Raw genomic sequence first — 54,276 nt, forward strand, 5'->3', positions numbered from 1 at the left:
GCTGGTCCTTCGGCTCCATCCAGATATCGGGATTGAAAGTGTCGTTGGTGCCGTCGCCGCGCACGACCGTGCAGCCGATCTTGGTCTGAAGATCGGAGACATCGAAGCTCTCGATTTTGCGTGCGCCGCTTTGGCCGTCGAGGATGCGTTTCCAGGTCGGCTCGACACCGCAGCCGAGTGGCGAAACCATGCCAAGACCCGTGACGACAACCCGCCTCATATTCGAAAACTCCGCATCGAAAGATTCACGGCCAATAACAAGAAACCGGCTGACCGCTGTTGGGCGGTCCGTCCGGTTTCAATGTTGTCCCCGCGAAAATGAAGAGCCTTAGCTCTTCGCGTTCTTCTCGAGAAACTTGGTGGCGTCGCCGACGGTGAGAATCGTCTCCGCGGCGTCGTCCGGAATCTCGCAACCGAATTCCTCTTCGAACGCCATCACCAGCTCGACGGTGTCCAGACTGTCGGCGCCGAGGTCGTCGATGAAGCTCGCAGCGTCGACAACCTTCTCGGGTTCAACACCAAGGTGTTCGACCACGATCTTCTTAACCCGCTCGCCAATCTCACTCATTGCATAACCTCGTGTTGTTCCCTGTAGACCCGACCCCCCGGGACGATACGAGCCGTCGTGGTCGTTGACTGCCTTCGCCTACGAACTTTGATCTGGCCCCATCCTAACCGATGCAGGCCCGGCGAATGACGGCCAAGGCTCCGCATCGCCAATATACAGGGTTTCAAAAACCTGCAATGGCGTTCTTTGCCCATCCGTTGAAGGTCCGGTTATCATACTTCAATTGCGTTGACTACAAGCCTCATTTCGCTCCGGAAACGGCCGTTTGCCGCATTCCGCACCGCCAGGGGGCGGTGCGGCATGAAGCGTCAGATCATGGCCATGCCGCCGTTGACGTGGATGGTTTGGCCGGTGACATAGGCCGCTTCGTTCGAACTCAGGTAGACGGCGGCCGCCGCGATGTCCTCTGGCGTGCCCAGGCGATTGGCCGGAACCTTGGTCAGAATCGTTTCGCGCTGCTTGTCGTTGAGCGCATCGGTCATCGGCGTCTTGATGAAGCCGGGCGCGATGCAGTTCGCGGTGACGCCACGCTTGGCGTATTCGGCACCTAACGTCTTGATCATCCCGATCAGGCCCGCCTTCGACGCGGTATAATTGCCCTGCCCCGGGTTGCCGGTGACGCCGACAACCGAGGTGATGGCGATGATACGGCCGAAGCGCTTGCGCATCATCAATTTGGTGGCGGCGCGGGCAAGCCGGAAGGTCGAGGTCAAATTGATGTTGATGACCTCCTCCCAGTCCTCGTCACGGAGCTGCACGAAGAGATTGTCGCGGGTGATGCCGGCATTGGCGACGAGGATGTCGACCTGTCCCATCGCCGCTTCGGCGGCGGGCACCAGCGCCTCGACCTCGTCGGCCTTGGAGAGATTGCAGGGCAGCACATGGGTGCGCTCGCCGAGCTTGCCGGCAAGCTCATCCAGCACTTCCTTGCGCGTGCCTGATATCGCAACGGTGGCGCCCTGCGCGTGCAGCGCCTGCGCGATCGCGCCGCCGATGCCGCCGGTTGCGCCGGTGACGAGCGCCTTTTTGCCAGTCAAATCGAACATCGATAACTCCTCCAAGGCACGATCCGGAAAAGTGCGCAGCGGTTTTCCGAAAGGATCGTGCGTCAACTAAAGAACTCGCGCGCGACGACGAATTATCGCGCCTCAGGCCTGCTTGGCAGCGGCCAATGCATCCTTGGCGGCAGCAATGTCGTTGGGACCACCGACCGCAACGCCGACGGCACCGTCCGCAATACGCTTGACGAGGCCGGTCAGCACCTTGCCGGCACCGATCTCGAAGAAACGCGTGACGCCCTGCCCCGCCATATAGGCGACCGACTCGCGCCAGCGCACGGTACCGGTGACCTGCTCGACCAGGCGGCGGCGGATCTCGTCGGGATCGGTGATCGCGCTCGCCAGCACGTTCGACACCAACGGGGCCGCCGGCGCCTTGATCGTGACCTCGGCCAGCGCCTCCGCCATCGCGTCGGCAGCCGGCTGCATCAGCTTGCAATGGAACGGCGCGGACACCGGCAGCAACATCGCGCGCTTGGCGCCCCTGGTTTTGGCGATCTCGACGGCGCGATCGACCGCGGCCTTGTCGCCGGAAACGACCACTTGTCCGCCGCCATTGTCGTTGGCGGCCTGGCAGACCTGCCCCTGAGCGGCCTCGTCCGCCACCGCCACGGCGGCCTCGTAGTCGAGGCCGAGCAGAGCGGCCATCGCACCGACGCCGACCGGCACGGCTTTTTGCATTGCGAGACCGCGGATGCGAAGCAGCCGCGCGGTGTCGGAAATGGTCAGGCTGCCGGCCGCGGCCAGCGCCGAATATTCACCGAGCGAGTGGCCGGCGACGAAGGCCGCATCCCGCCCCACGGAAAACCCGGCTTCGGCCTCCAGCACCCGCAGGGTGGCGACGGACACGGCCATCAGGGCCGGCTGGGCGTTTTGGGTGAGCTGGAGGGTTTCAGCCGGACCATCCCAGATGGTCGCAGTCAGCTTCTCCCCTAGCGCGGCGTCGACCTCGTCGAACACGGCGCGCGCCACCGGAAAGGCATCGGCCATGGCCTTGCCCATGCCGACCGCCTGGGAACCCTGCCCCGGAAATGTGAATGCTGCCGTCATCGGCGCTCCCTGCTTGTCGGGCGTGATCCCTGCGAGAACCGGCAGCCGATGACACACGGCCTTAGGCCATGGTTCCGGATCATGCTCCAAAGGGGGCCGTAGACACTGTCCGGGGCCGGAATGTCAAGCCAAGATAGGAACTTCGACCAGCCTTCAACCGGCAGCCTTCAACTGGAGAGACGGGTCCCTAAAATCCGCCGGCCGTCTGGTTGGCGTCGACCTCGGACCCCGCCTGCGCGCGGCGCGCGCTGTTGACCAATTGCCCCGGCCGGTCATCGCGGTTCGGCTTCGCGGTCGCAAGCCGCAGCACGGCCACGTAACTCGGCTGCACCTCCATGCGATCCGCGTACCGGCTCTGGCTCAGCAGGCGGTGCACCTTCGGCAGATTGTAGCAGGGCACGTAGAACAGGAGATGATGTTCGAGGTGGTAGTTCACGTAATACGGCGCGATGAACAGACGCTCGAGGAAGTTGGCGTAGGTGGTGCGGGTGTTCCGCAAGGGATCGCTGCTGTCGGGCACGACCGCGTGCTCGGCGATGTTGCGGATGCGGGTGATGACCATCATCCAGGTCAGGAGCGGCACCAGCCATAGCAGCGGATAGGCCCACCATACGCCGGCCGCCGTGAGCGCTGCGAACATCGCGCCATTGACCAGAGATTGGGGCCCAAGCTTCTCCCAAAAATGCGCCGCGCGCTGTCGCAACGGCCAGTCCTTCGGACCGAGCGCATTGAGCAACTGCGCCTTGCGCTGCTGGTAGCCGGTCTGCCCGGTGAGGTCGCGAATGAACTTGCGGCGATAGCTCAGCTTCGTGATGGGAAATGGCGCCGAAAGCACGAGGTCGGGATCACCCTCCTGCTGCGTGCGCGCATGATGCTGAAGATGATAGCGCCGGTAGCTGCGCGTCTCCGCAAACAGAGGATAGGCGCAGAACCACTGGCTCAAGGTCAGATTGGTTTTCTCGTCGGCGGACAGGCAGCCATGCGCGCCGTCATGCATGAGGATCGCGAGCCCGAGCTGGCGCGAGCCGATGATAGCGACGGCGACAATATAGGTGATCGGATTGGGCCACCACGCGACCAAGGCGATTGCGGCGATGATGAGCGCCCAGGCGTGCGCGATCAGCGCGACGCCTTTCCAGGTCACGCGCCGGCGCACGTCGGCAAGCTGGTCGTCGGTCAGGAAATCGCGGGCACGCATGCGAAGCGCAGTCATGGCCTAACTCTCCTCATTCGAATGGCTTGAGGCGTCGCGCGCGTCGACGAGGCGCAGGCGCGCAGCGTCATGCTCGGATTTCGCCTGTTCGCCCAGCACGCGCAGCATCTCGGCGCATAGCGCCTCTGGCGACCGGCCCATGGCGTAACCCTCGAGGATGATTCCGATGGCGACGGCCCAGAACCGCCGCGAACTCTCATCGGGTGCGCGCAGGGAGCGCCAGCCGTGCCGCGCGACCTGGCTCGCATAGGCCCGCGCACCTTCACTGTGCAGGCGCTCGATGGTGCGCTCGACCAGCGGCGCGAGATCCTGGCGCCGCCGCGTCAGCGTCAGCGCCTCGGCGAAGAAGGCTACCGAATCGCTCGCCGTGACGGTCTCGGCCAGCGCGCGGGTATAATCCTGCGGCGTGCGCGCTTTCAGCGCCGCCTGCTCGGTCGCTCGCGCCAGATACAGCAGCTCGCGGCAGGCGCATTCGACGAACAGCGCCTCCTTGGTGCGGAAGTAATAGGTGATCTGGCTCGGGAACGCGTTCGCAGCGGCTGCGATGTCGGCGATCGCTGTACCCGACAGCCCCCGCTCCCGAAACAGCGGGCTCGCGGCATCCAGCAGCAGCGAGCGCATTTTGCGACCGGCCGACCGCGTGGCGCGGGCGGCGTGCTTGGGGTCGCCTGCCGCCTCGATCGGCTCGTGGGCCGGCTTTTCTGCCATTGGGTTTCGCTCCCGTTGACTTATTTGTATGATATACAAACAAACAAATCAAGCCGGTATGGTAGCCGGCGGGGGATCCACTCCGCATCGGGACCCCGCGCCGAAAACGGCGCCTGCAACCTTGCCAAGTCGGCCGAAATCCGTATAACGCGCCCATCCGCAGACCCCGGCCGGGAGCTGAACGGACGGTCTCAGCAAATCATTCGTGATTTTGGTGTGGCAGGGCCAGTCGGCCCGTCGTCCCGTGTTTCCGCCTTCTGAGCTTAATCCCAGAGTCCTTTCCGAAGGCCTCTTAAGGGCTTGACGCCGGGCGATGCGCCAACATGAGGAAAGGACTTCCATGGCTCTCTATGAGCATGTTTTTCTCGCGCGCCAAGACGCGAGCACCCAGCAGGTCGAAGAGCTGACTGCGCAGATGACCGGCATCGTCGAGGGTCTCGGCGGCAAGGTCACCAAGACCGAGAATTGGGGCGTACGCTCCCTCACCTACCGCATGAACAAGAACCGCAAGGCGCATTTCGTGCTGCTCAACATCGACGCGCCGTCCTCGGCGATCGCCGAGATCGAGCGCCAGGAGCGCATCAGCGAAGACGTGATCCGCTATCTCAGCGTCCGCGTCGAGGAGCTCGAGGAAGGTCCGTCCGCGATGATGCGCAAGGCCGACCGTGACCGCGAGCGTGACGACCGTGGCGGCGGCTTCCGCGGCGATCGCGAAGGCGGTGGCTTCCGTGGCGACCGCGAGGGTGGTTTCCGTGGTGGCGATCGTGAAGGCGGCGGCTTCCGCGGTGACCGCGGTCCGCGCCGTCCGCGCGAAGACGTTGAAACCACCACCACCACGACGGATGGGGAGTAAGAACAATGGCTGAAGCTGGTGCACGCCGCCCGTTTTTCCGTCGCCGCAAGAGCTGCCCGTTCACGGGCGCGAATGCTCCGAAGATCGACTACAAGGACTCCAAGCTGCTGATGCGTTACGTCTCCGAGCGCGGCAAGATCGTGCCGAGCCGCATCACCGCGGTGTCCGCGAAGAAGCAGCGTGAGCTTGCCCGCGCCATCAAGCGCGCGCGGTTCCTGGGCCTGCTGCCCTACGTCATTCGCTAAGACGAATTCGGCCGGCGGCGACATAGCCGCCGGCCGAACGACCTAGTTTTTCATAAGGCTTCCGGGTCGTCCGGTCGCCGATGGTTGGGGCGAGATGCCTCTAACCGCTCGAAGGGAGCGGGACAGCTGATGATGGCCTTTGGACTGATAGCCCTGATCGCCGGCGCTGCGTCGGCCTTGATGTTCGCCTCGATCATTTCGGGCGCGCTGATCTCGCTCGTCCTGTTCTATCTCGCACCGCTGCCGCTGATGGTCGCTTCGATCGGCTGGGGACCGCTTTGCGCGAGCCTCGGCGGCATCGCCGCCGCCCTTGGCCTTGGCGCCCTGTTCGGCCTGCCCTACTGCATCGCCTTCGCCGTCACCGTCGCATTGCCGGCCTGGTGGCTCGGCCATCTCGTCCTGCTCAGCCGGCCGGTGGGACCCGCCGCGCCGGAGCCCGCCGCCGAGCTGCCCACCGGGCCTGCGCTCGAGTGGTATCCGGTCGGCCGCATCCTGCTGTGGATCGCGGGCTTCGCCACACTGACCACGATCGCCGCGCTGCTCACGATCGGCACCGACGCCGAGACCATCACCGGCACGCTGCGCCGTGGCTTGATGCGCCTCCTCCGCGCCGCCGACCCGCAGAGCTCCGGCGAGACCGACCAATTCGTCGGCGCACTGGTGCGTATCTTGCCGGCCGGTGCCACCATCGTTGCGATGATGACGCTGACCCTCAACCTCTGGCTCAGCACCAAGGTGACGGCGACGTCGGGCCGGCTGCGGCGCCCCTGGCCGGACCTGATGACGGCGGAGCTGCCGCCGATGACGCTCGTGGCGCTCTGCATCGCGCTCGCCTTCTGCTTCACCGGCGGACTGCTTGCGATCGTGGCGCAAATCGCGACGGCTGCGCTGATGATGGGATATGCGCTGACCGGCTTTGCCGTGCTGCATACGCTGACGCTGGCGCTGAAGAGCCGCACCTTCTGGCTCGGCTCGACCTACGCCGTCGTGGTCGTGTTCGGATGGCCCGTCATCGCGATGGTGATCCTCGGCCTCGCGGATGCCGTGTTCGGCCTCCGCGAACGCTTTCTTCGTACGCGCCAGCCACCGCCGCTGCCGACCTCTTGAGTTCAAGTCCGAAAGTTCAAGTTCGAAATTCCACCTCACTCAGCACATCAAAGGAGAACGAATATGGAAGTCATTTTGCTGGAACGCGTCAACAAGCTCGGTCACATGGGCGAAGTCGTGAAGGTTCGCGACGGCTATGCCCGCAATTTCCTGCTCAAGCGCGGCAAGGCGCTGCGCGCCACCGCCGACAATCGTGCCAAGTACGACGGCATGAAGGCCGAGCTCGAGGCTCGCAACCTTGAGTCCAAGGGCGAGGCGTCCAAGGTCGCCGAGAAGATCCAGGGCAAGAACATCATCGTGATCCGTCAGGCTTCGGAAGCCGGCCAACTGTTCGGCTCGGTCAACGTGCGCGACATCGTCGTGGCGTTCGAAGCCGACGGCGTTTCACTGTCCCGCCCGCAGGTTCAGCTCGACGCGCCGATCAAGACCATCGGCAAGCACACCATCACGGTCGCCATCCATCCCGAGGTCGAGATCGAGATCAGCGTCACCGTGGCGCGCAGCCAGGACGAGGCCGAGCGCATCAACCGCGGCGAGGACATCTCGAGCCGGAACGAAGACCGGGATGCTGCGGCCGAAGCGATCGCAGCCGCCGGCGAGTTCTTCGACCCCGAAGCCCAGCAGGACGACGCCGAGCCGGCGCCGGCTGCGGAAGAGACCGAGAAGTAAGCCTCGCGCTCGTTTGCGCAGGCTGCGAAGCCCGGTCGCCTCAGGCGGCCGGGCTTTTCGTTGTGGCGGCAACGTCCTCGCCCAGCATCGCGGTCGACGCGAGCGCCGTTGCCGTATGCTTCTCGACGCCGTCGGTGACGCAGAAAACGTCGGCTGCGACCACGGAGACCTGACGCCCCGGCTTGATCACCCTCGCCCGGCAGATCAGCTTCTCGCCGGCCGCGGGCGACAACAGATTGAGCTTGTACCCAAGACGACGAAGGCCGCGCCAGAGCGCGGCCTTCGCATGTCTATAAAATATGGTCGCTTATCGCGAAATCGGCGGCGCCGGCGGACCGGACGATTCGGCCGGCGCTGGCGGGGCCGCGGCAGTCGCGGGCGGCGCCGGCTCCTGCGACTTGGCTGGCGGTTCGGACCTCGCGGCGGGCTTGGGAGCAGCTTCTTCCGCGGCTTTGGGCGCAGTTGGCTCGGCGGGCTTCGCGGCGGATGGTGCCGCCGGCGTCACCTGCGGCACCGGATCGGGCCGCACCGCCGGAGCTTCGCTGCTGCCGCGCGGCTCCACCTTGGCGCTTTCCGGCTTGGCCTCGGCGGGCTTCTCGGACGGCTTGCTGCCTTCGGATTTGCTGCCTTCGGATTTGGCCTCGCCGGAATCCACCTTCGCAGTCTCGGGCTTTGTGTCGGGCTTGGACTCGACCTTCGGCTCGCTCTTCTTGTCGTCTGCTGTCGGCGCCGCGGCATCAACCTTCGGCGCCTCATCACTTCCCGGCTGGCCGCGCTTGCCGAGACGCTTGGCCTTGCGCCCTTCGGGTGCAGCCTGGCCCTCGGGCTTTACGCCTTCCTTCGTTCCTTCTTCGGCCGGCCGCGCGGCGCGCTTCTGACGCGCGCCCTCGGCCACGGGAGCGGCACCCTCGCCTTCCGGCTTGGCGGATTCCTGGGAACGCTGCCGGCGGCCCTGATGCTCAGGGGCCTGCACGGGATTGGTATTGGCTTCCTTGTCCTTGGCGCCGTCCTTCTTGTCCTTACCGTCCTTATGGCCGTCCTTGGCCTGGTAGCGGGTGTCGGTGGCTCCGTTGGAGACGAGATAGGAGGCAAGCACGCCGGCCATGTCGGGGCTGGTCGTGTAATGCTGACGCAGGAAGCCCGGAAGCGAGCCCGGCGCCACCGTCTTCAACAGGCCGCGCGGGCTCTTATGACATGCATTGCAGGTCTGCGCGAAAAGCTGGGATGGGGCCTTGCCGGCCTCGAGGTTCGTCGCCTGCGCGAGAACGGTATCGGTCGCGCCGAAGCCGATCAGAAGCAAGATCGTCGCGAGGCTGAGCGCTCGGCTCGACATTCCCATCATCTCCATTGAATTCCGAGAGGTGCAGCCGGCAGGCGGCGCCGCGGCGGGTCACCTTTTATCCGATTGAGCCGCGAATGGAAGCAGGCTCGGCGCGCAAGGATGTGATTAAGCGGTTTTGGAATATCCGCTTTGAACACAGCGCAATAGCAGGCCCGGAACACCTCCCTAGACTTGGATGCAAACGCATAGGAACCGCTGAGATGCCCGGGCGTAGGGTGTGAAGTCGCATCTCTTCGGGTTCGCTCGAGAGGATGGGTGCCGATGGATCGATTGTTGCGTCAATTCCTGTCTCAATTCATCCGCCGCGGGTCGATGACGGTGACCACGGCGAAGGGCTCGGAGTTCACCGTCGGCGACGGCTCGGGCGAACCGGTCGCAGTCCGCTTCGTCACCGCGGACGCGGAGCGGAAGATCCTCGTCAATCCCGAGCTCGGGCTTGGCGAGGCCTACATGGACGGCGAGTTCGTCGTCGAGCACGGCACCATAGCTGATGCCCTCGCGATCCTGCTCGATCAACCCGACCTATTGCCGCACTGGGCAAAACCCTGGTGGCACCTGCGCTATCTGGTGCGGCACCTGAAGCAGTTCAATCCGCGCCCGCGCTCCCGCAGCAACGTCGCACACCATTACGATCTCGACGCGAGGCTCTATTCGCTCTTCCTCGACGCCGACAAGCAATACAGCTGCGCCTATTTCGAGACGCCGGAGAGCACGCTCGACGATGCGCAGCTTGCCAAGAAACGGCACGTCGCCGCAAAGCTGCTCGTCAAGGGCGCCCAGCGCGTGCTCGACATCGGCTCCGGCTGGGGCGGACTTGGGCTCTATCTCGCCGAGATCGCAGGTGCTGACGTCACCGGCATAACGTTGTCGACCGAGCAGTTGCAGATCGCCAATGCGCGCGCAGCCGAAAAGGGCCTGACCAGATCGGCCAAATTCCTGCTTCAGGACTATCGCGACGTCGCCGGCCCGTTCGACCGCATCGTCTCGGTCGGCATGTTGGAGCATGTCGGAGCCCGCTTCTACGACATCTACTTCCAGCGTTGCGCCGAGCTGTTGGATAAGGACGGCGTCATGTTGCTGCACTCGATCGGCCGTTCGCAGGGCCCGGACTCCACCAATCCCTGGATCGCCAAATACATCTTTCCCGGCGGCTACATCCCCGCCCTCTCGGAGGTGCTGCCGGCGATCGAGCGCGCAGGCCTGCTGGTCTGCGACATCGAGATACTGCGCCTGCATTACGCCGAAACGCTGAAGGCATGGCGCGAGCGCTTCATGGCGCGACGCGAAGAAGCCGTACAGCTGTATGACGAGCGCTTCGCGCTGATGTGGGAATTTTATCTGGCAGCCAGCGAGATGACATTCCGCAAGCAAAATATGATGAACTTCCAGATCCAACTCACCCGGCGTCAGGGCGTCGTGCCGATGACGCGCAACTACATCGCCCGTGAAGAGGCCCGGCTGCGGGCTGTCGAAGCCGGCGCCACGCCGAGACTGAAGCTGGCTGGTGAATAGGTCCTAGTGGCGCAGGGTCGAAACCGGAGCGGACCGGTAAGAATCCGTTAAGGCCAATTGTATCCGCAGTGCCTTCAGGATTTCGGGGGCGACCGGTTCCCGACGCACTTCCGGCCGCGCAGCGTGCTCCATGGCCGCGATCAGCCCCGACAGCCAAAGTCGGCTGCCTGCTTCGCTTCGCCAATTCCGGGGCTGCCGTTCTGGCCGCATCGCTTGCCTCGTTCCCTGGTGGCAGATCGGGAGACAATCCCCCGCCCGCTAACCTGTTCCGGCTGTACCCCCGAAAGAATCCGGGGAGATGTGATCTGCTTCACATAAGTCTCGTCGGCCCTGGCTTAGACCGTCGCCATGAGCAACGAGACCAAAACCTCATTCGACGTGCAGGACGACCTCCGCACCGATTACGCCCTGATCGCTACCGGCGTCGGGGCGGCTCTGGTTGCGCTGGTCTACCTCCTGCTGGTCTGAACCAAGCCGAAAGCGCCCAGCGTGCGTCATTCGCGCGCGTCTCGATATGTCGGCCCGCCGACCCCTCAGGTTCACTTCATCCGGCGTTTTCCGCGGCGACGGTAGCGGCCGCTTCCAGGCGGCGACCTGGTTCCACGAAAATCCGTCAAGCGCGGCGCGTGCTGCGGCGGGCAATCATCCACCATTTTAATGATCGGTTGATAGCGGCGAGCTTTCGCTTCCGCTTTGGTCTGAGGCGGCGCTTTATCCCGGCCCCGCATCCGCCCCAGAAAATTGCTATCGCTCGACCATGGCCCTGACTGATTCGAACGTTCTCAAACTCGCGCCCGAAGCCGGAACCCCCGCCTATCGAAGCGCGCCGCATAATATTGAAGCGGAACAGAGCCTTCTGGGCGCGATCCTGGTCAACAACGACGCGTTTTACCGCGTCTCCGACTTCCTGGAGCCGAAGCATTACTTCGAGCCGCTGCACCAGACCATCTTCGAGACCGCCTCGAGCCTGATCCGGATGGGCAAGATCGCGACGCCCGTCACGCTGAAGACCTTCCTGCCCGCCGACACCGATATCGGCGGCATGACCATCGGGCAATATCTGGCGCGCCTCGCCGCCGAAGCGACCACCATCATCAATGCGCAGGATTATGGGCGCACCATCTACGATCTGGCATTGCGACGCGACCTGATCGGCATCGGCGAGGACATGGTCAATGTCGCTTATGACGCCCCGGTCGACTTCGCGCCGCGGGCGCAGATCGAGGACGCCGAGCGCCGCCTGTACGAACTCGCCGAATCCGGTCGCTATGACGGTGGCTTCCAGAAATTCTCGCAGGCGCTGACGCTTGCGGTCGATCTGGCCGCGAAAGCGTTCCAGCGCGACGGAAAGCTGTCGGGCATCTCGACCGGCCTGCGCGACCTCGACAACAAGATGGGCGGGTTGCAGCACTCCGACCTCATCATCGTCGCCGGTCGCCCCGGCATGGGCAAGACGTCGCTCGCAACCAACATCGCCTACAACGTCGCCCGGGCCTACGTTCCAGAGCTCCAGGCCGACGGCACCATGAAGGCCGCCCATGGCGGCGTCATCGGCTTCTTCTCCTGCGAAATGTCGGCCGACCAGCTCGCCACGCGTATCGTGGCCGAGCGCACCGGCATCCCCTCCTCGTCGATCCGCCGCGGCGGCATCTCGGAGGCCGATTTCGAGAAGATCCGCGAGGTCTCGATCGAGCTGCAGTCGCTGCCCTTCTATGTCGACGAGACCGGCGGTCTCTCGATTGCCCAGCTTATGGCGCGCGCCCGCCGGCTGAAGCGGCAGAAGGGCCTCGACCTCATCGTCATCGACTACATCCAGCTGTTGTCGGGTTCGGGCAAGCGCAGCGAAAACCGCGTGCAGGAAATCACCGAGATCACGACCAGTCTGAAAGCGCTCGCCAAGGAACTCAGCGTGCCCGTGATTGCGCTCTCGCAGCTCTCGCGCCAGGTCGAGTCGCGCGACGACAAGCGGCCGCAGCTCTCGGACCTGCGCGAATCCGGCTCGATCGAGCAGGACGCCGACGTCGTGCTGTTCGTCTACCGCGAGGAATACTACCTCGGAAACAAGGAGCCGCGCCCGGGCACGCCCGAGCACGAAAAATGGCGACTGGACATGGATCTCGCGCATGGCAAGGCCGAAGTCATCATCGGCAAGCAGCGCCACGGCCCGACCGGCACCGTCGATCTGGCCTTCGAAGCGTCGGTCACACGGTTCGGCGACCTTGCGCCGGACAGCCAGGTGCCGGACCGCGGCGGCGGCGACTACTGAGTTCCCTGGGTTGAACCTGACCGGCCTCTTGCGTAAAACGGCGCCATGACAATGGCGTCCGACCCGAAAATGATCCCGCAATCCGGCCTTCTCTCCGCGGAGGCCAATCAGGCTGCCGCACTCGCGACCTTCGGCGGCGTGCTCACCGTCGATCTCGACGCCATCATCGCCAATTGGCGCAAGCTCGAGAAGACGGCGGTACCGGCCGAATGCTCGGCTGTGATCAAGGCGGACGCCTATGGCTGCGGCGCCGAGCAGGTCGCGCGTGGCCTGAACAAGGCCGGCTGCAAGACCTTTTTCGTCGCCACCATCGAGGAAGCGCGCAAGGTGCGCGCGGCGGTGCCGGAGCCCTCGATCTACGTGCTCGGCGGCTACTTCCAGAACACCGGCGAGCACTACGCCCAGATCAACTGCCGCCCCGTGATCGGCGATCTCAACGAACTCGCCGAATGGGACGTGTTCTGTCGCCGCACCGGCTGGACCGGTGGCGCCGCCATCCACATCGACACCGGCATGAACCGGCTCGGCCTGACGCTCGCGGAAGCGCAAGCCATCATCCCCCGCATCAACGCCGGCGATCACGGCATCACGCTGGTGATGAGCCATCTGGTTTCGGCCGAGCAGCTCAACAGCCCGGTGAACGCCAAGCAACTCGCGGCCTTTCGCGGCATCGCCAGCGAATTCTCCGGCGTGCCGGCGGCACTCGCCAATTCGTCCGGCGTCTTCCTCGGCGCGCCCTTCCAGTTCGACATGGTGCGGCCGGGCGCCGCGCTCTACGGCGTCAACCCGACGCCGGAGGCCGACAATCCGATGCAGCCGGTGGTCGATCTCAAGGCCCGCATCGTGCAGATCCGCAGTATCGAGCGGGGCGAGAGCGTCGGCTATGGCGGCACCTGGACCGCACGGCGGCCGACGAAACTCGCGATCATCGCGGTCGGTTATGCCGACGGCTATTTCCGCGCCGCAAGTTCCAACGACGGCACCCGCGGTGCCGAGGTCATCGTCGCCGGCAAGCGCTGCCCGGTCGCCGGCCGCGTTTCGATGGACCTGATCGCGATCGACATCACCGATCTGCCGCCGAACGCGGCGCGGCGCGGCCACATGGTGACGCTGCTCGGCGAGGGCATCACCGTCGACGAGCTCGCGCATCATTTCGGAACGATCGGCTACGAGGTGCTGACCAGCCTCGGCCGCCGCTACGCCCGTATTTTCAAGGGCGGGAATGTGGTGGAGCCGCTGGCCAAGCCAGCTCTCGGGCAGGCAGCCGAGCAGCAGACGCCCGCTCCGCCACCGATCGAGCAGCCCGAAAGCCCGCCGCCTCTGCCGGGCTGAGCAGCTTGCCGCTTACTTCTTTTTCCTGCTGTCCAGCGCCGTCTTGCAGGTTGCGCTGAGCTTGTCGCGCTTGGCGTTGAGGCAGGCGACGATGCCGCCGCCCGGCGCAAGGCCGGCGCAGAATTTGTCATAGTCCGCCTTGCACGCGCCGCGCGGATCGGATGATTGTGCCGAGGCGACCCCGGAGAACGCAACGGCGGCGGCAATAACGGCAAAGCTCAACTTGGACATTGTTTCTCCGGTAAGGGAAGGCAGGAGCCGGTAGCTCTACATGAAGATCGCGACATTCAACATCAACAACATCAATCGCCGCCTGCCCAATCTGTTGGCATGGATGCGAACGGCGAAGCCCGATGTCGTCGCACTTCAGGAGTTGAAGGCAAGTGATGGCGAATTTCCGGCGGCCGCGATCGAAAAGGCCGGTTACGGCGCAGTGTGGTGTGGGCAGAAGACCTGGAACGGCGTCGCCATCCTGGCCCGCAATGCCGAGCCCGTTCTCACCCGCGATCGCTTGCCGGGAAAACCTGCCGATCACGAAGCCCGCTACATCGAGGCCGCGGTACGCGGTGTCATCGTCACCAGCATCTACCTGCCGAACGGCAATCCGCAACCGGGACCGAAATTCGACTACAAGCTCGACTGGTTCGCGCGGCTCAAGCGCCACGCCAGAACCTTGATCAAGCAGGACCTGCCCGTGGTGCTCGCCGGCGACTACAACGTTGCGCCTGATGAGATCGACATCTATGCGACGCGCTCGTGGGACAAGGATGCCTTGATCCAGCCGAAGAGCCGTGCGGCCTTTGCCTCGCTGGTGGCACAAGGCTGGTGTGACGCGATCCGCGAACTGCACCCGGAAAAGCGCATCTACACCTTCTGGGATTACAAGCGAAACCGCTGGCCGCGCGATGCGGGCCTGCGGCTCGATCATCTCCTGCTCAGCCCTGCCCTCGCCTCACGCCTGGCAAAAGCCGGTGTGGACAAGAAGGTTCGCGGCGAGGAAGGCGCGAGCGATCACGCACCGGCATGGATCGTGCTGCGCTAGGTCAACGCCCGTAATAATCCTGCACCGTGTCCCACGCTGCTTTTTGCAGCAGCTCCACCGTCGGTGCGTCCAGTCCCATCGTGTAGGAATTGCCGACCGGCGAGCGGCCGGTCAGCGCGGCGAACGTCACGCAGGTCGCCAGATACGTGCCTGCGGGGCTCGGGTGCCGCTTGTCCGGCGCATACAGATTGAGCTCGGGCTGCAGCTTGGGCACGCGCGCGAAGGCGAGACCTGCGGGGATCACCAGCGCATCATTGGCATTGCCTGCGATCGTGTAGGCCTCGGCCAGCGCTTCCGTCATCTCAGGCTTGTCGGCATAGGCCCATGACATGAACAGGACCGGGCGCATGCCGTGGGCGCGGACGATCTCGCTGTCCTTCTTCACGAAGGCCGCGAACGCGTCCTTCAATTGCGGATGGATCGGGCACTGGCTGCAATCCATCATCACGACGGCGTCGTACTGCCTGCCCGGCTTGTTGAAGACGACGTTGTTCTGCTCGTCGAACGAATAGGCGCCGAGGCCGCCCGGCCGCAGCAGATTGTCCATATCGTGCCAATCGAGGCCGGAGCCGCCGATCGTTGCCATGGTGTTGCGATAGGCCGCCTTGTTTTCGGGATCGGCAGCCCGCTCCATGAAGGAGAGATGCCCGGGCATGCCGTTGTTGTAGTAGAAGAAGCTGTTGCCGACGAACAGCGCGGCCTTGGGGAAATCCGGTCCTGATGTCGTGACCTTGGGCCTGGTCTGCGCCTGCGCATTGAAGCCGACTACAACGGCCAGACACATCGCGAGCATCACTCGCGCGAAAAGACGCATCATCGGCTTCCTCCCCTTTTTCTGTCGGGCCGGAAACAGATCAGCTTTTCAAGAGTGCCACAAGAACACGGACGAGCAGCAGACATGCGCGAGAGCGCATGCTCACCATAAATTCTTGCCATCGATCATGGTCACCGGCACGGCCTCCAGATCGAATTCGTCGAACAGGCGCGCGTTGACGGCGACTCTCGGATTGTCGAAATCGGGCTTGCCGGTCGACCAGTCCGGCGACTCCGAATAGGTACCGCAGCCGCAGCTTGCGCAGAAATGGTGCTTGACCGTGCGGCTGCCCCAGAGGTAGGTCGCGACGTTCTCGGCGGGCGACAGCAGCCGAAACTGCGCCGGCATGTAATAGGCCCACAACGCGCCGCGCTTGGCGCAGAGCGAGCAGGTGCAACGGGTCACGCTCGAGGGCACCTCCGTCACCTCGAACACCGTCTCACCGCAATGACAGCTCGCCTCGATCGGCATGACCCGCTCTCCGTTTTGTCAGGAGATGGTCGTAGCCGGACCCTGCTGCCAACATGCTGTCAGCAGCGCGCAGCCGGCCTTGGTCCACGTGCTGCGAGCACCGACTTGCCGTGCCAACTCGACAAAAAGATGAAAAACAACCCCATGCACAGTAGCCGATCGTTGGCGAATCAATGGGTTACGCATACTCCGAAACGCAGGTTTCACCGGTCGAGAGGCCTCGCCCGACACGCAATGGTGCGATGGGCCAGGAGCTGACCTCGTAGGCGACTTGCATTGCCTCCTTGTCCTCTGTGCAGGATGAGGACGCGTTACCGGGCCTCGGCGATCCTCGGTCCGGATGACGGGATCTGCGCGTGAGTTGCCGAGGACCGGTTCGACGGCGATGCCGGGTCCGGTAATCGGAAAGCGGCGTCGGCCGGCGCTCCCTGGGGTGGTCGGCGGGCAACGGTTGTCGGAAGCACAATCACTTTCGCGCCGACTTTCACGCGATCATAGAGGTCAACGACGTCCTCATTGGTCAGTCGGATACAGCCTGACGAGACCCGCTTCCCGATCGTATCGGGCTTGTTGGTGCCGTGAATTCGATATTCCGTCTCGCCCAGATACATCGCCCGGGCGCCAAGCGGATTGCCGGGACCGCCTGCCATGAACCGCGGCAGATAGGGCTGACGCGAGACCATCTCCGCGGGCGGATGCCAATCCGGCCATTCTGCCTTGCGAGCCACAGTCTGCTCACCGGACCATGTGAAACCTTCGCGGCCAACACCGATGCCGTAGCGCAGTGCCTGCGCGTCGTTCAGGACGAGATAGAGGAATGTGTTCTTGGTATCGATGATCACGGTGCCCGGGGTCTGGCGGCTGGCGTAGTCGACCACCTGCCGAACCAATGCTCCGGGAACGTCAGCCGCTTTGGGCGGTTCGACCAGAGGCGCCGGGGTCGGAAGCGGAGCCGAAGCCGGCGTCGGAGTCGGAGCTGATGCATGAACCGGCGTTGCCACGTAAACCGGAGTTGACGACGCTTGAGCTTCGTGCGCGGACGGCTTTCGTGCCGGTTGCAGGTTCGTCGGCCGGGACAGCAAACCGTACCCCAACGCACCAACGGCCACAGCGCCAATTGCAACTCTCGCGGCCATCGGGATCGCGAAGGTCTCCGCCTTTCCGCGTTTGGCCCGCTTACCCATACTCTTTCCCCCAGGTCACTATGCCCACGAGAGGTACCCAGTAAGATTTAAGAAACTTCGAAGCGATTTCGCTCAGACTGGAACCGTCGGCGATGGTTAACGCCGGGCTCTCGTTCGGCAAAATAGGTTCCCTCGCCTCGCGGATCGCCCCCGCCGCTGGCCACGTCTAAACTCTCCCGATTCGTGGAGACCGTTTTGGCTTTCCTCTTCGTCCTCATCGTCGGCCTCGTCGCAGGCACCATTTCCGGCATCGTCGGCACGGGCTCGTCGATCATGCTGATGCCGGTGCTGGTCTATGCCTACGGGCCAAAGGAGGCGGTGCCGATCATGGCGGTGGCCGCCGTCATGGCCAATCTCTCACGGATCCTGGCCTGGTGGCGCGAGGTCGATTGGCGGGCCTGCGCGGCTTATTCGGTGACAGGCATTCCGGCTGCCGTGCTCGGCGCGCGGACGCTGCTGGCGCTGCCCTCGCACGCCGTCGATCTCGCCATCGGCGTCTTCCTGATCGCGATGGTGCCGGTGCGGCACTCGCTGGCGCGGCACGATCTCAAGGCCAATCTCTGGCATCTGGCGATCGGCGGGGCCGTCATTGGTTACCTCACCGGCATCGTCGTCTCAACCGGCCCGCTCAGCGTCCCGCTGTTCCTGTTCTACGGCTTGTCCCGGGGCGCCTTCCTCGCCACCGAAGCGGCTTCTTCGCTCGGGCTCTATGCCGCGAAATCCGTGACCTTCGAACGGTTCGGCGCGCTGACTGGCGATGTGTTCGTCAAAGGCCTGATCGCTGGATCTTCGTTGATGGCGGGCGCCTTCATCGCCAAACGCTTCGTGCTGCGTCTGAAGCCGGAGATGTTCCGCGTGGTGATGGACGCGATCATGATCGCCGCCGGCCTCTCCATGCTGTGGAATGCGGCGCAGCCGTAGCGGCGCTGCGCTCAGACCGCAAACTCGGGCGCGATCGACGGGCTATCCTCGATGACGCGGCTCTGGTGAGCCCGCTGTCCCTCGAGCCATAGCAACACGGCCTCGAGTGGCTGCGGCCGATGATAGAGAAAGCCCTGCCCGAACCTCACGCCCATCTCGCGCATGGCCTGGGCCTGCTCGGCGCGCTCGATGCCTTCCGCCACCAAAGTGAGGCCCAGCGTACCGGCGAGCGATGCAATGACGCCAACAATCGCCTTGTCTTCCGCACTATCGGGGATCTCGCTGATGAACGCCTTGTCGATCTTGACCTTGTCCAGCGGAAACCGCCTGAGATGGGCGAGCGAGCTGTAGCCAGTGCCGAAATCGTCGAGCGCGATGGTGGCACCCAGGCGCCGCAGGCGGTGCAGCGTCTCGGATGCGCTGGCCATGTTGTTGATCAGCGATCCCTCGGTGATCTCGAGTTCCAGCAATGATGCCGCGACGTCGAAGCGCGCGCAGGTCGCCCGCAGCTCGGCGGCGAACGAATGGTCGGCGAGCTCGGACGGCGGCAGATTGATCGCGATCCGGATATGCGGCCTGCCGGCCGCAGCCAGATGTTGCAGCGCGCGGCAGGCGTCGGTGAGCACATAGCGCGTCAGCCGCGCATTGTTGCCGCTGCGCTCGATCAGCGGCAAGAATTCGCCCGGACCGATCACGCCATGCTCCGGATGGCGCCAGCGGATCAGCGCTTCCAGGCCGACGATGTCGTGGCTTTCGAGATCGACCTGGCTTTGATACCAGACCTCGAATTGCCTCTCGTCGAAGCCTGTGGGAATGGCAAGTTCGAGCTCCCGGCGGCGGCGATAGTCGCGTTGAAGCGCTTCGTCGAGCACCGCGACCGTGCCGGGCGCCTTGCTCTTGGCATGGTAGAGCGCGATGTCGGCGAGCGCCGGCAGGTGCGAAAGCTCGGGATCTCCGGCACGGCGCACGGCAAGGCCGATGCTGGCACGCGGCACCACCCGCTTGTCGTGAAGCCGGATCGGCTCGGAAATCGCATCCAGCAAGTGGCGCGAAAACTTCTGCGCGGTCTCCTCGTTGCTGACCTCGGGGCGAATGACGACGAATTCATCGCCTCCGAGCCGGGCCACCCAATCTTGCGGTTCGACCGCACCACGGAGGCGCTCGGAAATGTGCACCAGGAACTTGTCGCCGGAATCATGGCCAAAAGTGTCGTTGATGCCCTTGAAGTCGTCGAGATCGATGAAGCAGAGCGCGATCAGCGCGTCCGGCGAGCCGGCATCGTGACTCAGGGTCACGAGGTGCTCGGAGAGCGAGCGGCGATTGGGCAGCCCCGTGAGCGGATCGTGCGCGGCCATGTGCCCGAGTCGGTCGAGCGCACCTGACGTCGTGTGCTGCATGGCATTGAATGCATGCGCGAGCTGACCGAACTCGTTCGAGGATTTGACTTCCGCCGGATAGGCGCGGCCGTCCTGCTTGCTGCGCTGGATCGCGGACATCATCGCCGCCAGCGGCCTGCCGATGAAGAGGTTGGCGGAGATCCGCATGGCGATCAGGGTCGCAAACGTTGCCAACAGGCCGACGACCAGCAGCAGCACCAGCCGGCTGCCCGTGTCTGCGTAGAGCGCCGCTTGCGAATATACGATCGCGATGCGGCCGGCCTGGACCGCCATGTTGCCGTTGCTGTAGTTGATCGGACGCGAGATCTCCGCGACCGCCTGTCCCGCCGGGCGCGCCACCACGCGGGCAATCGCGATTCCGGTATCGTCGTAAACGGCCGCCGCGGCGATGCTCTCGTCGTGCATGATCTCGTTGAGCACGCTCGTGACCTGGTCGTAACGCATCTTCCAGAGCGGTTCGGCGATCAGTTCGGCGCGGCTCTCGGCGACGCGGGCAATGCGGGCGTCGAGCTGCCTAATCTGCGACCAGAAGCTCGAGGCCTCGACGCCGGCGGAGGCGAGCAATTGAACCAGCAACAGAACAGGTACTGTCGCCCAGATCATCGCACGGACGACCGAGCGCAAGCGCGGCGGCGCCGCCTGCTGCTTGCGATCCGGATCGGTCATGTCGTCGCCGTTTCGCATCAGTCGGCAGCGCCTTCCACAGGGGTCAGCGACGAGATCAGCGCATCGACGGAGAAGTCGTACTGGCCGCAGCGCCCTGCCTTGGCCCTGAAACGCGCGAAATCGATCCGGTCGAAGGCGCGCGTGGTGATGAGGTCGCCGACCGCAGCGAGGTTGTCGCGCGTGATCGCGGACGTCTTGACCTCGACGCGGGGTGATAGGGCCCCGAAATCGCAGCCATCAGCGTAGTCGCGCAAGAGAACGATCGACCAGCCGCCAAGCAGGAAATGCCCGCCGTCGGTCAAGAGCAGACGGCCCGCCTTGATCTCGCGCAGCGCATCCTCCGACCAGTTGAGGCCGACCAATTGGATGTTCCGCCCGGGCGTGAGGCCGGCAGCGCTCACTGCGCGAAGCGCTCCCAGCGCCATCGGATCGTTTCCGGCCCATATGCCCGCAGGTCGGATCTCCTTGCGCGTGGCCCAGCTCAGATAATTCGTGGTGACATGCTCGGCCTCCGACTGCGTCCAGTTGGCGAACAGCATCCGATCCACCACGACGTCGGGCGCGGCGTCCACCGCGAGCTTGAGACCCGCGTTGCGGGCGATCGAGGCCGGCGTGATCTCGTCGCCACCGATGCCGAGAATGTGGATCTTGCCGTCCGGGCTCCGCCATTTCTCGGCACGCGCCGCGTCGATCAGGGCATTGGCCATCCGCGCGCCCGCGGTCTGAAGATCCGTCGTGATGTCGCCGAGCCAGGTCTTGAGCTTTTGACGCGGCGGTCCAAGACGCGCCGCATCGTCACCGATCAGCGTGTTCGAGAGCAGCAGCGTCCTGATCCCGGTGGCCTCGGCTGCCTCCATGATCGGGACGGCGGCCGATTCCTCGTTCGAGAGAATGAGAAAGTCGGGCTTGTCGCTGCGTGCCACCACGCCGAACCCGAGCTCCTGCATGGTGCGGTAATTGCGCTCGCTGGTCAGCACCTCGACATGCGCGCCGAGCTTGCGGCCGGCGGCCTGCATGGTCAGCGAAACCATGTCCCAATAGACCTCACCGGTCTTGCCCGGGTTGACGAAGACGACGTTGAGACGCTTCGCATCGGCCGCAACAGCGCCGCCAGACGGCATCAGAGCGCCGCAGGTGATGCCGAAAGCCAGCAATATCCGCAAAAGTCCGGTCATTCGTTTCGCCATCCCGTATTGGTTCCGAAACTGGACCCGCGTCCGCTAACATTTGGCAAAGTCCGGCCTGTTGCGGCGGCATAGAGCTAACAAAGGGTGTATCAGGCGTGCCGAACTGCGATATGCGGTCCGCTCGGACTCACGCTCTCAACCCGTCATTCCGTGCTATCAGCAAACCTGAAACCCCCGACTCGCTATCCCCCGGACTCGCTGTCCCCATGGCCAAGAACACACTTTCCTTCGTCTGCCAGAACTGCGGCGCGGCCTATAACCGCTGGCAGGGCAAGTGCGAGTCCTGCGGCGAGTGGAATACGCTGGCCGAGGAGGACACGACCGGCAGCGTGCCGGTGTCGATCCGCTCCAAGCGCAAGGGGCGGACGTTCGCGCTCGAAAGCCTGTCCGGCAAAACCCAGGACGCCCCGCGCCTGTCCTCGGGCATGACGGAGCTCGACCGCGTGACCGGCGGCGGCTTCGTCCGCGGCTCGGTGCTTCTGGTCGGCGGCGATCCCGGTATCGGCAAGTCGACGCTGCTGACGCAGGCCACAAGCCTGCTCGCACGCGCCGGGCACCGTGTCGTCTACATCTCCGGCGAAGAGGCGGTCGCACAGGTGCGGCTCCGCGCCGAACGGCTCGGGCTGTCGGATGCGCCGGTGCAGCTCGCCGCCGAGACGTCGGTCGAAGACATCGTCTCGACGCTGTCCGAGGGCGCGGTGCCCCGGCTGATCGTGATCGATTCGATCCAGACGATGTGGACCGACACGGTGGAATCGGCACCCGGCACGGTGACGCAGGTGCGCGCCTCGGCACAGGCCCTGATTCGTTTTGCCAAAAGGACCGGCGCGGCCATCATCCTGGTTGGCCACGTCACCAAGGACGGTCAGATCGCCGGCCCTCGCGTGGTCGAGCACATGGTCGATGCGGTGCTGTCGTTCGAGGGCGAAGGCTCGCAGCAATTCCGCATCCTGCGTGCCGTGAAGAATCGTTTCGGACCGACCGACGAGATCGGCGTGTTCGAGATGACCGGGCTTGGCCTGCGCGAAGTCACCAATCCCTCCGAGCTGTTTTTGTCGGAGCGCGATCTCGGCACGCCCGGCACCGCAGTCTTCGCGGGCATCGAAGGCACAAGGCCCGTTCTGGTCGAATTGCAGGCGCTGGTGGCGCCGACCTCGCTCGGCACCCCGCGACGGGCCGTGGTCGGTTGGGATCCGAGCCGGCTTTCGATGGTGCTGGCGGTGCTGGAAGCCCATTGCGGGGTCAAGCTGTCCGGCCACGACGTCTATCTGAACGTCGCCGGCGGCCTGCGCATCCACGAGCCCGCGGCTGATCTGGCCGCCGCGGCGGCGCTGGTGTCCTCCCTGGTTAATGCGCAGTTACCCACCGATGCGGTCTATTTCGGCGAGATCTCGCTGTCCGGCGTGGTGCGCCCGGTGGCGCAGACCCCGGCCCGGCTGAAAGAAGCGGCAAAACTCGGCTTTCTGCGTGCCGTGCTGCCCGAATCGGCCCGGGGCGAAGCCGGCGGCGACGCCGGCCTGTCGCTGAACGCGATCAACAGCCTGACGACGCTGGTCGCCGAGATCGCCGCGCGCGGCTCCCGGCGGGGCGACTCGAGCGCTCCGGCAGAGAAAAATGCCACACCGGCAAGATTCCGCCGTGGAGAGGGTTAGCCGGTGGTGACGTCCCCCGCCCCCGCCGCTATACAGCCGTCACAAAAGCAGCATGGGATTGCGTGGTTGCGGCCTTGCCGGGAACGTCGTCTGGCCCTCACTTAGGGCGGGCGGCCAAACACCGATTCGCTGAGCACCTTGAAGTACGAGCGGACCAGACCAGCCGATGCCAGTAACCATCCTCGACCTGATCCTGCTCGGTGTGATGCTGATTTCGGGCCTGCTCGCCATGGTTCGCGGCTTCATGCGCGAAATCCTGTCGATCGCGGCCTGGGGCACGGCGGCGATCGTCACCCTTTATTCGTTCTCGAAGCTGCTGCCGACCGCAAAGACCTATTTCAACAACGACACCGTCGCGAGCGTGGTCGTGGTCGCCGGCGTGTTCGTGGGCACCTTGGTCGTGGTCTCCGTGATCACAGTCCGGATCTCCGACATGATCCTGGATTCGCGCATCGGCGCGCTGGACCGCACCCTCGGCTTTCTGTTCGGGTTGGCGCGCGGGCTTTTGATCGTCGTGGTCGCCTTCCTGTTCTTCACCTGGCTGGTGCCCGACAAGCAGCGCCCGGATTGGGTCACAGGGGCCAAATCCCGCGTGGTGCTGCAGGGAACCGGGGATTGGCTGATGGCCCTCTTGCCTGACGACCCCGAGAACACCATCTTGAAGAGATTCAAGAAAAACAAACCAGATGAAGAGCAAACTGATTCCGAGCAGCAGCCTTCGGGCAGTGGCGACGGATACAGCAAACCGGCTCGTGACAGCCTTAAAAAGCTGATCGAGAAACCCGCGGCGCGATGATTAAGCCCTAACGAGAGGCTCGGACGAGATGCGAAATCCTGACCAGGACGCCCTACTTGATCTCGGCCCGGCCGCGCTGGAACTTCAAGACGATCTGGAGGGGGATACGCTGCGCGAGGAATGCGGCGTCTTCGGCATCTACGGCCACCCCAATGCCGCCGCCATCACGGCGCTCGGCCTCCACGCCCTTCAGCACCGTGGTCAGGAAGCAGCCGGCATCGTCTCCTATGACGGCGGTCGCTTTCATTCCGAACGCCGCCTCGGCCTCGTCGGTGACACCTTCTCCCGCCGCGAGGTGATCGACCGCCTCCCCGGCACAATGGCAGTCGGCCATGTCCGCTATTCCACCACCGGCGCCACCATCCTGCGCAACGTGCAGCCGCTGTTCGCCGAACTGAATGCCGGCGGCCTTGCTGTCGCCCACAACGGCAATCTCACCAACGGCCTGACATTGCGCCGCGAGCTCGTGAAGAGCGGCGCGATGATGCAGTCGACCACCGACACCGAAGTGATCCTGCATTTGGTCGCGCGCTCCAGGCGCAGCCGCTTCATTGAGCGCTATGTCGACGCGCTACGCGAGATCGAGGGCGCCTATGCGCTGGTCTCGCTGACCAACAAAAAGCTGGTCGGCGCGCGCGACCCGCGCGGCATCCGTCCGCTGGTGCTTGGCGATCTCGACGGCTGTCCGATCCTGACGTCCGAGACCTGCGCCCTCGACATCATCGGCGCGCGCTTCGTGCGCGACATCGAACCCGGTGAAGTCATCGTGTTCGACGAGAGCGGCCAGGACATTCACAAGCCGTTCCCACCGATTGCGCCGCGGCCCTGCATCTTCGAATACATCTACTTCTCACGTCCAGATTCCATCGTCCACGGCCGCTCCGTCTATGAGGTGCGCAAGGCTTTCGGCGCGCAGCTCGCCAAGGAGAGCCACGTGCCGGTCGACGTCGTGGTGCCGGTGCCGGATTCCGGCGTGCCCGCCGCGGTCGGCTACAGCCAGCATTCCGGCGTGCCGTTCGAGCTCGGCATCATCCGCAACCACTATGTCGGCCGCACCTTCATCCAGCCGACGCAGGCGATCCGCGAATCCGGCGTCCGCATGAAGCATTCGGCCAACCGCGCCGCGATCGAAGGCAAGCGCATCATCCTGATCGACGATTCACTGGTGCGCGGAACCACCTCGAAGAAGATCGTGCGCATGATGCGCGATGCCGGCGCCAAGGAAGTGCACTTCCGCCTCGCCTCGCCGCCGATCCTCTATCCCGACTATTACGGCATCGACCTGCCGGACCGCGGTGGTCTTCTTGCGGCGACGCATTCGCTCGAAGAGATGCGCGAGATCATCGGCGCCGACTCGCTCGCCTTCCTGTCGATCGACGGCATGTACCGCGCCATGGGCGAGCCCGGCCGCGACCCCGCCAATCCGAAATTCTCGGACCATTGCTTCACCGGGGCCTATCCGACCCACCTCACCGACCAGACCCAGACCGAGCAGCAGCCGCGGCAATTGTCGCTGCTGGCGGAGGCGAGCTGAGGCCGTCTCCCTGGCCTAGTGCGCAATTGCGCACGGGGGCCAGGACCCATCACCACAGTCCTCTCTGGTTCGAAGAAGGTGTGACAATCATCTTCTCTAGCCATAAACGTCACGGCGTATGGATCCTGGCTTTCGCCAGGACGACGCTGGATAGAACCTTTCAATGACAAATCCCCTCGCCAACCGCATCGCTCTCGTCACCGGCGCCTCGCGTGGCATCGGCTTCGCCACGGCCAAGGCGCTGGCCAGGGCCGGCGCGCACATCGTTGCGGTCGCGCGCACACAGGGCGGGCTGGAAGAGCTCGACGACGATATCCGCAAGGACGGCGGCAGCGCCACGCTGGTGCCGCTCAACCTCACCGATTCCGACGGCATCGCGCGCCTAGGTGCCGGCCTGCACGAACGCTACGGCAAGCTCGACATCCTGGTCGGCAATGCCGGCGTGCTCGGCCCCTCCTCGCCGATCGGCCATATCGAGCTGAAGGCCTTCACCGATGTGATGGCGATCAACGTCTCCGCGAACTTCCAGCTGATCCGCTGCATGGAGCCGCTGCTGAAGCAGTCCGACGCCGGCCGTGCTGTGTTCGTCACTTCCGGCGCGGCCAACAAGGCGACCGCCTATGTCAGCCCCTACGCCGCCTCCAAGGCGGCGCTGGAGACGCTGGCGCGCGCCTGGGCGCAGGAGACCGCGAACACCAAGCTGCGCGTCAATTTGTTCAATCCCGGCCCCGTCCGCACCCGCATGCGCGCCACGCTGATGCCGGGTGAGGATCCGGCGACGCTCGATACAGCCGAGCAGGTTGCCGAATTCATCGTGCCGATGTGCGCACCCGATTGGACCGAGACCGGCAAGTTCTACGACTACAAGACCCGCAGCCTGATGAGCTTCCGCTCGCCGGCCTGATTGACTCGACGGCCTCCCCGCGATTGACTGCCCGCGCTCAAGCGGCAGCAAGCTGCAGGCCAAAAAAGGGAGGTTGCCATGGCGCCATGGCGGAATCGCGCAGGCTCTACGCATGCGCTCGCAAATGTCTCTCGCGTCCTCTCTGTCCTGATCGCGGCCGTCGCGTTTGCGCTTCCGGGCACGGCGACCGCCGGCGATGTCCCGACCTTCGCGGTCGATGCGTCCTGGCCAAAGCCGTTGCCGAACAACTGGATCCTCGGCCAGGTCGGCGGCATCACCGTCGACTGGCAGGGCCACATCTGGGTGATCCATCGGCCGCGCTCGCTCACCGACGACGAGAAAGGCGCGAGCCTCACCCCGCCGCGTTCGAAATGCTGCGTCTCGGCACCGCCCGTGCTCGAATTCGACAGCGGCGGCAATCTGCTGCGATCGTGGGGCGGCGCCGGCGAAGGCTATGAATGGGTCGGCCGCGAGCACGGCATCGAGGTCGACGAGCGCGGCTTCGTCTGGGTCGGCGGCAATGCCGACAACGACAACGCGATCCTGAAATTCACGCTCGACGGCAAGTTCGTCGCCCAGATCGGCAAGATCGCGCCGAGCCTCGGCAGCAACGACACGACGCAGCTCGGCAAGCCCGCCGAGACCGCGATCGACAAGGCCGCCAACGAAATCTACGTCGCCGACGGCTACGGCAACCGCCGCGTCATCGTGTTCGACGCAACCACGCTTGCCTACAAGCGGCACTGGGGCGCCTACGGCAACAAGCCCGACGACACCAAGCAGGCGGCGTACGATCCCAAGGCGCCGGTGTCCCAGCAGTTCGGCAATCCGGTCCACTGCGTGAAGCTCGCCAATGACGGGCTCGTCTACGTCTGCGACCGCATCAACAACCGCATCCAGGTGTTCAGGACGGACGGCACCTTCGTGAAGGAGTTCTTCTTCGAGAAGAACACGCTCGGCAACGGCGCGGTGTGGGACATCGCGATCTGGCCCGATCCGAAGCAGACCTGGCTGCTCAGCGCGGACGGCGAAAACAACGAGATCAGGGTCATCAGGCGAGACGACGGCAGCGTGGTCGGAAGCTTTGGGCACAGCGGCCGCAACGCCGGACAATTCCACTGGGTGCATGCCATGGCGATCGACGCCAAGGGTAACGTCTATACCGCCGAGGTTGATACCGGAAAGCGGATCCAGAAATTCAAGCTGACGTCGGACGCGCTGAAATAGCGTCTCGACGCATTTTGTCCAAAAGTTAACGGAGGGATGACGCTGCGACGCAGCGTCATCCGGCTTTAGGCGCATTGCCGCCGGCCGTGGGACACGGTAGAGCCATCAGCCGGAACAAGGCTCCGTTCAAGAGAGCCGTCCGCATGTTTGACAATGGAGGAAATCTTTTATGACGACGACGTTCGCGCGCCGCTCTGCGGCCCTTCTGGCCTGTGCCGCCTTCGGTTTTGCCACATCCGCCTTCGCCCAGGACAAGACCGTCAAGATCGGCGTGCTCAACGACATGTCCAGCCTCTACGCCGACATCGGCGGCCCGAACTCCGTGGTCGCGATCAAGATGGCGGTCGAGGATTCCGGCCTGCTCAAGAAGGGCTGGAAGATCGACGTCATCAGCGGCGACCATCAGAACAAGCCGGACGTCGGCGTCAACATTGCCCGTCAGTGGATCGACAACGACAAGGTCGACGCGATTGCGGACACGCCGAGCTCCGGCGTGGCGCTCGCGGTGAGCAACCTCGTCAAGGAGAAGAATGCGGTCCTGCTCAATTCGGGCGCCGCCACCGCGGACCTCACGGGTAAGGCCTGCACACCGAACACGATCTCCTATACCTACGACACCTACATGCTCGCCAACGGTACCGGCAAGGCGTTGACCAAGGCCGGCGGCGACAGCTGGTTCTTCCTCACCGCCGACTACGCGTTCGGGCATGCGTTGGAGCGCGATACCAGCGCCGTCGTCACCGCCAACGGCGGCAAGGTGCTCGGAGGCGTCAAGCATCCGCTCAACACGGCCGACTTCTCCTCCTTCCTGCTGCAGGCCCAGTCGTCGAAAGCGAAGATCGTCGGTCTCGCCAACGCCGGCGGCGACACCACCAACGCGATCAAGCAGGCCGCCGAGTTCGGCATTGTACAGGGCGGGCAGAAGCTCGCGGCGCTGCTGCTGTTCATCAATGACGTGCATTCGCTGGGTCTGAAGACCGCCCAGGGCCTGACCTTCACGGAATCCTTCTACTGGGACATGAACGACCAGACCCGCGCCTGGTCGAAGCGCTTCTCGGCGCTGGCCAACAAGAATGCGATGCCCTCCATGACGCAGGCCGGCAATTACGCGATGGTGCTGCATTATCTCAAGGCGATGGACGCGCTCGGCGGCAACCCGCATGACGGTGCCAAGGTCGTCGCCAAGATGAAGGAGCTTCCGACCGACGATCCGCTGTTCGGCAAGGGTCCGCTGCGCGCGGACGGGCGTCGTCTCATCCCGGCCTATCTGTTCGAGGTGAAGAAGCCCGAAGAATCGAAGGGACCGTGGGACTACTACAAGCAGATCGCCACGATCGCGGCGGAAGACGCGGCCAAGCCGCTCAAGGACAGCGAGTGCCCGCTGGTGAAGAAGTAAAGGCGTAGCGCTCAGGCAAGTTCCCAACGACGTCATGCCCGGGCTTGTCCCGGGCATCCACGTTTTGAGCCCGGACAAAGGACGTGGATGGCCGGGGACAAGCCCGGCCACGACGGACACGTCAGGCGCTCTTCGCCGCGCCCAGCGCTCGCACCGCGATTGCCACGCACGCCACCATCAGCACCGCCGCGAGCAGGAACGGCGCGCCGGGCAGCTGCCATGGCGCGCTGGCGCCGATGAAATATGAAAACGTCAGAGTGAACAGGAACGGGCCGACGAGCTGCGACACGCTCTGCACGCTCGCGGTCGCGCCCTGCAACTGGCCCTGCTGATCGGGCGCGACCAGCCGCGTCATCAGCGATTGCATGGCGGCGCCCGAGATGCCCCACAGCGACATCACGGGAATGCCGATCCAGAACTGCGGTCCGGTCGGCGCCGCGCCGAAGATCACGAAGCCGACCGCACCACAGCACAGGCCCATCAACAACGCGTTGCGCTCGCCGAGCACGCGCACGATCGGGCCGATCGCGAGCCCCTGCACCACCATGGCGCAGATGCCGACCATCGCCAGCGTCAACCCCACCGTTTTCGAATCCCAGCCGTAGCGATAGGTGGCATAGAGCACGAAGGTCGAGGGAAGCACGACATGCGCGACCTGCGCGATGAAATTGACGACCGACAGCGCGGCGAGCACCGCGTTGGAACGCAGCAGGCGGAGCGCTCCGAGCGGATTGGCGCTCTTCCAGCGGAACGGCGCGCGCTTGTCCGGTGCCAGCGATTCCGGCAGCACGAAGAGCCCATAGAGCGCATTGGCCAAGCTTAGGGCCGCCGAGGCCCAGAACGGCAGGCGCGGATCGATATCGCCGAGCAGGCCGCCCAGCGCCGGGCCCAGCACGAAGCCGGCGCCGAACGCCGCGCCAATCCGGCCGAACACCGCAGCGCGCCGCTCCGGCGGCGTGATGTCGGCGATATAGGCAAAGGCGGTCGAGATGCTGGCCGAGGTGATGCCTGAGATGACGCGGCCGACGAACAGCCAGACCAGCGACGGCGCCAGCGCCATTAGCACATAATCCGCCGCGAGCCCGAAATTCGACAGCAGCACAACGGGCCGCCGCCCGAACCGATCCGACAGCGCGCCGAGCACCGGCGAAAACACGAACTGCATCAGCGCCCAGGCCGTCCCGAACAGGCCGAAGATGCGGGCCGCATGCGCCGTGTCGTTGTCGACGAAGCTCTCGATCAGTTTTGGCAGGATCGGCATGATCACGCCGAGCGCGAGCATGTCGAGCAGGATGGTGACGAAGATGAAGGCGACCGCACCGCGCCGGACTGGCGCTGCGCCCTGCGCCATCGCCTCGCCGGCCTCGTTGCTCACGACGGCCGCTTGCGCTTGTGGGCGAACGGATTGGCCTTCTCGCGCAGGGTGATGCGCACCGGCGTGCCGGGCAGCTCGAAGGCCTCACGCAGCGAATTGGTGAGATATCGCAGATACGACTGCGGCACCGCGTCCGCACGCGAGCAGAACAGCACGAAGCTTGGCGGGCGGGCCTTGGTCTGGGTGATGTAGTTCAGCTTGAGCCTGCGGCCGGACACGGCCGGCGGCGGATTGGCCTGGACCGCCTCCTCGAACCAGCGATTCAGCGCCGCGGTCGACACGCGCCTGTTCCAAAGCGCATAGGCATCCTGGATCGCCTGCATCAATCGATCGATGCCCTCGCCCATCAAGCCGGAGACGGCGACGATCGGCACGCCCTTGATCTGCGGCAGCAGATGATCGGCATCGCGGCGCAGGTTCGAGATCGCGCCGCCACCCTTGCTCTCCATCAGGTCCCATTTGTTGACGGCGAGCACGACGGCGCGACCCTCGCGCTCGATCAGGTCGGCGATGCGAATATCCTGCTCCTCGAAGCGGTTCTGCGCATCCATCATCATCACGACGACTTCGGCAAAGCGCACGGCGCGCAGTGCGTCGGCGACCGAGAGCTTCTCGAGCTTCTCCTCGATCCGCGAGCGCCGGCGCAGACCTGCGGTGTCGAACACGCGAAACTCGCGGCCCTTCCAGTTGATCTCGACCGCGATGGAATCGCGCGTAGTGCCGGCCTCCGGGCTCGTCAGCAGGCGCTCTTCGCCGAGCAGATGATTGATCATCGTCGACTTGCCGGCGTTGGGTCGGCCGACAATCGCGACCCGGATCGGACGCGTGGCGGCCTCTTCCTCCGTCAGCGGCTCGTCATCTTCGAACTCGTCCTCCTCCACCGGCTCCGGCATCAATGGGCGCAGAGCGTCATAGAGCTCGCCCATGCCCTCGCCGTGCTCGGCCGAGATCTGGATGGGATCGCCGAGGCCGAGTGCGAAAGCCTCCATCGCGCCGGCATCGCCATGCTTGCCTTCGCTCTTGTTGGCGACCAGCAGCACCGGCTTGTTGGCCTTGCGGGCGAAATCGGCGAAGGCGCGATCGTTGGGCGTGAGGCCCATGCGGGCATCGATCACGAAGAACAGCGCGTCGGCCTGTGCGATCGCGGCCTCCGTCTGCTCCTGCATGCGAGCGGTCAGCGAGCCCTTGGCGCCCTCATCGAGGCCGGCAGTGTCGATGATCGTGAAGTCGAGATCGCCTAGCCTGGCCTCGCCCTCGCGGCGGTCGCGGGTGACGCCGGGCAGGTCATCGACAAGCGCGAGCTTCTGCCCAACCAGGCGGTTGAACAGCGTCGACTTGCCGACATTGGGCCGGCCGATAATGGCAATCTTAAAGGACATGGGTCATTCGTGCGCTGCCGGAGCTGCGCCTGTCAATGAAATGAAGACAATTGTTTGAGCATGATCTTTTCGGAAAACCGCTTCACACTTTTCCGGATCATGCTCTAGCGCGAGAAGCTGCCGCTCGGCATCGGTGCCGGGAAGGCGCCCTGCGTTTGCTGCTGGGTGGTCTGGGTCGGTTGCGCCTGCTGGACGGGTTGATCGGGCGGCGGAGCGGTGGTGCGCTTCCGCACGATCTTCTGCCTGGGTGGCGGAGTGGCCGCGGGCGGCGCAGCCTCGGGCTGCGCCTCGCCATCAACTTCGCCGGCGGGCGCCCCAGCCGGCGCGACGGCCGCGCTGGCCGGCTGCCTGGTCTTTTTCGCCTTGGCCCCCTTCGCCGGCTTCGGCTCGGGCGCGGGCTCGGTGGGCAGAGCCGCGACGGCTGGGCCGTTCGGATCGGGCTGTTGCTGTGCGCCCTTGTACATATCCTTTGGAACGCCCTGCTCGAGGCCCGGCACGCCTTCCGGGAACACCGGCTTGCGGTCGCCCGGCAGCTTCTTCTTGGTGTCGAGGAAGTCGAGCATGTCGCTCGGATCGAAGCTGGAGCAACCGCCCAGCACGCCCGTGAAGGCGATCAGGACGGCGGCTGCGATCAAGCGTGGCGTACGGCGCATATTGGTATCTCGTCTCAGCTCTCGTCTCAGCTCTTCGCTACGGGCGGCAGCAAGGCCTGCAGCGCCTCGGCGCGCGAGCGCAGGCCCGGCGGCGTTTCGCCGTCCTCGGCAATCGCGTCGAGCCATTTGCGGGCCGCGGTCATATCGTTATTGCGCCAGGCCGAAAGCGCCAGCATCTCGCGGGCGGTATGACGGAAGGTCGATTTGGGCGCCGTGGAGGCTTCCAGCCGCTGCTGCATGTCGGCATAGCCGGCGCTGTCGAGCAAGAGACCAGCGGCGCGGATCTTTGCCAGATCCTGCCACTCGCCGCCTACGCTGCGGTCGGCGGCGATGTCGTCATACAGCTTGGCGCCTGCCTTGGGATCGCGGGCCGCCGCCTCGGCCGCAGCACGCAGCCGCGCCAGGGTGCGATAGCCTGATGGAGCCTTGGCTGCGAGCTCGGTGAAGGCCGCCTCGGCCTCCGCATGCTTGTCCTGCTCGGACAGCTCGGCAGCCTTCTCGAAGGCAGCACCGGCCTCGGCAGCCTTCTTGGCCTCCACATACTGGTAAGCGCGCCACCCACCCACGGCGGCGACGATCAGCACCATCAGGGCGATGAACAAAATCGAATACTTGTCCCACAGCTTCTTGAGCTGTTCGCGACGTACTTCCTCGTCGACTTCGTCAAATAATTCAGACACTTATGCCAATCCCATGCCCGTCCGGGTGCGCGCGCCAAAGCGTTCGCGTCAGGAATCCCGTCCCCCACGTGGCGGCGGGGTACCCTAACGATATGGCGGTGGCAAGGCAAAGCGAGCCCGATCAAGGCGTTAACCACCCGAGACAGCCCGGCGAGACCACCTCCCCGGGTCAGTTTCCCAACAGCTCCCGCAGCTGCCGCTTCAGCACCTTGCCGTTGGCGTTGCGCGGCAAGGACTCCGCGGTGATCACCATGGTTTCCGGGACCTTGTAGTCGGACAGCCGCTCCGCGCACCAGCCACGCAAAGCCTCGCTGTCCACCGGTGCGCGCGCCACCACCACGGCGTGAACGCGTTCGCCCAGCACCGGGCACGTCTTGGCGACGATCGCGCTCTCGACCACGGCCGGGTGGCCGGCCAGCACGGATTCGACCTCGGCCGAATAGATCTTGAGGCCGCCGCGATTGATCATGTCCTTCTGCCGGTCGAACACCCGGACAAATCCCTCCGCGTCGACCGAGCCGAGATCGCCGGAATGCCAGAACCCGCTGGTGAAACTTTCGGCCGTGGCTTTTGAATTGTTCCAGTAGCCCTTGATGACGGAGGCACTCTGGATCCAGAGCTCGCCGATTTCCCCAGATGGCAGCTCACGCCCGTCCGCGTCCATTGCCAGGATGCGTGCACCGGGACACGGCAGGCCGACGCTGTCGATATGGCTTGCCGTCAAGCTGCCCGGCATGATCGTGGACGGCGACGTGGTTTCGGTCGCGCCATAGCAATTCGCCAGCTCGAGGCCCGGAATGATGGCCTTGAGCTTCTCGATGGTGGCAACCGGCATCGGTGCGCCGCCAAAGCCGCCGATGCGCCAGCTCGACAGATCATAGCGCTCGAAATCGGGCTGGAGCAGGCAGAGATTGTACATCGCCGGCACCATCACCGTGTAGGTGACGCGCTCGCGCGCGGCGAGCTTGAGATATTCGGCGGCCTTGAACTCCGGCATGATGATCAGCGCGCCGCCGCAGCAGACCATCGTCGTGATGTTGGCGACGACGCCGGTGACGTGGCCGAGCGGCACCGCCGCGATCGAACGGTCGGCCGCCGTCAATTGCAGGCAGGACACGAAGATCATCGAGGAATGGACGATGTTGCAATGGGCCAGCATCGCGCCCTTCGGCTTGCCTGTCGTGCCGGAGGTGTAGAGGATCATCGCGGTGTCCTCTTCGCTCGTCTCGACCGGCGCCGGGGCCGGCGCGTTGTCGACGAGCACCGCGAAATCCGACAGAGCCGGATCGTCGTCGACGGCGATACGGTGCATCACATCGGGCACGTCTAGTGCTTCCGGTAGCCGCTCCGCGAGTGCCGCCTCGTGGATCAGGATTTTGGCGCCGCAGTCGGCGAGCACATAGGCGATTTCCGGTTTCTGCTGGCGCGTGCTGAGCAGCACCGTGACGAGCCCCTCATGCGCGGCAGCAAATAGAAGCAGCGGGAATTCGACGCGGTTGCCGAGCAGGATTGCGACGCGATCGCCGCGCTGCAATCCGAGCGTGCGAAATCCCGCCGCGATCCGCGCAGCCTGCTCCGCGGCCTGCCGCCAGCTCAGCCGGACATGGCCTGAGATCAGCGCTTCCCCGTCGGGATTGCGGGCGCAGGCGTCCGCGATCATCGCCCACAGGCTCGACGGCCGATCGCAAAATGCCGGCACGACCCGATCGCCGAAACGCGCCTCGAACCGCATCGGCGGGATCTGAGAATGCGACCAGTCCATCGGAATGACCTTGGCTTGTTGCTCTTGTTACCTTGTCACCTTCCGCACATGGGCATGCGGTGCTGTCTTGTGCTGATCAGCTAGCCGCCCATGACGGGAACGCCGATCACAACCGGATGGAACGCAAACGCCAGCGCCAGATAAGCGACGATTCCGACCGCGATCGCGATCAGGTCGTTGGTGACGCCGCCCACCGGAATCGGCGGACCGCCACCATCGGTGCGACGCTTCAGCGTGATGCGGTCATACACCGCCCAGCCGAGGAAGGAGCCGAACAGGATGATGGAGCCGAGGTCGCCATTGGCCAGAAGATGCGCCGCCGCCCACAGCTTGATGCCGGCCAGCATCGGATGCTTCAGCGTCGCATAGATGCGGCCGCGCAGATAGGACGCAACCACCAGGATGACCGCGGGCAGCATCAGCGCGAGCGTGATGTGCTTCAGCGCCTTCGGCGGATACCACACGTCGATCCAGCCGGTCGCGCGGTAGTGGGCAAAGCCCCAGATGATCAACGCGAGCCCCGCGAGCGAGGCAAGCGAATAGAGGATTTTGTAGGTCCCCTCGCCCAGTCTCGCGATGGCCTGCGCGCGTGCCTCGCGTTTGGTCGTGAACACATGCGCCGTGAAAAACAGCGCAAGCCCCAGGATCATAACCAGCAGACCCACGAGATTCTCCCCTCAACCAGCGCCCAGCCCATGGCGTATCATCGATTGGCCGCCGGTCGCAACTGATGCGCTACTTGCCGATCTCGCGATTGTCGACATACCGGATCGCGATCGGCCGCCCGGCGAGGGCACCGCCAAGACCGCCGGTGAATTTCAGCGGCAGGCAGGCGTTCAACGATGAATTGATTGCATTGAGATAGGTCGTTTTCGTCTCGGCGGGCACGCCCGCGGTCGCAAAGGTCAGGCGCGGTGGGCCGATCAGGCCGCCCGATTTGTTGAAACTGAAGCGCACGGCCATCTGCATGCCCGCGCGCGCATTGTCCGATGGTGGCGACCAGCAGGTGCGCAGTTCGGCGAAGAGATCGCCGATCGTATCGAGATCGTGATCCGGCTTTTGGTATTTGGCACGATCGGCCTCCGCTGGCACGCTTTGGATCGTGAGCTGGAGGTTCTGGCCGTAGGGATAGTCGATCTCGGGAATACAGGGACCAGGCCCGAGCGGGCTGCAATAGGATGGCGTGCAGGGCCTGCCGTCGAGCACGCTGCACGGCTCATGCGAAAACGGAATCGGGTTGATTTGCCGGGGCCGCGCGTCGGCGGCGATCGTCGAGATCGCCAGCAGGAGGAAAACAAGGATGCCGCGCCACATGAAGCGAACTCGCAAGGCCACATGGGTGAACGTGGCATTGCCGTCGGCAACGTCAAGCCTGCGGCTGTTCACATGCGCGCGTCCAAGGACGGTGTCGTCGTCCGGCTTGACCGGACGACCCAGTACTCCGAGACGTTTGTGATTGAGGCGAGAGGCTGCGGCGTACTGGATGCCCCGCCTTCGCGGGGCATGACAGCGGAGGGGGAGTAGCTACAGCGCGGGCGAAGCCACACCCTACCCCTTCTTCTTGACGTCCTTGACGTTGGTGAACTCGATGCCCTCGGCCCGTTCCCTTGTGTAGCCGAGATAGAACTCGTTCCGCGCCAGATAGACGGGATCGCCGTCGACATCGTCGGCGATGCTGGAGGTGTTGGCTGCGATGAAGGTGTCGAGCTTCTTGCGGTCGCCCGAAGAAACCCAGCGCGCGAGCTGGAACTCGCTGACCTCGAATTCGACCGGCAGGGAATATTCCGCATCCAGCCGCGCCTTGAGCACGTCGAGCTGGAGTGCGCCGACGACGCCAACCAGCGCGGGCGCGCCGTCGCGCGGGCGGAACACCTGCACGACGCCCTCTTCCGACATTTGCTGAAGCGCTTCCTTCAGCTTCTTCGCTTTCATCGCATCGGTGAGACGCACGCGGCGGACGATTTCCGGCGCGAAGCTCGGCACGCCGACGAAGTTGAAATCCTCACCGTCGGTCAGCGTATCGCCGATCCGCAGCGTGCCGTGATTGGGAATGCCGACGACGTCGCCGGCATAGGCTTCGTCCGCAACCGAACGATCCTGCGCGAAGAAGAATTGCGGGCTGGACAGCGGCATGCTCTTGCCGGTGCGCACGAGCTTCGCCTTCATGCCGCGGCTCAGCTTGCCGGAGCACAGCCGCGCAAAGGCGATGCGGTCGCGGTGGTTGGGATCCATGTTGGCCTGGATCTTGAACACGAAGGCGCTCATGCGCGGGTCGGTGGCTTCGACCTTGCGCTGGTCGCTCTCCTGCGCGCGCGGCTCCGGCGCGAACTTGCCGAGTCCTTGCAGCAGGTCGCCGACGCCGAAATTGCGAAGCGCGCTGCCGAAATAAACCGGCGTCAGATGACCCTCGCGAAACGCTTCGAGTTCGAACGGTTTTGAAGCCGCGGTGACGAGCTCGAGCTCGTCCTTGACCGCCGACACGTCGAGATTGGCGTTGAGCTTGGCGAGCTCGGCGATCTCGATCTGCTGCGCCGCGCCGGTCTTGGCGCCGCCGCCTTCGAGCAGGCGCACGCCGCCATTGACGACGTCATAGGTGCCGAGGAACTCGCGGCCGCGGCCGACAGGCCAGGTCATTGGCGTGGTATCGAGCGCCAGCGTCTTCTCGATCTCGTCGAGCAACTCGAAGACGTCGCGGCTCTCGCGGTCCATCTTGTTGATGAAGGTGATGATCGGGATGTCGCGAAGACGACACACCTCGAACAGCTTTCGAGTGCGCGCCTCGATGCCCTTGGCGGCGTCGATCACCATGACGGCGGAATCGACCGCCGTGAGCGTGCGGTAGGTGTCTTCCGAAAAGTCCTCGTGGCCCGGCGTGTCCAGCAGGTTGAAAACGAGGCCCTCGAACTCGAAGGTCATGACCGAGGTCACGACCGAGATGCCGCGCTCGCGCTCGATCTTCATCCAGTCCGAACGCGTGTTGCGCCGCTCGCCCTTGGCCTTCACCTGGCCGGCCAGATTGATGGCGCCACCGAACAGCAGCAGCTTTTCGGTCAGCGTGGTCTTGCCGGCGTCCGGATGCGAGATGATGGCAAAGGTCCGCCGCCGCGACACTTCAGCGGCAAGCGAGGAACGGGCCGTCGATTCGGCTGTGATGGCGACGTCGGACATTGCGGCAGCGTTTGGCAGGGAAAATGAGCCTGATCAAGCCTCATTTGGTGATTGCAGAGCCTTCCGGCCAGCCCCATATCCGGCTTGGGATCAGGTTGGGAGGGACGGCCCTCCCTTCCCATCAGCACGCCAGTCGCGGGGACGACCCTGCCTTGAATGGAGGGTCGCCATGGCCTGGAGCATCCTGTTCGTCGCCGGTCTGCTTGAGGTCTCCTGGGCGATCGGCCTCAAATACACCGAGGGATTCACCAAGCTCGTTCCGTCGGTCCTCACGCTTGGCGCCATGGCCGGCAGCATCATCCTGCTCGGGCTCGCCCTCAAATCGCTCCCGATTGGAACCGCTTATGCAGTCTGGACCGGCATCGGCGCGGTCGGTACCGCGACACTCGGCATCATCCTGTTCGGCGAGCCGGCCACCGCGTTCCGCCTCGCCAGCATCGGGCTGATCGTCGCCGGGATCGTCGGACTGAAGCTGGTTACCTGAGGAAGATCTTGACCGCCCACCAGCTCAGCGCGGCGACGATGGCCGAGGCCGGCATCGTGATCACCCAGGCATAGACGATCGAGCTGGCGACGTTCCAGCGCACCGCCGAGAGGCGGCGGGCGGCGCCGACGCCGACGATGGCGCCGGTGATGGTGTGGGTGGTCGAGACGGGAACGCCGAGGAAGGTCGCCATGAACAGGGTCGCGGCACCGCCGGTCTCGGCGCAAAAGCCCTGCATCGGGGTCAGCTTGGTGATGCGCAGGCCCATGGTCCGAACGATGCGCCAGCCGCCCATCAGCGTCCCCATCGCCATCGCGGCCTGGCACGAGAGCACCACCCAGAAGGGGACGAAGAATTCGCCGCCGAGCTGGCCCTGCGAATAGAGCAGCACGGCGATGATGCCCATGGTCTTCTGCGCATCGTTGCCGCCATGGCCGAGCGAATAGAGCGAGGCGGAGGCGAATTGCAGGATGCGGAAGGCGCGATCCACGGCAAAGGGCGTGGAGCGCACCGATGCCCAGGAGACGATCGCAACCAGCATCATCGCGAGCAGGAAGCCGACGAGCGGAGACAGCACGATGGCGATCACCGTCTTGGACAATCCGCTCCAGACCGCCGCCGAAAGGCCGGCTTTGGCTACGCCTGCACCAAACAAGCCGCCGATCAATGCGTGAGACGAGGACGATGGGATCCCGAGTGCCCATGTCACCAAGTTCCAGACGATGGCGCCGACGAGCGCAGCGAAAATCACCTGAGCATCCACGATCGCGGGATCGATGATGCCGGTGCCGATGGTCTGCGCGACGTGCAGCCCGAACACCATGAAGGCGACGAAATTGAAGAACGCGGCCCAGAACACCGCGTATTGCGGCCGCAGCACGCGGGTCGAGACGATGGTCGCAATCGAATTGGCGGCGTCGTGCAGGCCGTTCAGGAAGTCGAACAGCAGCGCGACAGCGATCAATCCGACCAGGACGGGAAGACCCAACGCAACATCCACGGCGTGGCCCCTGCCCTAAACTTGCTCGATGACGATGCTGTTGATCTCGTTCGCGACGTCGTCGAAACGGTCGGCGACTTTCTCGAGATGGTCGTAGATCTCCGCGCCGACGATGAAATCCATCGCGTTGCCGTCGCGATGCTTGAGGAACAGTTCCTTCAGCCCGATATCATGGAGATCGTCGACACGGCCTTCCAGCTTGCCCAGTTCTTCCGTGATCGCAGTCAGCATGGCCACGTTCTGACCGATCTTCTGCATCAGCGGCAGCGCACGGCCGACCAGATTCGCGCATTCGATCAAAAGCCCGCCGATCTCCCGCATCGGCGGCTCGAAGCTGCGGACCTCGAACAGCATCACGGCCTTGGCGGTCTGCTGCATCTGGTCGATGGCGTCGTCCATCGAGGTGATCAGGTTCTTGATGTCGCCGCGGTCGAACGGGGTGATGAAGGTGCGGCGCACCGCCGTCAGCACCTCACGGGTGATGTTGTCCGCATCGTTCTCGAACTGGTTGACGCGCTGGCAATAGACCGGCGTCTCCTCGCCCCCGTTGAGCATGCTCTGGAGCGCGATCGAGCCCTGGATCACGGTCTGGGCGTGGCGGTCGAACAGGTCGAAGAACCGTTCTTCCTTGGGCAGGAAAGCGCGAAACAATCGCATCATGGGAGAGAAACTACCGGTTGGATAATGGCCTGGCCCAGGCGGGCCGTCATGAAACTGTCATAGACCATTTTCGATCCACGCGCGTGCCACCTCACGCCCGTGGAGCCGGATCATCCACCGCTTTCGCGCATCAACCCATCTTCCATTATATCAATGACTTACAGCGATCGCCGGAAGTAATGCGCGATTTCGCCGATGACGCCACGGCGGAAGGTGAGCACGCAGATCACGAAGATCGAGCCCTGGATCACGGTCACCCACTGGCCGAACCCCGCCAGATATTGCTGCATGGCGATGATCACGAAGGCACCAACCACGGGACCGAACACGGTTCCGAGTCCGCCGACCAGCGTCATCAGCACGACTTCGCCCGACATCGACCAGTGCACGTCGGTGAGCGAGGCATTCTGCGCCACGAAGACTTTCAGCGCACCGGCAAAGCCGGCCAGCGTGCCCGAGAGGACGAAAGCCAGGAATTTGTACTGATCGGTGCGGTAACCCAGCGAGATCGCGCGCGGCTCGTTCTCGCGGATCGCCTTGAGGACTTCGCCGAACGGTGAGTTGATGATGCGGAAGATCAGCAGGAAGCCGGCGAGGAAGCCGACCAGAACCACGTAGTAGAGCACGGTCGGCTTGGTCAGATCGAAGACGCCGAACATGCGTCCCTGCGGGATGCCCTGGATGCCGTCTTCACCATGGGTGAACGGCGCCTGGAGGTAGATGAAGTACAAAAGCTGCGATAGCGCCAGCGTGATCATCGAGAAATAGATGCCCTGGCGGCGGATCGAGATATAGCCCGTGATGAGCGAGAGCACGAAGGCACCGGCGACGCCGACGAGGATTCCGAGTTCGGGCGGCAGCGCCCAGACCTTCAGCGCATGCGCGCTGCAATAGCCGGCCGTCCCTAAGAACATCGCATGGCCGAAGGACAGTAGACCGCCGTAGCCGATCAGGAGATTGAAGGCGCAGGCGAGCAGCGCGAAGCACAGCGCCTGCATCACGAAGAACGGGTAGACCCCCGTGAATGGCACCGAAGCCAGCAGCAGCGCCATCACCACGAACACGATCATCTCATCGCGGATCGAGCGCGGGGTTACCGGCAGCGTGTCGTCCGTCAAGGCTGTCATATCAGGCCGCCCTTCCCGTCAATCCCGTTGGCTTCACCAAGAGCACCAGCACCATCAGCACGAACACGACGGTGTTGGAGGCCTCGGGGTAGAAATACTTGGTCATGCCCTCGATCACACCGAGCGCAAAGCCGGTGATGATGGAGCCCATGATCGATCCCATGCCGCCGATCACGACCACCGCGAACACCACGATGATGAGGTCGGCGCCCATCAGCGGCCGCACCTGGTTGATCGGCGCCGACAGCACGCCGGCAAGCGCGGCCAGGCCGACACCCAAACCATAGGTCAGCGTGATCATGCGCGGCACGTTGACGCCGAAGGCGCGCACCAACGTGGGGTTTTCAGTCGCGGCACGCAAATAGGCGCCGAGCCGCGTCTTCTCGATCAGGAACCAGGTCGCAATACACACGATCAGCGAGAAGATGACGACCCAGCCGCGATAGATAGGCAGGAACATGAAGCCGAGATTCATGCCGCCCTTGAGCTGGTCCGGAATGGCGTAAGGCATGCCAGAGGAGCCGAAATAGTTCTGGAACACGCCCTGCACGATCAGCGCAATGCCGAAGGTCAGGAGCAGGCCGTAGAGATGGTCGAGCCCCGTCAGCCATTGCAGCATGGTCCGTTCCAGGATCATGCCGAAGATGCCGACGATGATCGGCGCGAGCAGCAACGCCCACCAGTAGTTGATGCCGCCGATGTTCAGCAGGAAGTAGGCGACGAACGCGCCCATCATGTAGAGCGCACCGTGGGCGAAATTGATGATGTTGAGCATGCCGAAGATCACGGCAAGCCCGAGACTGAGCAGCGCGTAGAACGAGCCGTTGATCAGTCCCACCAGTAGCTGAGCGTAAAGAGCCTGCATCGATCCCGCACCCGGTCCCTTCGGCGTTCCCTGAAAGTCGCCCGCAGGCCTGATGGCCTGCGGGCGGTTAGCTTACTTCTTCAACAGCGCGCACTTGCTCTCGGACAGCGGCGTGAAGGCCTGGTCGCCCGGCACCGTGCCGACCAGCTTGTAGAAGTCCCACGGTCCCTTGGACTCGGAGGGCTTCTTCACCTCGAACAGATAGGCATTGTGGATGGTGCGGCCGTTGGGCTGGATCTCGCCCTTGCCGAACAGATCGTCTTCCGTCGGCATCGACTTCATCTTCTCGACGACCTTGGCGCCGTCATGCGGGTTGCCGCCGAGCGCTTCCAGTGCCTTGAAATAGTGACGCACGCCCGCATAGACGCCGGCCTGCACCATGGTGGGCGGCGCATTGTTCTTCATCTTCTCGGCGAAGCGCTTCGAGAACGCCCGGGTCTGGTCGTTCATGTCCCAGTAGAAGGTCTCGGTGAAGTTGAGGCCCTGAGCGGTCTCGAGCCCGATCGCCTTGACGTCGGTGAGGAACAGCAGCAGCGCCGCGAGCTTCTGGCCGCCCTTGACGATGCCGAACTCGGCCGCCTGCTTGATCGTGTTGGTGGTGTCGCCGCCGGCATTGGCAAGGCCGATGATCTTGGCCTTGGAGGCCTGCGCCTGCAGCAGGAAGGACGAGAAGTCCGGCGTGTTCAGCGGGTGCTTGACGCCGCCGACCACCTTGCCGCCGTTGGCGGTGATGACCGCGGTGGTGTCGCGCTCCAGCGCCGCGCCGAAGGCGTAGTCGGCGGTCAGGAAGAACCAGGTGTCGCCACCGGCCTTCACCAGAGCCTGGCCGGTGGTGTGGGCCAGCATGTAGGTGTCGTAGGTCCAGTGCACCGTGTTGGGCGAGCACTGCGCGTTGGTGAGGTCCGAAGTCGCAGCACCCGAGTTGATATAGACGCCGTTCTTTTCCTTGACGACGTTGTTGACCGCGAGCGCCACGCCGGAATTCGGTACGTCGACGATGAGGTCAACCTTGTCGACGTCGAACCATTGCCGCGCGATCGCGGTGCCGATGTCGGGCTTGTTCTGGTGATCACCAGAGATGATGTCGATCTTCCAGCCCTTCGCGGCCAGGCCGGAATCTTCAATGGCCATCTGCGCGGCGAGCGTCGAGCCCGGTCCGCCGAGATCGGCATAGAGCCCGGACTGATCGGACAGCGCGCCGATCTTGACGGTCTTGTCCTGCGCGAAGGCTGCACCGGCGGCGGTCACGGCCAGCGCCGTGCCGAGCAGAAACGACGCAATCGACTTTGTCATCATGCTACTTCCCTACGAATCTTTTTGTTGGCAGTTCTAGACACCGAGATAGGTGTGGAGCTTGTCCATGTTGGCGGCAAGCTCCGCATTGGAAAATCCGTCAATGATCTTGCCGTGCTCGACCACGTAATAGCGGTCGGCGACGGTGGATGCGAACCGGAAGTTCTGCTCGACCAGGAGGATCGTAAAACCCTCCTTCTTGAGCCGCGCAATGGTGTGGCCGATCTGCTGGATGATGACGGGCGCGAGACCCTCGGTCGGCTCGTCCAGCATCAGGAAATTCGCGCCGGTGCGCAGGATGCGCGCGATCGCGAGCATCTGCTGCTCGCCGCCGGAGAGCTTGGTCCCCTGGCTGTTGAGCCGTTCCTTCAGGTTCGGAAACAGATCGAAGATCTGCTCGAGCGGCAATCCGCCGGGACGCACCACCGGCGGCAACAGCAGGTTCTCCCGCACGTCGAGGCTGGCGAAAATTCCCCGCTCTTCCGGGCAGAACGCGATTCCCATCCGCGCGATCTTGTCCGAGGTCGTGCGGATGATGTCCTGGTTGTTGAACTTCACCGAGCCGGTGCGCTTGCCGATGATGCCCATGATCGACTTCAGCGTGGTGGTCTTGCCGGCGCCGTTGCGCCCGAGCAGGGTGACGACCTCGCCCGCGTTCACGTCGAAGTTGATCCCGTGCAGGATGTGGGACTCGCCGTACCAGGCTTCCAGGTTGCGGACCTGGAGGAGGTTGCCGCCGCTCGCAGCCTTTGCGGGAGCTTCCGCCGTTGCAGTCTCAGCCATGACCGGCTCCCAGATAGGCTTCCTTGACGCGTTCGTCCTTGGTGAGCTCGCTGTAATGGCCCTGCGCGAGCACCTGCCCGCGCGTCAACACGGTGATGATGTCGGAGAGATTGGCCACGACGCTCAGATTATGCTCGACCATCAGGATGGTGTATTTCGCGGAGATGCGCTTGATCAGCGCCGCGATCTTGTCGATGTCCTCGTGGCCCATGCCGGCCATCGGCTCGTCCAGCAGCATCATCTCGGGGTCGAGCGCGAGCGTGGTTGCGATCTCCAGTGCGCGCTTGCGCCCGTAGGGCATCTCGACCGCGGGCGTATTGGAAAACTCGCTGAGGCCGACATCGTTCAACAGCTCGCGCGCGCGATCGTTGAACTGGTTGAGCACGGATTTGGAGCGCCAGAAATCGAAGGAGCTGCCGTGCTGGCGCTGAAGCGCGACGCGGACGTTTTCCAGCGCGGTGAGATGGGGAAATACCGCCGAAATCTGGAACGAGCGAACCAGTCCCAGGCGCGCCACGTCGGCGGGCGCCATCGCGGTAATGTCCTGCCCCTTGTACAGGATTTTTCCGGCAGACGGTTTGAGGAACTTGGTCAAAAGATTGAAGCACGTCGTCTTGCCGGCGCCGTTCGGGCCGATCAACGCGTGAATGCTCCCACGGCGAACCTTGAGCGCAACGTCGCGGACGGCGAAGAAGCCCGCGAACTCCTTGGTCAAGCCTTCCGTTTCGAGAATGAACTCATCGGCCAAACAGTTTTCCCCCTGCCCGCACAACGCGCGTGGCTATCCTTGTTGCTTCGGCTTTCCGGAGGCCTTGGAGCCACTCCCTGAAGCCCATCCGGAACGCCGCCTCCGGGCGCGGAATATGCCGGAGGTGACGGGGGTTAGGCAAGGCGGAAAGCTGAGCAGGTCAGGCCTCCGGCCGGGAGACTTATGCTCCCTTAGTCGGACGTGTTTTGATGTCGCGCCTGCCCGGCCTCCCGGTTCGCAAAGCGCCGGTCATCAAGCCGTCGTTAACGGTCTTTCGTTCCATGCGCCAGCCTTCATGGAAAATTTTCCCGCGGCGAGGATCATGCGCGGGTTTCATGCGTCCGGAATTTCTATTCGTCGGGAATATTGTCTTGGATTTTGCAAGCGCCGCTCCTTCCGTGGTCAAGTCGATCAGGCAGCGTGATCTCCTGAACACGTGGCTGCGGCTCTATGCGCGCGAGCAGACGGCCCCGGCGATCTGGGAGTACCAGCCTGCGCGGCTCGAGGAAGAGCTCTCCGATCTGATCTATTATACGGTGGACATTTCGACGCCGACACCGCGTCTGACCATCCAGAGCGAAGGTACGCGCATCTCGCGCGCCTATGGACACACCGGCAAAGGCGTTCTGCTCGACGACTATATCGGGCCGCGTCTCGTGCCCCTGGTGATGCCGGTCTACTACGAATGCGTGGCGCGCGGACTGCCGGTCTACAGCGTTGCGGACGTCGATGACATCTACGGCCGTATCGTCGCCTATGAGCGCCTGCTGCTGCCGTTCCAGACCGACGGCAAGGTCTGTCACATCATCGCGTCGCTCAAGACCTTCTGCGAGGACGGCGGCTTCGAGATCAAGAATCTGATGCGCGGAAATGACGCGCTGCCCCGCCCGAGATTACGCGGGGTGATCGACCGCGACCTGTTCCATCGCACCCCGGGTCGCATCGCGCCGGCCGAGCTGGTCGAGTTCGTGGACCAGCAGGGCTCCGGTGTTCCCACCGAGATCATCGAGCTGAACTAGCGGTCAGCGCGATTTGGCGGCGGCTTCCTTGGTCGTGACTTCCTTGGTCGTGACTTCCTTGGCATAGACGTCCGGCTTGAAGCCGACCAGCAGCTTGCCGCCGACTTCAAGCACCGGCCGCTTGATCATCGATGGTTGCGCTAGCATCAACGCCAGCGCCTTTTTCTCGGAGAGGCCTTCCTTGTCGCCATCGGGCAGCTTCTTGAAGGTCGTCCCGGCGCGGTTGAGCAGCGTCTCCCAACCGACCTTGTCGCTCCACTGCTTGAGCTTGTCCTTCTCCACCCCCGCCGCCTTGTAGTCGTGAAACGCGTGGGCGACGCCATGGCTGTCGAGCCAGGCGCGCGCCTTCTTCATGGTGTCGCAGTTCTTGATGCCGTAGATGATGTTGGGCAAAACGTTCCTCGCGCATGCGTCGTATCGTGATCCCAAGGCGTTGTACGCAACTCCGGTTCGCGCGACAATATTGCGACGACGCCAACTCTTCGAACGGACACTCCATGCACGTCACCCACGATCCAGACGCGACGGCGTCGCCGACCATCGACTTCGACACTTTTCTCGCGGTCGATATCCGCGTCGGCACGATCGTCGATGCACAGCCGTTCCCGGAGGCGCGCAAGCCGGCCTGGCGGCTGTGGATCGACTTCGGTCCCGCGATCGGCGTGCGCAAGAGCTCGGCGCAGATCACCGAAAACCATCCGCTTGAAACGCTGGTGGGCCAACAGGTTGCTGCGGTCGTGAATTTCCCGCCGCGCCAGATCGGCCCTGTTGTCTCGGAGGTGCTGACCCTCGGTTTCCCCGATGCCAGCGGCAAGGTCGTTCTGGTGCAGCCGAGCAAGCCTGTGCCAAACGGCGGACGGCTGTTCTAGCCTCAAGCCGCTTCGACCTTACGGCCGCTTCGGAATGTTCAGCCCGCGCTCGACCGCCGGACGCGCCAGCCCGCGTTCGAGCCAGGCGGCGAGGGATTTGAACTGGCTGAACTCGACGAGATCGCCGGCACCGTAGAAGCCGATGAGGTTGCGCACCCAGCCGAGCATGGAGATGTCGGCGATGGTGTAGTCGTCGTCCATGAACCATTGCCGGCCGGCAAGATGCATCTCCATCACCCCGAGCAGCCGCTTGGCCTCGCCCACGTAGCGCTCGAGCGGCCGCTTGTCCTCGAAGTCCTTGCCGGCGAATTTGTGGAAAAAGCCGACCTGGCCGAACATCGGCCCGATACCACCCATCTGGAAATGCAGCCACTGGAGGGTCTGGTAGCGGCGCGCGGGATCCTGCGGCAGCAGCTTGCCGGTCTTCTCCGCGAGGTATTGCAGGATCGCCCCGGATTCGAACAGCGGCAGCGGCCTGCCGCCGGGACCATTGGGATCGAGGATCGCCGGGATCTTGCCGTTCGGATTGAGCGAGAGAAATTCCGGCGTCTTCTGGTCGTCCTTGCCGAAATCGACGAGATGGACCTCGTAGGGAAGCCCGATCTCTTCCAGCATGATCGAGACCTTGACGCCGTTCGGCGTCGGCAGCGAATAGAGCTGGAGCAGCTCCGGGTGCTTGGCCGGCCAGCGCTTGGTGACGGGAAAGGCGGACAGATCGGACATCAGGACCCCGGCTTCGTTCATGAGATGCCGCCTAGTTTAGGCAAGCGGACGAACGACGCAAGGTCGAGTGGTCAGATCATTTTCCCGCACAGGTCACAACGGCCGCAGCAAATGGTTGGTGGCGTGCATCACGTCGCGCTGTGCGCGTTGTTCGATGAAAAGTTGGCCGGTGACGAGCAGTGCTCCGGTGAACACGAGCGCAAGCATCGCGGTCGCGAATTGACTGGCATCCCTCATCGGACGAGCTTCTCCGTGTTCGGTTCGCACGAGGAACGCGGGCCGGCCATCGTCTGTTCCTGCAAGCTTCAAATAAATTGCAGCTTTTTCCCGATCCCTCGCACCCCGACGGCCTCAATAATTGATCTCCATCCGCAAGCCCCGCGGGTCGGTCTCCTCACCGCCGAACCGCTGCGTGCTGTCGCGCGCCGCGATCGCGCAGCCACAGGCGTCGATGAGGTCGTCGCGGCCGATGCCGGTGCCGTGCCGTTGAGTCAGCCATTTCGGCAAACGCGCGAAGCCGCGCTGCTCCAGGAGTGCGATGCGCTGCTCGCGGCCCTCCGCCGATGTCTTCTTTGCAAGCCGGGCCCGCCCAGCCAGATTCCAAAAAATCAATTCCGGATGCGCTTCGCCGATGGTCGCCTGCCGCGTCGGCGTCATGATCTCGTCGACGTCCCTGATCTTGTCCCTGATGTTCCAGAGCTGCGCCGACACGCCCCTGCCCTTGCCCTCGCACTCCCAGTAGTGGCGATTGGCTGCCGCCATATCGGAGAACGTCCAGAGATCGCGGCGTGCGCCGAGAAACACGGCGGGACCGACCAGCTCGCGTGCGCGCAAATCACAGATGCGGTATCCGCTCCATTTCAATCCGATCGGCATGTCGATCATCGCGCGCGCATGCGGCAGCGCGAGCAGCCGCGCGAGACCCGGCGAATAATCGAAGCCGTGATCGCCGCGCTCGTCGATCCAGGCGGCGACCCAGCCGGAGCGAAATCCGTCAAGGCCGAGATAGTTTGGCAAATTCCTGATCCCTGACGGACATCCGCCCGCTCCCCTATCGCAGTTCCTCGCCCCGGTGCCGCTCGAACAGGCGCTGCGCCAGCAACGCGTGGCCGAGCGTGCCGCCGGCGCGAACCGCCGCCGCAATCAGCGCGGCTTCCGCGATTTCTTCGCGCGTTACACCGGCTTTCGCCGCTTGCGCCGTGTGCACGTCGACGCAATAGGCGCACTGCGTGGTGAGCGCGACGGCGAGCGAGATCAGCTCGCGATATTTTGGCGGGATCAATCCATCCTTGCGCTCGACGGCGTGGTTGAACGCAAGGAACGCGTTGGCCTCGACCGGCGCGAGCGCCACGAAGGCCGGGATGGATTTCAGATCGTCAGGGCTTTGATAACAGGCCATGGCTTACCTCGTCAGATATTCGCGCATCAGGGCGCGGGCGCGATGCAAGCGGGCCTTCACGGCCTGCCGGGTCACACCGAGTGCGACGGCGATTTCCTCGATGGTCATTTCCTTGACGTCGCGCATCAGCGCGACATCGCGGTAGTGCGGCGGCAGTGCCTCGAAGGCCGCCGCGACGTCGAGCCGCAAATCGGCTTCAGGACGCGACAGCAGCAGCGCCTCCGCCTCTCCGTCGTCGATCGCCGACGCGAGGCCTGCCTTGCGGGCGAGCCGCAGGCATTCGCGGCGGACCACACTGAACAGCCAGGCCGAAAACGCCAGCCACGAGCGGATCGTGCCGACATGGCGAAACAGGATCCATAGCGCCTCCTGCGTCGCATCCTCGGCATCCGCCGAGCTGCGACAGGTGGCGCGGGCATAGCGGCGGATGTTCGGCTGCGCCGTCTCGAGCAGAGACGCAATCGCCTGGGGATCGCCGAGGCGCGCGGCCTCGAACAGGTCCGGCGAGATCACAGCGGCACTCACGACACGCCTCCCCTTCCGATGCCGGCCATCGCGCACATCGGACAATAACCGACGAGGCCGGTCAGCGCGAAGCCGGCGCCGCCGAGCGCAACCAGCCACAGCGCCGCGCCGGTGAGATAGACGAATGCTGCGACGGCCACCGCGACGCCTAAGGCAATCCGCACGGCCTGATGCAGGCCGCCTATGTTCTTCCTGTAAAATGCCATCGCACCCTCCGACATAAGCCGAGCCAAAATGCCTCGACCGTCAAGAGAGGGCGCGACGACCGGAAAGGATTCGCGGCAAACTGCAATTTTCTTTGCGATCAGCCTCCGACGGCCTGATAGGCCAGCCGCTTGAATTCGAAGAAGAACGGATTCCAGAAGCCCATGTAGCGCTGCGTCATCAGCACACCGGCGGTATTGGCCTGCGGGCAGATCCACCAATGGGTGCCGGCAAGGCCGCCCCACTGGAATTCGCCGGTCGAATTCGGGGGATCGAACGGCATCGGCGCGAAGGTGACGGCGCCGCCGAGGCCAAAGCCTTTGCCGGGGATCGGGCCGAGATTGGCGAAGCGGATGTTCTCGCCGGCGGGCAGCTGGTTCGTCATCATCTGCCGCAGCGTCTCCGGCTTCAGCAGCGCATCGGAGCCCGGGAGCAGCGCCCGTATCAAAGCGAGCATGTCGGGCAAGGTCGAGACCAGTCCGCCGCCGCCTGACAGCCGCGGGAACTGCCGCCGATAGGCCTGCGGATAAGACAAGTCATCGGCCCGGGCGAGGCCGGGCTTCATGGGATCGAGCACATCCGTGCCGTTGTAGAGCGCGACCAGCCTGCCCTGCTGCGCGTCCGGCACGTGGAAGCCGGTGTCGGTCATGCCGAGCGGCTCGAAGATGCGCGCCTTGAGGACGGCGTCGAGCGGCTTGCCGGAGACGACCTCCACGACACGCCCGAGCACGTCGGTCGCCACCGAATATTCCCAGGACGCGCCGGGATGAAAGGACAGCGGCAGATCGGCGAGCTGGTCGATCATGTCGGTCAGCGGCGTCAACGGATTGAGAACGCGCGCCTCGTTATAGCCTTTGAACAGCACCGTACCGGGATCGAAGATGCCGTAGCTGAGGCCGGAGGTATGGGTCAGAAGCTGCCGGATCGTGATCGGGCTTTTCGCCGGCTCGACGTCGGCAAGGCTCAAAGCGCCCGGCTTCAGAACCTTGCGATTGCCGAGTTGCGGCAGGAATTTCTCGACAACGTCCTCGAGCCCGATGCGGCCTTCCTCGACCAGCAGCATGATCGCGCAGGTGACGAAGATCTTGGTGTTGGAAAACGCGCGAAAAATGTGGTCGGGCCGCAGCGCGGTGCTCGCCTCGCGATCCGCAAAACCGACGCACTGCTGATCGACGACCTCGCGGCCCCGCAGCACCGCCCAGGATGCACCGGGAATGATCTCCTGATCGACGTAACGCTGCATTGCCGTCCGCGTGGCGGAAAAATCAGGTGTTCTGGCGTCCATGTGCTTCCCCCAATGATGGTTGGGATCGATATAGCGTGAATTCGCCGGATGAGAAGCCTGACCGGACGGCGCGGCTCATTCCTGCTTCATGAACGCAGTGACGTGCAGGCTGCGCCGAATCCGCATTCCCTGCCGCTGGTACAGCGCGATGGCCGATGAGTTGCTCGAGAACACGTGCAGGAACGGAATTTCGCCGCGCGCCTCGATCTGGCGTGCGACCGCCGCCAGCAGCGCCTGCGCGTAGCCCCGCCCGCGATGGTCGGGGTGGACGCAGACGGCCGTCATCTCGACGAAATTTCCCGGCTTCATGCGCTCGCCGGCCATCGCGACCAATTCGCCGCCGGCACGGATGCCGAGGAACGTCCCGAGTTCGTGGGTGCGCCGCGCGAATGGACCGGGCTTGGTCAACTCCGTCAGCGCCATCATGGCGGGAACGTCGGCTTCACCCAGCCGGACGATCTCGGCATCGCGAAGCGGGCTGTCGGCCGGAGAGCCGATCATCTGCTCGCAGGGTCCGGCCACCACGACCTTGAACCCGGCGGGAACGTCGACGGCCTCCGGTGTGAACAGTGCGGCGACCTGCGCGCCCGACAGGAGATCACGGAGCGCAGCAAAGCTCGCCTCGGACATGTCGACCATGTCGGCAAAGGGCGTTACGTCCACCGGGTAGCGCAATGCTCGCGGGCCACCTTCGGCCAGATGTTTGTGGCTGGTCGTCAGCGCGCTCCAGATCGGGCGATCCAGCAGCGTCTCGTCACGGTCGGACACCGGCCTAGTCCTTATCGAAGCTGACGATGACGGCGGCATTGGCGATGAGGATGGGGTCGTTGCCCTGTTCGGGGGCCGACGGAATCTCCAGCCCGCCCTTCACCGCGTTGACGGTGACAGTGCCGTAAGGCAACTCCTTCGCGACCGCGTCCTTGTCGACGGCTTCGGGATTCGGCACCGCGATCGTGACGTCCACGAACATGTCGTTCGCAGTCTTGTCGATCATCCGGAAGAAGCCGAGGCTCGAATGCCTGATGGCATCAGAGACGGCACGCTTCGCCGCCTTGGTGGCGTCCCTGCCATGGACGTCGACGCCCATGCCCATCTCGGTGATACAGCGAACGCGAGCCATGTTCTTATTCCTGTGACTGATTGAATGGTGGGGAGTGTGGGGATTCGGACGGCACGATACAAGTGGGGTCGTCCCCTCTTATCCCGGACGCGGCGCGGCACGCCGTGGCGCTCCATCGTTGCGGCGTTGCAAGCCGCGTGCGCTGTGCTATCGCTCAAGCGATGACTCCCAGAACTTTCGAAACCCGCTGCCTGCGCCTGCCCGCCGTCACCAAGGTGGTGCAGTGGGAGGGCACCTCGGTGTTCAAGGTCGGCGGCAAGATGTTCGCACTCGGCGGCGGCTTTGCCGCGCGCTCCGGCGGCTACATGTTCAAAGTCTCGAACATGGCTTATGCCATGCTGATCGAGCACGGCCTTGCGCGGCCGGCGCCGTATCTGGCGCGCGCCAAATGGGTGCAGCTCGTCGGCAACAACGCGCTGCCGGACGCCGAGCTCAGGGCCTATCTGGCGCAGGCGCACGCGATGGTCGCGGCAAAACTCACGCGGAAATCCCGCAAGGCGCTGGGCCTGGATTGAAGCGCAGTTCGCCGGTGAAGCGAAAGCCTGCGCTGATTGACATCGACGATATGCCTGACTAAAGTCAGACATCATGCTCGACCCTGTTCCACGCGTCCGCCGCTTCAATCGCGCCGTCACGTCCGCTGTCGGCGCCCTCGACACGTCATTCCTGGGACGCGGGCGGCCGCTGGGGGCAGCGCGCGTGCTCAACGCGATCGGGCACGGACGTTCGGACGTGGCTGAGATTCGCGACTACCTCGGCCTCGATTCCGGCCTGATGAGCCGCCTGCTGCGCAGCCTCGAGGACGAAGGGCTGGTCGAGACCAATGCGCATGAGGACGATGCGCGCCGCCGCGTCGCGACGTTGACACGTGCGGGCCGGCGAGAGTTCGCGGCCTATGAGGCGCTGTCGAACACGCAGGCCGAGGGCTTCCTCGCCCAGCACTCGCAACGCGAGGCGCTGCTGGCGGCGATGGATTTGATTGCTTCCGCATTGACGCGCGACCGCGTCACGCTGGATGAGATGGATCCGCGGAGCGAACAGGCCCGTTATTGCCTCGGCGAATATTATGGCGAGCTCGGCCGCCGCTTCAAGCAGGGGTTCGACGTCTCGCTGTCGCGCGATCCTGACGCCAAGGACATGCGCCGCCCGCGCGGCACGTTCATCGTCGCGATCTCGGACACGCTGCCGATTGGCTGCGTCGGGCTGAAGGGCACGGATCACGGCTATGCCGAGATCAAGCGGCTGTGGGTCGCACCGGCGGCGCGCGGATTGCGGCTCGGCCGGCGCCTGATGGACGCGACCGAGGATGCCGCGCGCGGGCTCGGCATCAAGCTGCTGCGGCTCGATACCAACAGCGCCCTGGCGGAGGCCGGCCAGCTCTACCGACGCAGCGGCTGGAGCGAGATCCCCCGCTTCAATGACGACCCCTACCCGGACCTCTTCTTCGAAAAACGTCTGTGAGCGCGGGCGCCGATCGCCCCGTTGCCGCGTTATGGCCGGAGCCGCAGGAGCAACGCCATGACCAGGTCCGACCTCGCCGACATCTACCGCGACTACATCGCCTGCCTGAACCGGCAGGATTGGCCCGCGCTCGGACAGTTCGTTCACGATGACGTCGCCCACAATGCGCGACAGTTCGGACTGTCCGGCTATCGTGCCATGCTGGAGCAGGATTTTCGCTCAATTCCGGATTTGCATTTCAACATCGAGCTGCTGGTCTGCGATCCGCCCCACATTGCCTCCCGGCTGAAGTTCGACTGCACGCCGGCTGGAACGTTTCTGGGGCTGGATGTGAACGGCAGGCGCGTATCCTTCTGCGAAAACGTATTCTATCAATTTCACGACCGAAAAATACGGCACGTGTGGTCCATCATCGACAAGCCCGCGATCGAGGCGCAGCTCTAGCGCTGCGCCTCGATGAACCTGCTTACGCCGCCGCCGGCGCCAACTCCGCTCGCGGCTTCGGGAACGGCCTGAAATTCATCGCCATCAGGAAGGCCCCGAGGCCCATCGCCCAGGAGGCGATATAGAGCCAGGCGTA

Annotated in this window: 60 protein-coding genes and 1 pseudogene (2 of these 61 running past the window's edge); 21 read left to right on the forward strand and 40 right to left on the reverse strand. The window is 64.4% G+C overall.

Going from position 1 to position 54,276, the window contains the following annotated elements; genetic code table 11:
* From fabF to AC0L21_RS01370, 6 genes are all read right to left on the reverse strand, one after another.
* Window positions 1-220 carry the 5' portion of a beta-ketoacyl-ACP synthase II gene (gene fabF / locus AC0L21_RS01345; protein ID WP_473257213.1) on the reverse strand. 1,046 nt of this gene lie to the left of the window's left edge, so 220 of the gene's 1,266 nt are visible here — the first part of the coding sequence; it begins with the start codon at window positions 218-220; its stop codon lies off the left edge, out of view.
* A gap of 108 nt (window positions 221-328) precedes the next feature.
* Entirely contained in the window at window positions 329-568 is a 240-nt protein-coding gene (locus AC0L21_RS01350; RefSeq protein ID WP_006020277.1) for an acyl carrier protein, read from the reverse strand.
* A 308-nt stretch (window positions 569-876) separates the two neighbouring features.
* Window positions 877-1,614: a 3-oxoacyl-[acyl-carrier-protein] reductase gene (gene fabG, locus AC0L21_RS01355; RefSeq protein ID WP_007592006.1), complete on the reverse strand. Its 738-nt coding sequence runs from the start codon at window positions 1,612-1,614 to the stop codon at window positions 877-879.
* Window positions 1,615-1,716: 102 nt separating this feature from the next.
* Entirely contained in the window at window positions 1,717-2,676 is a 960-nt protein-coding gene (gene fabD / locus AC0L21_RS01360) for an ACP S-malonyltransferase (protein ID WP_473257218.1), read from the reverse strand.
* A 187-nt stretch (window positions 2,677-2,863) separates the two neighbouring features.
* Window positions 2,864-3,889 carry a fatty acid desaturase family protein gene (locus AC0L21_RS01365; protein ID WP_473257220.1) on the reverse strand — a complete coding sequence of 342 codons (1,026 nt, stop codon included), beginning with the start codon at window positions 3,887-3,889 and terminating at the stop codon, window positions 2,864-2,866.
* A 3-nt stretch (window positions 3,890-3,892) separates the two neighbouring features.
* Entirely contained in the window at window positions 3,893-4,597 is a 705-nt protein-coding gene (locus AC0L21_RS01370; protein WP_473257223.1) for a TetR/AcrR family transcriptional regulator C-terminal domain-containing protein, read from the reverse strand.
* 340 nt (window positions 4,598-4,937) lie between these two features.
* Between AC0L21_RS01370 and rpsF the strand changes: the two genes are divergently transcribed.
* From rpsF to rplI, 4 genes are all read left to right on the forward strand, one after another.
* Window positions 4,938-5,450 carry a 30S ribosomal protein S6 gene (rpsF, locus tag AC0L21_RS01375; protein ID WP_473257227.1) on the forward strand — a complete coding sequence of 171 codons (513 nt, stop codon included), beginning with the start codon at window positions 4,938-4,940 and terminating at the stop codon, window positions 5,448-5,450.
* 5 nt (window positions 5,451-5,455) lie between these two features.
* On the forward strand, window positions 5,456-5,695 hold the full coding sequence (gene rpsR, locus AC0L21_RS01380; protein ID WP_007592020.1) for a 30S ribosomal protein S18: 240 nt from the start codon (window positions 5,456-5,458) through the stop codon (window positions 5,693-5,695).
* Between the two features lie 129 nt (window positions 5,696-5,824).
* The gene (locus AC0L21_RS01385) at window positions 5,825-6,802 is read left to right on the forward strand and encodes a hypothetical protein (protein WP_473257229.1); all 978 of its coding nucleotides are present in this window, start codon (window positions 5,825-5,827) and stop codon (window positions 6,800-6,802) included.
* 63 nt (window positions 6,803-6,865) lie between these two features.
* Window positions 6,866-7,471, forward strand: coding sequence for a 50S ribosomal protein L9 (gene rplI / locus AC0L21_RS01390; protein WP_007592024.1), 606 nt, complete (start codon window positions 6,866-6,868; stop codon window positions 7,469-7,471).
* Between the two features lie 40 nt (window positions 7,472-7,511).
* Here rplI and AC0L21_RS01395 read toward each other — a convergent pair.
* A pseudogene (locus AC0L21_RS01395) lies at window positions 7,512-7,760 on the reverse strand (acyl-CoA thioesterase domain-containing protein); the annotation flags it as partial.
* Window positions 7,761-7,778: 18 nt separating this feature from the next.
* Window positions 7,779-8,804: a hypothetical protein gene (locus tag AC0L21_RS01400; protein WP_473257233.1), complete on the reverse strand. Its 1,026-nt coding sequence runs from the start codon at window positions 8,802-8,804 to the stop codon at window positions 7,779-7,781.
* 270 nt (window positions 8,805-9,074) lie between these two features.
* Here AC0L21_RS01400 and AC0L21_RS01405 point away from each other — a divergent pair, with 270 nt between their 5' ends.
* From AC0L21_RS01405 to alr, 3 genes are all read left to right on the forward strand, one after another.
* The gene (locus AC0L21_RS01405; RefSeq protein ID WP_473257236.1) at window positions 9,075-10,325 is read left to right on the forward strand and encodes a class I SAM-dependent methyltransferase; all 1,251 of its coding nucleotides are present in this window, start codon (window positions 9,075-9,077) and stop codon (window positions 10,323-10,325) included.
* 757 nt (window positions 10,326-11,082) lie between these two features.
* The gene (locus AC0L21_RS01410) at window positions 11,083-12,591 is read left to right on the forward strand and encodes a replicative DNA helicase (protein WP_473257238.1); all 1,509 of its coding nucleotides are present in this window, start codon (window positions 11,083-11,085) and stop codon (window positions 12,589-12,591) included.
* Between the two features lie 51 nt (window positions 12,592-12,642).
* Window positions 12,643-13,923: an alanine racemase gene (gene alr / locus AC0L21_RS01415; RefSeq protein ID WP_473258355.1), complete on the forward strand. Its 1,281-nt coding sequence runs from the start codon at window positions 12,643-12,645 to the stop codon at window positions 13,921-13,923.
* Window positions 13,924-13,935: 12 nt separating this feature from the next.
* Here alr and AC0L21_RS01420 read toward each other — a convergent pair whose 3' ends face one another.
* Window positions 13,936-14,154: a hypothetical protein gene (locus AC0L21_RS01420; protein ID WP_473257241.1), complete on the reverse strand. Its 219-nt coding sequence runs from the start codon at window positions 14,152-14,154 to the stop codon at window positions 13,936-13,938.
* Window positions 14,155-14,194: 40 nt separating this feature from the next.
* On the opposite strand from AC0L21_RS01420, the gene AC0L21_RS01425 reads away from it, so the two are divergent.
* A complete protein-coding gene (locus AC0L21_RS01425; RefSeq protein ID WP_473257243.1) occupies window positions 14,195-14,965 on the forward strand; it encodes an exodeoxyribonuclease III in 771 nt (256 codons plus the stop codon).
* A gap of 1 nt (window position 14,966) precedes the next feature.
* On the opposite strand, the gene AC0L21_RS01430 is transcribed toward AC0L21_RS01425, so the two are convergent.
* The 3 genes from AC0L21_RS01430 to AC0L21_RS01440 all read right to left on the reverse strand — a co-directional run bounded on the left by AC0L21_RS01430 (window position 14,967) and on the right by AC0L21_RS01440 (window position 17,434).
* Window positions 14,967-15,782 carry a hypothetical protein gene (locus AC0L21_RS01430; protein WP_473257245.1) on the reverse strand — a complete coding sequence of 272 codons (816 nt, stop codon included), beginning with the start codon at window positions 15,780-15,782 and terminating at the stop codon, window positions 14,967-14,969.
* A 99-nt stretch (window positions 15,783-15,881) separates the two neighbouring features.
* Window positions 15,882-16,250, reverse strand: coding sequence for a GFA family protein (locus AC0L21_RS01435; protein WP_473257247.1), 369 nt, complete (start codon window positions 16,248-16,250; stop codon window positions 15,882-15,884).
* Between the two features lie 311 nt (window positions 16,251-16,561).
* Window positions 16,562-17,434, reverse strand: coding sequence for a L,D-transpeptidase family protein (locus tag AC0L21_RS01440; protein WP_473257249.1), 873 nt, complete (start codon window positions 17,432-17,434; stop codon window positions 16,562-16,564).
* 195 nt (window positions 17,435-17,629) lie between these two features.
* Between AC0L21_RS01440 and AC0L21_RS01445 the strand changes: the two genes are divergently transcribed.
* Window positions 17,630-18,355, forward strand: a complete 726-nt coding sequence (locus AC0L21_RS01445) for a sulfite exporter TauE/SafE family protein (protein ID WP_473257251.1) — start codon at window positions 17,630-17,632, stop codon at window positions 18,353-18,355.
* Between the two features lie 11 nt (window positions 18,356-18,366).
* Here the strand turns inward: AC0L21_RS01445 and AC0L21_RS01450 are convergent, their stop codons facing one another.
* Window positions 18,367-20,436 carry a putative bifunctional diguanylate cyclase/phosphodiesterase gene (locus AC0L21_RS01450; protein ID WP_473257253.1) on the reverse strand — a complete coding sequence of 690 codons (2,070 nt, stop codon included), beginning with the start codon at window positions 20,434-20,436 and terminating at the stop codon, window positions 18,367-18,369.
* The gene (locus AC0L21_RS01455) at window positions 20,436-21,593 is read right to left on the reverse strand and encodes an ABC transporter substrate-binding protein (protein ID WP_473257255.1); all 1,158 of its coding nucleotides are present in this window, start codon (window positions 21,591-21,593) and stop codon (window positions 20,436-20,438) included. The genes AC0L21_RS01450 and AC0L21_RS01455 overlap by 1 nt, the downstream gene beginning before the upstream one ends.
* Window positions 21,594-21,811: 218 nt before the next feature.
* Here AC0L21_RS01455 and radA point away from each other — a divergent pair, with 218 nt between their 5' ends.
* The 6 genes from radA (at window position 21,812) to AC0L21_RS01485 (ending at window position 29,114) form a co-directional block, all read left to right on the forward strand.
* Window positions 21,812-23,257 (forward strand): DNA repair protein RadA, encoded by a 1,446-nt coding sequence (radA, locus tag AC0L21_RS01460; RefSeq protein ID WP_473257257.1) that lies wholly within the window; start codon window positions 21,812-21,814, stop codon window positions 23,255-23,257.
* Window positions 23,258-23,423: 166 nt separating this feature from the next.
* The gene (locus tag AC0L21_RS01465; protein WP_007592055.1) at window positions 23,424-24,053 is read left to right on the forward strand and encodes a CvpA family protein; all 630 of its coding nucleotides are present in this window, start codon (window positions 23,424-23,426) and stop codon (window positions 24,051-24,053) included.
* 28 nt (window positions 24,054-24,081) lie between these two features.
* Window positions 24,082-25,587 carry an amidophosphoribosyltransferase gene (purF, locus tag AC0L21_RS01470; protein ID WP_219683207.1) on the forward strand — a complete coding sequence of 502 codons (1,506 nt, stop codon included), beginning with the start codon at window positions 24,082-24,084 and terminating at the stop codon, window positions 25,585-25,587.
* Between the two features lie 163 nt (window positions 25,588-25,750).
* Complete coding sequence (locus AC0L21_RS01475; RefSeq protein ID WP_473257260.1) at window positions 25,751-26,491, forward strand: SDR family NAD(P)-dependent oxidoreductase; 741 nt, start codon at window positions 25,751-25,753, stop codon at window positions 26,489-26,491.
* Between the two features lie 78 nt (window positions 26,492-26,569).
* Window positions 26,570-27,718 carry an NHL repeat-containing protein gene (locus AC0L21_RS01480; protein WP_473257262.1) on the forward strand — a complete coding sequence of 383 codons (1,149 nt, stop codon included), beginning with the start codon at window positions 26,570-26,572 and terminating at the stop codon, window positions 27,716-27,718.
* Between the two features lie 169 nt (window positions 27,719-27,887).
* A complete protein-coding gene (locus tag AC0L21_RS01485) occupies window positions 27,888-29,114 on the forward strand; it encodes an ABC transporter substrate-binding protein (protein WP_007609280.1) in 1,227 nt (408 codons plus the stop codon).
* 121 nt (window positions 29,115-29,235) lie between these two features.
* On the opposite strand, the gene AC0L21_RS01490 is transcribed toward AC0L21_RS01485, so the two are convergent.
* The 8 genes from AC0L21_RS01490 to AC0L21_RS01525 all read right to left on the reverse strand — a co-directional run bounded on the left by AC0L21_RS01490 (window position 29,236) and on the right by AC0L21_RS01525 (window position 38,131).
* The gene (locus AC0L21_RS01490; RefSeq protein WP_473257264.1) at window positions 29,236-30,489 is read right to left on the reverse strand and encodes a TCR/Tet family MFS transporter; all 1,254 of its coding nucleotides are present in this window, start codon (window positions 30,487-30,489) and stop codon (window positions 29,236-29,238) included.
* On the reverse strand, window positions 30,486-31,868 hold the full coding sequence (gene der / locus AC0L21_RS01495) for a ribosome biogenesis GTPase Der (RefSeq protein ID WP_473257266.1): 1,383 nt from the start codon (window positions 31,866-31,868) through the stop codon (window positions 30,486-30,488). Before der ends, AC0L21_RS01490 begins: the two co-directional genes overlap by 4 nt.
* Window positions 31,869-31,972: 104 nt before the next feature.
* Entirely contained in the window at window positions 31,973-32,521 is a 549-nt protein-coding gene (locus AC0L21_RS01500) for a hypothetical protein (RefSeq protein ID WP_247360563.1), read from the reverse strand.
* A gap of 26 nt (window positions 32,522-32,547) precedes the next feature.
* A complete protein-coding gene (locus tag AC0L21_RS01505) occupies window positions 32,548-33,201 on the reverse strand; it encodes a tetratricopeptide repeat protein (RefSeq protein WP_247360562.1) in 654 nt (217 codons plus the stop codon).
* Window positions 33,202-33,370: 169 nt separating this feature from the next.
* The gene (locus AC0L21_RS01510; protein WP_473257269.1) at window positions 33,371-34,963 is read right to left on the reverse strand and encodes a class I adenylate-forming enzyme family protein; all 1,593 of its coding nucleotides are present in this window, start codon (window positions 34,961-34,963) and stop codon (window positions 33,371-33,373) included.
* 80 nt (window positions 34,964-35,043) lie between these two features.
* A complete protein-coding gene (locus AC0L21_RS01515) occupies window positions 35,044-35,628 on the reverse strand; it encodes an NnrU family protein (protein ID WP_473257271.1) in 585 nt (194 codons plus the stop codon).
* A gap of 70 nt (window positions 35,629-35,698) precedes the next feature.
* Window positions 35,699-36,277: a hypothetical protein gene (locus tag AC0L21_RS01520; protein WP_473258357.1), complete on the reverse strand. Its 579-nt coding sequence runs from the start codon at window positions 36,275-36,277 to the stop codon at window positions 35,699-35,701.
* Between the two features lie 234 nt (window positions 36,278-36,511).
* Entirely contained in the window at window positions 36,512-38,131 is a 1,620-nt protein-coding gene (locus tag AC0L21_RS01525) for a peptide chain release factor 3 (RefSeq protein WP_473257273.1), read from the reverse strand.
* Window positions 38,132-38,300: 169 nt separating this feature from the next.
* Between AC0L21_RS01525 and sugE the strand changes: the two genes are divergently transcribed.
* Window positions 38,301-38,615 carry a quaternary ammonium compound efflux SMR transporter SugE gene (gene sugE / locus AC0L21_RS01530; protein ID WP_204510973.1) on the forward strand — a complete coding sequence of 105 codons (315 nt, stop codon included), beginning with the start codon at window positions 38,301-38,303 and terminating at the stop codon, window positions 38,613-38,615.
* On the opposite strand, the gene AC0L21_RS01535 is transcribed toward sugE, so the two are convergent.
* The 7 genes from AC0L21_RS01535 to AC0L21_RS01565 form a co-directional block, all read right to left on the reverse strand.
* The gene (locus AC0L21_RS01535) at window positions 38,608-39,615 is read right to left on the reverse strand and encodes an anion permease (RefSeq protein WP_473257276.1); all 1,008 of its coding nucleotides are present in this window, start codon (window positions 39,613-39,615) and stop codon (window positions 38,608-38,610) included. The two genes, sugE and AC0L21_RS01535, sit on opposite strands and share 8 nt — an antisense overlap.
* A gap of 15 nt (window positions 39,616-39,630) precedes the next feature.
* Complete coding sequence (locus AC0L21_RS01540) at window positions 39,631-40,275, reverse strand: DUF47 domain-containing protein (protein ID WP_007609240.1); 645 nt, start codon at window positions 40,273-40,275, stop codon at window positions 39,631-39,633.
* 158 nt (window positions 40,276-40,433) lie between these two features.
* Entirely contained in the window at window positions 40,434-41,402 is a 969-nt protein-coding gene (locus tag AC0L21_RS01545; RefSeq protein WP_007609238.1) for a branched-chain amino acid ABC transporter permease, read from the reverse strand.
* A 1-nt stretch (window position 41,403) separates the two neighbouring features.
* Window positions 41,404-42,267, reverse strand: a complete 864-nt coding sequence (locus AC0L21_RS01550) for a branched-chain amino acid ABC transporter permease (RefSeq protein WP_027517483.1) — start codon at window positions 42,265-42,267, stop codon at window positions 41,404-41,406.
* A 72-nt stretch (window positions 42,268-42,339) separates the two neighbouring features.
* Window positions 42,340-43,563 (reverse strand): ABC transporter substrate-binding protein, encoded by a 1,224-nt coding sequence (locus AC0L21_RS01555; RefSeq protein ID WP_473257279.1) that lies wholly within the window; start codon window positions 43,561-43,563, stop codon window positions 42,340-42,342.
* A gap of 33 nt (window positions 43,564-43,596) precedes the next feature.
* Window positions 43,597-44,343 carry an ABC transporter ATP-binding protein gene (locus AC0L21_RS01560; protein WP_007609233.1) on the reverse strand — a complete coding sequence of 249 codons (747 nt, stop codon included), beginning with the start codon at window positions 44,341-44,343 and terminating at the stop codon, window positions 43,597-43,599.
* A complete protein-coding gene (locus AC0L21_RS01565) occupies window positions 44,336-45,091 on the reverse strand; it encodes an ABC transporter ATP-binding protein (protein ID WP_018459153.1) in 756 nt (251 codons plus the stop codon). Before AC0L21_RS01565 ends, AC0L21_RS01560 begins: the two co-directional genes overlap by 8 nt.
* A gap of 335 nt (window positions 45,092-45,426) precedes the next feature.
* Between AC0L21_RS01565 and AC0L21_RS01570 the strand changes: the two genes are divergently transcribed.
* Window positions 45,427-46,110 (forward strand): hypothetical protein, encoded by a 684-nt coding sequence (locus AC0L21_RS01570; RefSeq protein WP_473257281.1) that lies wholly within the window; start codon window positions 45,427-45,429, stop codon window positions 46,108-46,110.
* 3 nt (window positions 46,111-46,113) lie between these two features.
* Here AC0L21_RS01570 and AC0L21_RS01575 read toward each other — a convergent pair whose 3' ends face one another.
* Window positions 46,114-46,503, reverse strand: a complete 390-nt coding sequence (locus AC0L21_RS01575; protein ID WP_473257283.1) for an ArsC family reductase — start codon at window positions 46,501-46,503, stop codon at window positions 46,114-46,116.
* Window positions 46,504-46,607: 104 nt separating this feature from the next.
* On the opposite strand from AC0L21_RS01575, the gene AC0L21_RS01580 reads away from it, so the two are divergent.
* On the forward strand, window positions 46,608-46,979 hold the full coding sequence (locus AC0L21_RS01580; protein WP_473257286.1) for a tRNA-binding protein: 372 nt from the start codon (window positions 46,608-46,610) through the stop codon (window positions 46,977-46,979).
* Window positions 46,980-46,997: 18 nt separating this feature from the next.
* On the opposite strand, the gene AC0L21_RS01585 is transcribed toward AC0L21_RS01580, so the two are convergent.
* The 9 genes from AC0L21_RS01585 to AC0L21_RS01625 all read right to left on the reverse strand — a co-directional run bounded on the left by AC0L21_RS01585 (window position 46,998) and on the right by AC0L21_RS01625 (window position 52,235).
* Window positions 46,998-47,702: a glutathione S-transferase family protein gene (locus tag AC0L21_RS01585; RefSeq protein ID WP_473258359.1), complete on the reverse strand. Its 705-nt coding sequence runs from the start codon at window positions 47,700-47,702 to the stop codon at window positions 46,998-47,000.
* Between the two features lie 93 nt (window positions 47,703-47,795).
* Window positions 47,796-47,939, reverse strand: coding sequence for a hypothetical protein (locus tag AC0L21_RS01590; protein WP_007609210.1), 144 nt, complete (start codon window positions 47,937-47,939; stop codon window positions 47,796-47,798).
* A 114-nt stretch (window positions 47,940-48,053) separates the two neighbouring features.
* Window positions 48,054-48,719 carry a DUF429 domain-containing protein gene (locus tag AC0L21_RS01595; protein WP_473257288.1) on the reverse strand — a complete coding sequence of 222 codons (666 nt, stop codon included), beginning with the start codon at window positions 48,717-48,719 and terminating at the stop codon, window positions 48,054-48,056.
* A 34-nt stretch (window positions 48,720-48,753) separates the two neighbouring features.
* The gene (locus tag AC0L21_RS01600) at window positions 48,754-49,101 is read right to left on the reverse strand and encodes a carboxymuconolactone decarboxylase family protein (protein ID WP_473257291.1); all 348 of its coding nucleotides are present in this window, start codon (window positions 49,099-49,101) and stop codon (window positions 48,754-48,756) included.
* A 3-nt stretch (window positions 49,102-49,104) separates the two neighbouring features.
* Complete coding sequence (locus tag AC0L21_RS01605) at window positions 49,105-49,626, reverse strand: RNA polymerase sigma factor (protein WP_473257293.1); 522 nt, start codon at window positions 49,624-49,626, stop codon at window positions 49,105-49,107.
* Window positions 49,623-49,832 carry a YgaP family membrane protein gene (locus AC0L21_RS01610; protein ID WP_473257295.1) on the reverse strand — a complete coding sequence of 70 codons (210 nt, stop codon included), beginning with the start codon at window positions 49,830-49,832 and terminating at the stop codon, window positions 49,623-49,625. Before AC0L21_RS01610 ends, AC0L21_RS01605 begins: the two co-directional genes overlap by 4 nt.
* 98 nt (window positions 49,833-49,930) lie before the next feature.
* Window positions 49,931-51,115, reverse strand: coding sequence for a serine hydrolase domain-containing protein (locus AC0L21_RS01615; protein ID WP_473257300.1), 1,185 nt, complete (start codon window positions 51,113-51,115; stop codon window positions 49,931-49,933).
* Window positions 51,116-51,190: 75 nt separating this feature from the next.
* The gene (locus AC0L21_RS01620) at window positions 51,191-51,883 is read right to left on the reverse strand and encodes a GNAT family N-acetyltransferase (protein WP_473257302.1); all 693 of its coding nucleotides are present in this window, start codon (window positions 51,881-51,883) and stop codon (window positions 51,191-51,193) included.
* A gap of 4 nt (window positions 51,884-51,887) precedes the next feature.
* Window positions 51,888-52,235, reverse strand: coding sequence for a Lin0512 family protein (locus tag AC0L21_RS01625; RefSeq protein WP_106943230.1), 348 nt, complete (start codon window positions 52,233-52,235; stop codon window positions 51,888-51,890).
* 161 nt (window positions 52,236-52,396) lie between these two features.
* Between AC0L21_RS01625 and AC0L21_RS01630 the strand changes: the two genes are divergently transcribed.
* The 3 genes from AC0L21_RS01630 (at window position 52,397) to AC0L21_RS01640 (ending at window position 54,140) form a co-directional block, all read left to right on the forward strand.
* Window positions 52,397-52,750 carry an MmcQ/YjbR family DNA-binding protein gene (locus AC0L21_RS01630; RefSeq protein ID WP_473257304.1) on the forward strand — a complete coding sequence of 118 codons (354 nt, stop codon included), beginning with the start codon at window positions 52,397-52,399 and terminating at the stop codon, window positions 52,748-52,750.
* A gap of 73 nt (window positions 52,751-52,823) precedes the next feature.
* Window positions 52,824-53,696: a bifunctional helix-turn-helix transcriptional regulator/GNAT family N-acetyltransferase gene (locus AC0L21_RS01635; RefSeq protein WP_473257307.1), complete on the forward strand. Its 873-nt coding sequence runs from the start codon at window positions 52,824-52,826 to the stop codon at window positions 53,694-53,696.
* 57 nt (window positions 53,697-53,753) lie between these two features.
* Entirely contained in the window at window positions 53,754-54,140 is a 387-nt protein-coding gene (locus AC0L21_RS01640; protein ID WP_473257310.1) for an ester cyclase, read from the forward strand.
* 22 nt (window positions 54,141-54,162) lie between these two features.
* Here the strand turns inward: AC0L21_RS01640 and AC0L21_RS01645 are convergent, their stop codons facing one another.
* A protein-coding gene (locus AC0L21_RS01645) for an MFS transporter (protein WP_473257312.1) crosses the window boundary here: on the reverse strand, window positions 54,163-54,276 show its 3' portion. It continues 1,107 nt past the right edge of the window; 114 of the gene's 1,221 nt are visible here — the last part of the coding sequence; the start codon falls outside the window, past its right edge; it ends in the stop codon at window positions 54,163-54,165.

The organism is Bradyrhizobium sp. WSM4873 (assembly GCF_055811355.1).

What these genes read in the sequence shown, in the direction of transcription:
- AC0L21_RS01350 (WP_006020277.1), bottom strand. Translation starts at nt 568, where the DNA reads ATGAGTGAGATTGGCGAGCGGGTTAAGAAGATCGTGGTCGAACACCTT.
- fabG (WP_007592006.1), bottom strand. Translation starts at nt 1,614, where the DNA reads ATGTTCGATTTGACTGGCAAAAAGGCGCTCGTCACCGGCGCAACCGGC.
- fabD (WP_473257218.1), bottom strand. Translation starts at nt 2,676, where the DNA reads ATGACGGCAGCATTCACATTTCCGGGGCAGGGTTCCCAGGCGGTCGGC.
- AC0L21_RS01365 (WP_473257220.1), bottom strand. Translation starts at nt 3,889, where the DNA reads ATGACTGCGCTTCGCATGCGTGCCCGCGATTTCCTGACCGACGACCAG.
- AC0L21_RS01370 (WP_473257223.1), bottom strand. Translation starts at nt 4,597, where the DNA reads ATGGCAGAAAAGCCGGCCCACGAGCCGATCGAGGCGGCAGGCGACCCC.
- rpsF (WP_473257227.1), top strand. Translation starts at nt 4,938, where the DNA reads ATGGCTCTCTATGAGCATGTTTTTCTCGCGCGCCAAGACGCGAGCACC.
- rpsR (WP_007592020.1), top strand. Translation starts at nt 5,456, where the DNA reads ATGGCTGAAGCTGGTGCACGCCGCCCGTTTTTCCGTCGCCGCAAGAGC.
- AC0L21_RS01385 (WP_473257229.1), top strand. Translation starts at nt 5,825, where the DNA reads ATGATGGCCTTTGGACTGATAGCCCTGATCGCCGGCGCTGCGTCGGCC.
- rplI (WP_007592024.1), top strand. Translation starts at nt 6,866, where the DNA reads ATGGAAGTCATTTTGCTGGAACGCGTCAACAAGCTCGGTCACATGGGC.
- AC0L21_RS01400 (WP_473257233.1), bottom strand. Translation starts at nt 8,804, where the DNA reads ATGTCGAGCCGAGCGCTCAGCCTCGCGACGATCTTGCTTCTGATCGGC.
- AC0L21_RS01405 (WP_473257236.1), top strand. Translation starts at nt 9,075, where the DNA reads ATGGATCGATTGTTGCGTCAATTCCTGTCTCAATTCATCCGCCGCGGG.
- AC0L21_RS01410 (WP_473257238.1), top strand. Translation starts at nt 11,083, where the DNA reads ATGGCCCTGACTGATTCGAACGTTCTCAAACTCGCGCCCGAAGCCGGA.
- alr (WP_473258355.1), top strand. Translation starts at nt 12,643, where the DNA reads ATGGCGTCCGACCCGAAAATGATCCCGCAATCCGGCCTTCTCTCCGCG.
- AC0L21_RS01420 (WP_473257241.1), bottom strand. Translation starts at nt 14,154, where the DNA reads ATGTCCAAGTTGAGCTTTGCCGTTATTGCCGCCGCCGTTGCGTTCTCC.
- AC0L21_RS01425 (WP_473257243.1), top strand. Translation starts at nt 14,195, where the DNA reads ATGAAGATCGCGACATTCAACATCAACAACATCAATCGCCGCCTGCCC.
- AC0L21_RS01430 (WP_473257245.1), bottom strand. Translation starts at nt 15,782, where the DNA reads ATGATGCGTCTTTTCGCGCGAGTGATGCTCGCGATGTGTCTGGCCGTT.
- AC0L21_RS01435 (WP_473257247.1), bottom strand. Translation starts at nt 16,250, where the DNA reads ATGCCGATCGAGGCGAGCTGTCATTGCGGTGAGACGGTGTTCGAGGTG.
- AC0L21_RS01440 (WP_473257249.1), bottom strand. Translation starts at nt 17,434, where the DNA reads ATGGGTAAGCGGGCCAAACGCGGAAAGGCGGAGACCTTCGCGATCCCG.
- AC0L21_RS01450 (WP_473257253.1), bottom strand. Translation starts at nt 20,436, where the DNA reads ATGCGAAACGGCGACGACATGACCGATCCGGATCGCAAGCAGCAGGCG.
- AC0L21_RS01455 (WP_473257255.1), bottom strand. Translation starts at nt 21,593, where the DNA reads ATGACCGGACTTTTGCGGATATTGCTGGCTTTCGGCATCACCTGCGGC.
- radA (WP_473257257.1), top strand. Translation starts at nt 21,812, where the DNA reads ATGGCCAAGAACACACTTTCCTTCGTCTGCCAGAACTGCGGCGCGGCC.
- AC0L21_RS01465 (WP_007592055.1), top strand. Translation starts at nt 23,424, where the DNA reads ATGCCAGTAACCATCCTCGACCTGATCCTGCTCGGTGTGATGCTGATT.
- purF (WP_219683207.1), top strand. Translation starts at nt 24,082, where the DNA reads ATGCGAAATCCTGACCAGGACGCCCTACTTGATCTCGGCCCGGCCGCG.
- AC0L21_RS01475 (WP_473257260.1), top strand. Translation starts at nt 25,751, where the DNA reads ATGACAAATCCCCTCGCCAACCGCATCGCTCTCGTCACCGGCGCCTCG.
- AC0L21_RS01480 (WP_473257262.1), top strand. Translation starts at nt 26,570, where the DNA reads ATGGCGCCATGGCGGAATCGCGCAGGCTCTACGCATGCGCTCGCAAAT.
- AC0L21_RS01485 (WP_007609280.1), top strand. Translation starts at nt 27,888, where the DNA reads ATGACGACGACGTTCGCGCGCCGCTCTGCGGCCCTTCTGGCCTGTGCC.
- der (WP_473257266.1), bottom strand. Translation starts at nt 31,868, where the DNA reads ATGTCCTTTAAGATTGCCATTATCGGCCGGCCCAATGTCGGCAAGTCG.
- AC0L21_RS01500 (WP_247360563.1), bottom strand. Translation starts at nt 32,521, where the DNA reads ATGCGCCGTACGCCACGCTTGATCGCAGCCGCCGTCCTGATCGCCTTC.
- AC0L21_RS01510 (WP_473257269.1), bottom strand. Translation starts at nt 34,963, where the DNA reads ATGGACTGGTCGCATTCTCAGATCCCGCCGATGCGGTTCGAGGCGCGT.
- AC0L21_RS01520 (WP_473258357.1), bottom strand. Translation starts at nt 36,277, where the DNA reads ATGTGGCGCGGCATCCTTGTTTTCCTCCTGCTGGCGATCTCGACGATC.
- AC0L21_RS01525 (WP_473257273.1), bottom strand. Translation starts at nt 38,131, where the DNA reads ATGTCCGACGTCGCCATCACAGCCGAATCGACGGCCCGTTCCTCGCTT.
- sugE (WP_204510973.1), top strand. Translation starts at nt 38,301, where the DNA reads ATGGCCTGGAGCATCCTGTTCGTCGCCGGTCTGCTTGAGGTCTCCTGG.
- AC0L21_RS01540 (WP_007609240.1), bottom strand. Translation starts at nt 40,275, where the DNA reads ATGATGCGATTGTTTCGCGCTTTCCTGCCCAAGGAAGAACGGTTCTTC.
- AC0L21_RS01545 (WP_007609238.1), bottom strand. Translation starts at nt 41,402, where the DNA reads ATGACAGCCTTGACGGACGACACGCTGCCGGTAACCCCGCGCTCGATC.
- AC0L21_RS01550 (WP_027517483.1), bottom strand. Translation starts at nt 42,267, where the DNA reads ATGCAGGCTCTTTACGCTCAGCTACTGGTGGGACTGATCAACGGCTCG.
- AC0L21_RS01555 (WP_473257279.1), bottom strand. Translation starts at nt 43,563, where the DNA reads ATGATGACAAAGTCGATTGCGTCGTTTCTGCTCGGCACGGCGCTGGCC.
- AC0L21_RS01560 (WP_007609233.1), bottom strand. Translation starts at nt 44,343, where the DNA reads ATGGCTGAGACTGCAACGGCGGAAGCTCCCGCAAAGGCTGCGAGCGGC.
- AC0L21_RS01570 (WP_473257281.1), top strand. Translation starts at nt 45,427, where the DNA reads ATGCGTCCGGAATTTCTATTCGTCGGGAATATTGTCTTGGATTTTGCA.
- AC0L21_RS01580 (WP_473257286.1), top strand. Translation starts at nt 46,608, where the DNA reads ATGCACGTCACCCACGATCCAGACGCGACGGCGTCGCCGACCATCGAC.
- AC0L21_RS01585 (WP_473258359.1), bottom strand. Translation starts at nt 47,702, where the DNA reads ATGTCCGATCTGTCCGCCTTTCCCGTCACCAAGCGCTGGCCGGCCAAG.
- AC0L21_RS01590 (WP_007609210.1), bottom strand. Translation starts at nt 47,939, where the DNA reads ATGAGGGATGCCAGTCAATTCGCGACCGCGATGCTTGCGCTCGTGTTC.
- AC0L21_RS01600 (WP_473257291.1), bottom strand. Translation starts at nt 49,101, where the DNA reads ATGGCCTGTTATCAAAGCCCTGACGATCTGAAATCCATCCCGGCCTTC.
- AC0L21_RS01610 (WP_473257295.1), bottom strand. Translation starts at nt 49,832, where the DNA reads ATGGCATTTTACAGGAAGAACATAGGCGGCCTGCATCAGGCCGTGCGG.
- AC0L21_RS01615 (WP_473257300.1), bottom strand. Translation starts at nt 51,115, where the DNA reads ATGGACGCCAGAACACCTGATTTTTCCGCCACGCGGACGGCAATGCAG.
- AC0L21_RS01625 (WP_106943230.1), bottom strand. Translation starts at nt 52,235, where the DNA reads ATGGCTCGCGTTCGCTGTATCACCGAGATGGGCATGGGCGTCGACGTC.
- AC0L21_RS01630 (WP_473257304.1), top strand. Translation starts at nt 52,397, where the DNA reads ATGACTCCCAGAACTTTCGAAACCCGCTGCCTGCGCCTGCCCGCCGTC.
- AC0L21_RS01635 (WP_473257307.1), top strand. Translation starts at nt 52,824, where the DNA reads ATGCTCGACCCTGTTCCACGCGTCCGCCGCTTCAATCGCGCCGTCACG.
- AC0L21_RS01640 (WP_473257310.1), top strand. Translation starts at nt 53,754, where the DNA reads ATGACCAGGTCCGACCTCGCCGACATCTACCGCGACTACATCGCCTGC.